Source organism: Streptosporangium sp. OZ121 (assembly GCF_051918885.1).
Lineage (GTDB): Bacteria > Actinomycetota > Actinomycetes > Streptosporangiales > Streptosporangiaceae > Streptosporangium.
On sequence record NZ_JBPXMC010000031.1, the window covers coordinates 56,493 to 108,706 of the forward strand.

The window sequence follows — 52,214 nt, forward strand, 5'->3', positions numbered from 1 at the left end:
GTCGTCCCCGCGGGGGTGACCGTGGTGACCTACTGCTGGGGGCCGGGGTGCAACGGCGCCACCCGGGCCGCGCTGGAGTTCGCCGGACTCGGTTACCCGGTCAAGGAGATGCTCGGCGGCTTCGAGTACTGGGCCAGGGAGGGCTTCCCCGTCGAGACCGCCGAGGGTGTGTCCCGCCGTCCCGTCGACGCCCTGACCGCGCCGGTCTCCGGCATCGCCTGCGCCTGCTGACGTCACTCCGCCAGGCGGCGGGCGTACGGGGTGAGGGGCATGCCGATCACGGCGGTGAAGTCGCGGGTGAAGTGGGACTGGTCGCTGCAACCGAGGTCGGCGGCCAGCCGCGACCAGTCGGTGGCGGGCACGGCGCGTTCGGCGGCCTCGTGAATGCGGTAGCGGCGGATCACCCACTTGGGGGGACGCCGACGTAGTCGCTGAACAGCCGTTGCAGCTGCCTGACGCTCAGCCCGTGCAGGGCGGCCAGGTCGCCGACGCGGACGATGGCCGGGTCGGCGAGCACGCTCGCGACGAGGTCCGCCGCCCGTTCGGCGACGGGGTCGCGGGCGGGGAGCCGGGCGAGCAGGAATTCCTCCAGCGCCCGCTGGGCCTCCTCGTCGGAGGTGGCCAGTACGGCCGGGGTCACCGTGTCGGCGTCCGGACCGAAGACCTGCGAGGCCGGCGTGAAGAGGTCGGTGATCATGGAGAGCGGGGCGTCGAGGAAGGGACGGAAACCGGCGGGCCGGAAGCGGCTGCCGACCACGACCCCGGTGCCGGTCAGGACCTCCAGGCAGTCGCCGGTGATGACCCCGGCCACCCGGGAACCGTGCTCGTGGAAGACCAGGTTCACCGACGGTTCGGACAGCTCCCAGCGGACGATCCAGTGGTGCTCGGCGAAGGGGGCCAGGACCGGGTGGCACGCGTGGCGTCCGTAGCGGAACCTGGCGGCCCCGAAGTTCAGGATGCCCCGGGTGTCGTCGGCGGGCGCCCCCGTCACGACGGGATGGGGATGTGGACCCTCGGCAGGCCCTGGGGCTCCTTGCCCGGGTACTCGCCACCCAGCATGGTGGCCACGGTGTAGAGGTGCCAGGCCTGGTTGGGCTTCTTCAGGACGGGCTCGGCGAACAGCTTGCGCACCTCGTCGGGCCTGACGATGGGCGCCAGCAGGTCCAGGCGGCCGAGGACGTGGTCGCGCATCAGGCCGGTCAGCTCCACGCCGGGACTGGTCCGCCAGTTCCAGCCACCGCCACCGGTCTTCGGCGCGGTCATCACCTGCGGCCTGCGTTGCCAGGGGTAGTAGCGCTTCCCGACGCTGAACCGCCACGGCTTGCCCTCGACCGGGATGTCCCTGAGCGAAGGGGCCAGGACACCGAGCAGCTCGTAGATGACCTCCTCCGACAGCCGCCAGGTCTGGTCGAGACCCAGCGCGGCGCGGACCACCCGGTTGTCGAGGAACGGCCAGATCTGGTCGCCCCTGCGCAGCGAGCCCGCCCGCGCCCCCGCGTGCCAGCGGCCGACCTTGTAGGAGATGTACATGTGGTCGAGCGCCTCCAGCGGAGCCCGCTCCCGCCAGGGCCCGGCCAGCTCGCGGGCGTGCTCGTTGGCCTCCTCGGTGAACAGCGCCGGGTCCCGCAGGAAGGTCACGTCCACCCGGCGGCGCAGCGCCTTCTCGCTCAGGTCGGTCTGGAGCAGCAGCAGGCCCCCGGCCCGCAGGATCTCCCCGCTCTGCCCGGACATGGTGGGCTTGGCGCTGTAGGGGAGGTAGCCGACGATCGACTCGTACGCCGATGTCATGCCCTCGCAGGCGCGCAGCGTCTCGTAGGACCGCGCGAGGGGATGCTCGACGACGATCGCGTCCTTCTTCTCGGCGCGGGCCGGGGGAATGACGGTGTGCTCGACGCGGAGCGCGCGGGCGACCCGCCCGGCGATGATCACGTCGGGGTGGGTGTCCAGGCCGTTGGTGGTCGCGCGCAGCGGGATACCGGCCGCGTGCAGCGTCGCGGCGATCAGGCGGCTGTCCCGGCCGCCGGTGAGGGCCAGGTTCACCGGCTCCCCGGCCGCGCGCAGCGGCTCCACCGTGGCAAGCAGCGCGCTCGCCAGCTCGCCGACCAGCTCCTTCTTCCCCCTGCGCGACGTGGGCGGGGGGACGGCGGAGGGGAGCGGGGTCGTGGTGATCGTACGGCGGCCGCCCCTGACGGTCACCGACGAGGACGGCGGCAGCGCGCTCACCCCGCGGTAGGGCGTCTCGTCCGACAGGAAGTATCCCTGCCTGACCATCGACTGCAGCGCGAGCACGTCCCACTCGACCCGCTCGCCGCCGCCCGCGAGGTGGACCAGCAGCGCCCGGCTGCCGATCACGTGCGCGTCGGGGGTCTCGGCGTAGTAGACCGGGCAGACCCGGTGGATCGCGGTGGCGGCCGACAGCTCGTCCTCGGTCGCCCGGAACGCCGAGAAGCAGCCGCCGACCGCCTCGGTGTCCAGGACCGGCATGCCCGCCAGCCGGTTCACGTCGTCAGGCGCGGCCAGGTAGCCGTTCACCCCGGTCACCCGGTCATGCCCGGTCTCCAGCAGGGGAGGCCGCCGCGAGTCGTCCGGCTCGTTGGTCCAGGCGAACATGGCGATGCCGGGACGGTGCCACTCCCGGGATCTGATGACCTCGGGCGGTACGGGGAACGCGCCGTCGATGGCGCCCCTGACGGTGTGCAGCATCGTCTCCGGTATACCGGCCTCCGGGTGTTTGGCCGCGAGGCCGAGATACACGCGCATGGTGCAGGATCATATGTCGCGTTTTTTCAAGACAGCTGTGAGTCCGGCCGACAGCATGCCCGTCATGAACGAGATGCTGCCACGCGCCGTCATCGGTGCGCCGACCGGTGCGGCCGTGGCCGGTTTCGCCGCGGGGACGGCGCCGCGGGGACGGTGAACGGGAGTCTCCGGGGAGGAGGTACCCGTGGCGGAGGACGCCTCGCCGTTCGAGCGGGCACTCGGGCTCGGCGGGCGGGACCCGGCCTGGAAATCCTGATCACGCGTCGAACACGGTTTGCGCTCGCTTGGGTCAAGCTCCCGGCGGACCGGAGGGGGGAGTCGTCGTACGGGATGACCCGCATCCCTAGGAGGCGACATGAAGTCACGTCCGCTCGCCATCGTCCTCGCCGTGCTCGCCCTGTTCGCCCTGATGTTCGCCGCCGCCTGCGGAGGTTCGGGCGCCGTCGAATCCGCCGGCCAGCCGATGCCCGAATCCGGGAAGGGGATCCCGTCCATGCCCCCGGACGGTCGTCCGCCCGCCGCCGGAGAGGACACCGCCGAGAACGAGACCGAAGCCCGGGCCACCACCGGGAGCGAGGCACCCGAGGCCGATGCCACCCGGCGGCGCGACACCTCCGCCGAGCAGATCTCCACCTTCGCCCTCGACGTGGACACCGCCTCGTACGGCTACAGCAGGCGGGCCATCACCGAGGGCAGGCTGCCGGAGGCGGGCCAGATCAGGCCGGAGGAGTTCGTCAACTCCTTCAAGCAGGACTACGCGGAGCCCAAGGACGACGGTTTCACCGTGCACATGGACGGCGCCCGCACGCCGGGGAACGGCACCGCGCTGCTCCGTGTCGGCCTGCAGACCCGCGGGGCGAGCGCGGAGTCCCGGCGCCCGGCGAACCTCACCTTCGTGGTGGACGTGTCCGGCTCGATGGACGAACCCGGCAGGCTCGACCTGGTCAGGGAGGCGCTGCACAAGCTCGTCGACCAGCTCGGGCCCGGCGACCACGTCTCCCTCGTGGCCTTCAGCGACCAGGCGGACGTCGTCCTCTCCATGACCCCTGCGACCGAGAAGGAGAAGCTCCACGCCGCCGTCGAACGCCTCGCCATCCAGGAGTCGACGAACCTGGAGGCGGGACTGACCAACGGCTACGCTGTGGCCGCGGCGGGTTTCAGGCCGGTGGCCGTCAACCGTGTCATCCTGCTCTCCGACGGCCTGGCCAACACCGGTGACACCACCTGGCAGGGCATTCTCGACCGGGTCGCGGACGCCGCGGGCAAGAAGATCACCCTGCTGTGCGTGGGCGTCGGCCGCGACTACGGTGACGAGCTGATGGAGCAGCTCGCCGACAACGGCGACGGCGCCGCGGTCTACGTCAGCTCCGTCGACGACGCGCGCAAGGTCTTCGTCGAGCAGCTCGCCACCAACATCGACCTGCGCGCCCGCGACGCCAAGGCGCAGGTCGTGTTCAACCCCTCGGCCGTGGAGTCCTACCGCCTGATCGGCTACGAGAACCGGCAGATCGCGACCGAGGACTTCCGGGACGACAGCAAGGACGGCGGCGAGATCGGCCCCGGCCACTCGGTGACGGCACTGTACGAGGTCCGGCTGCGCGGCGGGGCCTCGGGACAGCTGGCCACCGCCACCGTGCGCTGGCAGGACCCCGACACCCGCGACCCCGCGGAAGCCGCCCGTTCCCTGGAGGCGGGTGACCTGGCGGCCTCGCCGTGGGAGGGGCCCACGCCGAGGTTCCAGGTCGACGTGGTGGCCGTGGGCTTCGCGGAGTATCTCCGCACCGGGGAGGGGATCGCCGGAGTCGAGCCCGACGACCTCGCCGCCCACGCCACCCGCCTGGCCGCGTCCACCGAGGACCCGGCGGTGACCGAGCTCGCCAAACTGATCGAGAAGGCCGCGTCGCTCCGGTAGGCGCCCGCACCCGCGTCGCCCGTACGCGCGAACCATGATCGGGTGGGCCGGCTCCCCGTGAGCCGGCCCCGTGGGAGGTCCGTGCCGCCGGTCCCCTGCAGGCGACCGGACCGTGAGCGGGGACGGGGGGCGAGGGCGCCACGGTTACAGGGTGCGGGGTGATTTCCTATACACTGGCGTGGTCGCCGGGCCGGGCCCGGCGACATCGGTTACACCCGAGGGGCTATGGCGCAGCTGGTAGCGCGCCTCCATGGCATGGAGGAGGTCTGGGGTTCGAATCCCCATAGCTCCACTTCGGTGACTGGGGTCCGCTGTTCGCAGGCATAGCCTGCTTCCCGCGGGCCCCTTCGTCGTTTGTCCGGGGGAGTGACCCCCGAGCCCCCCGAATGTGGTGACCGGGGTCCGCTGTTCGCAGGCGGAAAGCCTGTTCCCTGCGGGCCCCTTCGTCGTTCGTCCGGACGGATCGCGGCGGGATCGGCGGGATTCACCGGCATCGGCGCGACCGGCCATGAGCGTGCTCTCCGGATGTTTCCCGGGGAGCACGCCACATGGCCGGTCGTCTTTCAGGCACCGGCCCCCGGATGAGGGGGCATCGGGGCGTTCACCGGAAGGATCAGTTGCCGGTGATCACGAAGGTCGTCCCCGGCTGCCTCACGATGTTGCCGTCGGCCGAGTTGGTGATGGTCACGTTCGTCAGGACCGCGTTGCCGCGGGCGCCGCTCATGGCCAGGATTCCGGCCCCGTTGTTGGACTTGTCGATCTTCACGTTGGTGATCGCGACGTTCGGCATGTTGCCGCCGCCCGTCTTGAACTGGATGCCGTCGTAGGTCGAGTCGGAGATGTCGGTGTCGCGGATGGTGACGCCGGTGATGTCACTGCCCTGCGGGAACAACGTGATCGCCCCGAACTCCTGGTCCTCGTTCCAGAAGGCGCCACCCGTGCGGTACAGCCCGTTGTTGGCGAGCAGCGTGGTCCCCGAGAAGGGCAGGGGGCTGTGGTCGGTCGCCAGCATGATGCCCGGGTAGTTCATGGTGTCGTAGATCAGGTTGTTCTCGGCGGAGTTGTCGTAACCGCCGTAGATCGCGATGCCGTTCGCCCGCCAGGGCAGCTGGATGGTGTTGTTGACGAAGTGGTTGTCGTGCGTGTTGTCGACGACCCGGTCCTTCACCGCCTGGTTGGCCCAGATCGCCAGGGCGTCGTCACCGGTGTTGCGGAACGAGGAGTTGAACACCCGCGAGTTCCGCGTGCCGTTGGTGAAGTTGATGCCGTCGGCGTAGGTGTTGCGGATGCGCATGCCGCTGAACAGCAGGTTGTCGCCGGGGCCCCACAGGGCCGGGATGTTGTCGTAGTCGCGGCCGACCCAGGCACCCACGTTGGCGTGCTCGATCCACACATTGGTGATCTTGGTGTTCTCGCCGAACCGGCCGTTCAGGCCCACTCCGCCCTCGTCGTTGCCGTCTCCGCCGCGGATGCGGCCCGAGCCGAAGATGGCGATGTCGGAGATCTGGGTGTTGCTGTCGATGTCGAAGCCGAAGTTGCCCTCGTGCGGGTGGTTGATGCCGCCCACCACGTCCTGCGGCTCGGTCAGGGTGTACAGCTGGGAGTGCCACATGCCCGCGCCGCGGATCGTGACGTTGCTGATGCCCACCTGGTTCCACTGACCCCGGTTCAGCGGGTCGTCGGTGAGGATCTTCTGCTCCTGGCGCCACTGGCCCGCCGGGATCCACACGCAGCTGATGACGCCGTTCTGGTCGTCCGTCACCGCCCGCTGGATGGCGGCCGTGTCGTCGAGCCCGTCGTTGGGCACCGCGCCGTAGTTCGTGATCGAGGTGCAACCGGCCGGCTGGCTCGCCGGCGGCGCCACCTGCTCCAGGTCGATCAGGTCGATGACGTAGAACGAGGCCGTGTCGGTCGCGTCACGCTGCAACTTGAACTTCGTGCCGGCCGGGTAGGTCTGCGAGAGCAGCGCGTGCGACTCGTCGAACAACCTCCGGGCGTCGGCCTGGGGGGTGTTCGACAGCGCCTCGGGGCCGTCGGTGTTCCCGTACAGCCAGCTGTGGCGGGAGGAGAGGGTCAGCTTCCTGGAGAAGGTGCCGTTGATGTAGAGGCTGATGCTGGCCTCGATGCCACCGCCGCCCGCCGCGTCGGGGATGGAGTTGCGGACCACGATCGAGTTGGAGGGGTTGGTCGAGGTGAACTCGACGAACTGACCCGTGCTGTTCAGCCGCACCGACTTGCGGCCCGAGGACTCGGTGGCGAAGTTGGTGTGCCCGAAGGTGCGCAGCGGGTCGGTCTCCAGCAGGGTGCCCTGGTAGTTGGCGGCCTCGGCCTCGTACTCGACCCACGGGACGGCCGCGCCGCGCCCGACCACGATCGACTGCGAGAACGTGTTGTTGTTCTCGTTGGTCTCGGTGACGGTGTTGGTCGCGTCGGCGGTGGCGGTGATGGTGGCGCCGCCGCTGGTGGCGGTCCAGCTCCCGCTGACGGCCACGTTGGCCGTCGCGCCCGCGGCGATCGACGCGGTGTTGCCGTTGAGCGTGGTGCCGCCCACCGCCACGCGGGTGACCGTGGTCGCGCCCGTCGCGGCGGTACCCCGGTTCCTCACCGCCACGGTGAACGTGACCGGCGCCCCGACGGCCGGGTTCTGCGGGTTGGAGGTGACGCCGAGGACCTGCAGGTCGGGGCCGGGGGCCTGCGCGACCACCAGCGGTGACGACGCGGTGAGGGTGTTGTTGCCCTCGTTCTGCTCGAAGACCGAGTTGTCCGCGTCCACCCTGGCGCTGACCGTGTAGCTGCCCTCGCCGCGGGTGCCGATGTTGTGGGTCACCGTGGCGGTGGCACCGGCGGCCAGGGCGGGGACGGCGACGGTGCCGGCGAGCGTGCCGTCGAGGTTGAGGTTGACGCTGTCCGCGGGGGAGGCCGCGGTGCCCGCGTTCCTGACCGTGGCCGACAGCGTGATCGCGCCGGCCTCGTTCGGGGAGGCCGGGGTCCACGAGAGGTTCGTGACCGTGAGGTCGGGGTTCGGCGCCGGGACGCCGAAGACCTGGAACTCGGCGACCTGCCCGCCGGGTGCGCCGCTGTTGCTGGTGAACCTCAGCTGGACGTCGGCGACACTGGCGTTGAAAGCGATCGTCACCGTGTTGCCGGAGGCCGGGTTGAACGTGTAGTTCTGCGCCGCCACCAGGTTGGTGTAGCCCGTGGCGCTCTGCTCACGGCCCAGGACCTGGATGTTCTGTGTGCGGGTGCCCCACGCGGAGTCGGGGTTGAGCTTCACCACGACCGAGCTGACGCCGGCGTTGGCGCCGAGCCTGGCGGTCAGCGTGTTCGGGAACGCGCCGGAGTTGGCCTCCCAGTAGGTGGCCAGGTTGTTGTCGTTCGCGTTGGCGGCGACGAACGAGTGCACGTGGCCTGAGGCGACCATCTCCTTGCCGATGGCCAGGTTCGAGCCGGGGTCGCCGGTGCCGTTGCGGGTCACGGAGTTGCTGTTGGCCGACTGGTTGCCCGCCGCGTCCTTGGCCCGTACGAAGTACGTCACGGTCGCCGACGCCGGCTGGGTGTCGGTGTAGGTCAGCACGTTGCCGACACTGCCCCGCAGCTGGTTGTTGGCGTAGATGTCGTACCCGGTGACGCCCACGTTGTCCGTGGAGGCGTTCCAGGCCAGCCTGATCTGACCGGTGGCCGGCTGGGTGAAGGTGAGGTTACCGGGGGCCGACGGGTTCTGGCCGTCGCCGCCGGTGGCGGCACCGTAGATCTCGAACTCGGCGATCTGCGCGGCGGGCCAGCCGGTGTTGGCGGTGATGTCGACACGCCAGTAGCGGTGGGTCGCGGCGCCGAAGTTGATCGTGACCGTGTTGCCGGTCGCCGGGTTGAACGTGTAGTTCGCCGAGGCGACGACCGTGCTGAAGGTGTTGCCGTCGGCGCCGCCCTGGACCGAGAGCGTCTGGGTGCGTGTCTGCCAGACGGTCGGCGGGGGCAGCTTCAGGACGATCTGGTCGACGCTCGTGGCGGTGCCGAGGTCGATCCGCGCCCACTGCGGGAAGCTGTTGTTGGCGCTTTCCCAGTAGGTGGACTGGTTTCCGTCGTTGATGGCGGACACCGCCTGCCCGCCCGTGGAACTGCTCGCCAGGGTCGCCTTGCCCGGCGACAGATTGGGTCCGGCCGCGGCGGAGGCCGGGACGACCGACCCCACCAGGAGCAGGCCGGCGGCGGCGACCATGGCCGCCACCAGCCGTAACGGTCTGTACAGCATTCTCATTCGCGCTCTTCTTCTCTCGTCGGGCACGGCAGGACCGAGGCGTGAAGGCTGCGCCTTCACCGCGCACGTAATGGGGGGCAGGTGCACGACGCAGTGCATCCCTGGAGAGTTGCGAGGAATAGCAAGAAAGTGAACAAAGGATTGCAATATTCTTGCATGACGTTGGCCAAATGTTACATACGTGCTACGGGCGCGTCAACGGCTGGGAAGCAGCTTTCTCAACTGTCTCGACGCGGGATGTGACAAGGGGTCAAAGCGGCCGTGAATGCCGGGCCGTGGCCGCCGGGCGCGGAGACCGGCCTGTGAGGCATCGGGATGTGGGCGCCGGATCGCGGGCGCGGGGTCACGGCGCCGGTCCGTGAACGCCGGGCGTGGGTGACCGGGTTGCGGACACCGGTCCGTGAACGCCGGGCGTGGGTGACCGGGGGTGGGCGCCGGTCCGTGAACGCCGGGCGTGGGTGACCGGGATGTGGGCACCGGTCTTGAATGTCGGGCGGCCGGATCGCCGGCCTCGGCGGTGGGGGGGGGACCCCGCGCGGCGCCTGTGGTCCGCCGGCGCGCGCGGGGGCGGACGTTCTCAGCCCGGCTCGCTCAGCCCAGTTCGTAGTCGAGGTGGAAGGAGTGGGCGCCGTCGTCGTTGACGATCTGGCCGCCGCCCCGGATGCCCAGCAACTCGCCGGTGCCGGAGTCGGGGAGGATCGTCCAGCTCAGCGCCGACTCGCGGGCGTGGCCCGTGGCCGTGTGGTGGAGCACGAAGGTGCCCTTGCGGCCGTGCGCGGTGCCGGTGAAACGCTCGAAGCCCACGTAGGCCGCCGACGTCTCGACCTGGGAGATCGCGGTGATGATGTCGGTGGTGCTGGTGCCGGCCAGGTCGCCGCCGAAGGTCTTGGTGATGTGGACGCGGGAGAGCGTGGCGCCCTCGGCCTCGTCGTAGGGCTGCGAATCCCAGCTGTCGATGGTGAAGGTTCCTGTGGCGCGAGGCATGTGGGGCTCCCTTGTGGAATTCCGGGTCTCGCGCCCATCCTGGCGACCGTACCTGCCATCTGATGTCAGGTACGGGCCCGCTCCGGACTCCCTAGGACAGCTTCCACTTGTCCATGTTCCAGGTGATGGTCGACTGCGCGGGGTTGGGGACGACGTTCTGGAGCGTCTCGTCCCACGCGCTGAGGCCCGGGTGCTGGAACAGCGGGATGGTGGCCAGGTCGCTCCAGAGCCGCTTCTCGATCGCGCCGATGATCGGGTCCTGGGCGGCCAGGTCCACCGTCGAGTTCAGCTTCGCGATGAGGCGGTCGACCTGCCTGCTGGAGTAGCAGCCGTTGTTGTTGCCCTTGTTCCGGGCGTCGCACTTTCCCGGCGAGGTGAAGTTGGAGGCCCAGCCGCTGACCAGGGCGGAGCCCGACCAGGCGAACAGGGCCACGTCGTAGCCGTTGGCCGGCATCACGGTGCCGAGGAAGTCCTCCGAACCCTTGTCGACGACCTTGAAACCGGCCTTGTTGCAGGCGTCGATGATGAGCTGCACCGCCGCGGTGCGGCGCGGGTTCGGGGTCTGGTAGCCGATGCTGACCTCCAGGCCAGTCTTGCCCGCCTCCCGCAGCAGCGCCCTGGCGCCCGCGATGTCCTGCCGCGCGTACACGTCCGCGCTGCCGCTGGCCGCGACGACCCTCGCGCTGTTGGCCTGGAACGGGGCCACGGTACGGACCTGCAGGGGCTTGGCGGTGGGCGAGACGGGCCCGATCAGGGTGTTGACGATGAGCTGCCTGGGCACGCACCTGGCGAACGCCTCGCGCAGCCTCCTGTCCCTGAACGGGCTGGAGTCGAAGTTGAAGTCCAGGTGCTCGTAGGTGTACTTCTCGAAGACGCGGACCTCCACGCCGCGCAGCGACTGCAGCTGCCTGAGCACGTCGGGCCCCGGCTGAGGCTCGACGATCTGGACCTCGCGGTTCTGCAGAGCCTGGGCCTGCTCGTCGAGGGTGATGAAGCGCTCGACGATCGTCGGGGTCGCGGCCGGGGTGCCCCACCACCTGTCGTTGGCGACCAGGGTCAGCCGCTGCCCGGCGTCCAGCTTGGAGAGCTTGTACGGCCCCGAGGACGGGATCAGCTCGGCGTCGGGCAGCCTGCCCTCGGAGACCCAGCCGTCGTTGAAGAACGTGATGCCCTTCTCGATCCTTTTGGAGTCGCCCTTCCTGACCGCCGCGATGAACTCCTCCTCGGACAGGCCGTCCTGCTTGGCGATCACATGGGCGGGCATCATCTCGGTCGCGCCAGGACCCCCGGCCACCCAGTCCGCGAACGGCTTGTCGTAGACCAGGGTGAACTTCCTTCCGCCCTTCTGGCAGTCGGGCATCCTGGTGTCCCGCAGGCCGGTGGTGTCGGCGGAGGCGAAGCCCCTGACCTTGCCGGACCGGAAGGCCCACCACAGCATGACGTCGTCGCAGTCGATCGGGGTGCCGTCCGACCAGACCGCCTTGTCGTTGATGGTGTACTCGACGCTCAGCGGGTCGTCGGAGACCTTCTCGTACGTCCCGAAGTCCTTGTCGGGGGTGATCGCGCCCTTGTCGCCGTAGAACCAGAAGCCCGTCAGCACCCGCTGCAGGGGAGCGGCGTTGCGCGTGGCGTTCTCGGCGGTGGTGTTGTTGTTGTAGGAGTGGAACTCCTGCTCGTACGCGTAGGTGATGGTCTCGCTCGGCAGGGCCGACTCCGAGCCGGAGGCCGCGGGGTCGTCCGCCGGGCCGGTGTCCGCGCAGGCGCCCAGCAGGAGCGCGCCACTCGCGAGCAGTGCCAGGAACCTTCCCGGCCTTCGTGCGTGGAACACGGCACCACTCCTTCGATCACCCGGTCCCCGGTCTGTCCCCGTACCGGTCGAGCATCGTCACTTCGTGCGGCCGGGCGGGACCCGGACGGGCGTCGCGTCCCCCATGACCATGCCGAACGCGAGACCCTCAGATGAGGAGAATAGGAAAAACATAACCTTTGAGCGAATTTACCCAATATGTGAGATAGCCGTCTCATCGGTCCGGGTCACGGCCATGCCCCGAAGAAGACGCCGTGGCCTGATTCTTGCGGTTATTGGCGCTCGGGCCACTCGTGGGCCCGCGGGTCGCCCCTCGATTATGGAGCGCATGACAACGACCCCTCGGGCGCCCGAACGCACGCTGCACCGCGCCTGGATCGTGGCGGGAGTCGCGTTCGTGGCCATCCTCGGCGCGGCCGGGTTCCGGGCGACGCCCGGCGTGCTGATCACACCGCTCCAGGAGGAGTTCGGCTGGTCCCGGGGCACGATCTCGCTGGCCGTCTCGGTCAACCTCATGCTGTACGGGCTGACCGCGCCCTTCGCCGCCGCCCTCATGGACCGCTTCGGCATGCGCAGGGTGGTGACGTACGCCCTGCTGCTGGTCGCCGCGGGCAGCGGGTTCACCATCCTGATGAACGCCCCCTGGCAGCTCGTCCTGTGCTGGGGCGTGCTGGTCGGTCTCGGCACCGGCTCGATGGCCCTGGTCTTCGCCGCCACCCTCACCGAACGCTGGTTCGTCCGCCACCGCGGCCTCGTCACCGGCGTGCTCACGGCGGGCGGCGCCACCGGGCAGCTCGTCTTCCTGCCCGTCCTCGCGCACCTGGCGGCGGACAGGGGCTGGCGGTCGGCCGCCGTCACGGTCGCCGTCGCCGCCCTCGTCGTGGTCCCCCTGGTCTGGTTCCTGCTGCGCGACCGTCCCGAGGACGTGGGCACCACCGCCCTCGGCGCCGACCCCGCCGCGCCCCCGGTCGTCCGGCCGGCGCGGGCCGGAGGCGCCGCCTCACGCGCCCTCGGCGTGTTGTGGAGCGCGGCGCGTACGCGTCCCTTCTGGCTGCTCGCCGGAGGGTTCGCGATCTGCGGGATGAGCACCAACGGCCTGGTGGGCACCCACTTCATCCCCGCGGCCCACGACCACGGCATGGCCGCGCCGGTCGCCGCGGGGCTCCTCGCCCTGGTCGGGATCTTCGACGTGGTCGGCACCGTCGCGTCCGGCTGGCTGAGCGACCGGGTCGACTCGCGCGTTCTCCTCGGCGCCTACTACGGGCTGCGCGGCTTGTCGCTGATGGCGCTGCCGAGTCTGTTCGGGGCGACCGCCGAGCCCAGCATGCTCGTCTTCATCATCTTCTACGGCCTCGACTGGGTGGCCACGGTCCCGCCGACCGTCGCCCTGTGCCGCCAGATCTACGGTCCCGACGGGGCCGTGGTGTTCGGCTGGGTCTTCGCCTCCCACCAGGTCGGCGCCGCGGTCGCCGCGGTCGCCGCGGGGGTCACCCGCGACCACTTCGGCGCCTACGACCTCGCCTGGTACGCCGCGGGCTTCCTCTGCCTCGCCGCCGCCGTCATGTCGATCGCCATCGCCAGGAAGCCCGTCACCGGGAACCCCGTCACGGTGACGTCCGGCACCGGTGAGGCCACCACCGCGGAGCAGGCATCCTTGAAGGCGTGAGAGAACGAGACGGGACAGCGGCGACGGGCGGCGGGGACGGCGAGGGCGGAGACAGGGACCGGGACCGGAAGGTCCTCCCGCTCGTGGTGCGGATCGAGCGCTCCGCGCCGCCCGCGCGGACCGACGCCCTGGAGGCGGCGGCCCTGGCCGTGCTGGCACTGCTCGACGACCCGCGCGCCCTCGACGGCGGCGAGTGGGCCGAGGCCGTACGGGCCTGGGACGGCAGCCGGTTCAGGAAGGTCGTCCGGCGGGCGCGCGGGGCGGAATGGCGCCGGGTGCTCGACCTGCCCGGTGTCACCGTCACCTCCGGCACCGCCGAGGTCCGCGTCCACCCGCCGGTCCCGCTGGACGGCTGGCCCAGGGACCTCTCCAGGCTTCAGGTGTCCGGTACCGAGCTCGCCGACCCCTCCGAGCCGGGACCGCCGGGGGACGTGGTGCTGTGGCTCAACCCCGGGCTGACGATGTCGGCGGGCAAGGCCATGGCCCAGGCCGGGCACGCCGCCCAGCTCGCCTGGCAGGCGAGCGGGGACGACGCCAGGCGGGCGTGGCGGGACAAGGGCCTGGCGGCCTCGGTGAGGACCGCCGATCCCGCCGCGTGGGCGGGGCTGGTCGCCTCGGGCCTGCCGGTGGTCAGGGACGCCGGGTTCACCGAGATCGAGCCGGGCTCCCGCACGGTCGTCGCGGACGCCCCGTGGCTGCGCGGGGACGGCCGATGATCGGCGGGTGACCGGCTCGAGCCGGTGATCGCAGGGTGTTTCGCGCAAGGATGGGGAAGGTACTCGTTCCCGAAGTGTGATGGGGATCCCGCACGGGAAAACCGGATTTGTCGTACGCTCCCGATCGTGCTCGATGGGTTGGGTGGGACTCAGGGGACCCGGGAGACGGGTCCCGCGCCGACATACGTGACCGCGGAGGCGGCCACGTCGGAGATGCCGAGAATCGTGGCTGAGAGCCCCCCGAAGCTACCGGATTCCCCCGTGAAGCGGTCCCGTATCGGCGACATGCCGATGCGCGTCATCTACCGCATCCTGGCCGTCGGCCTCGCGGTGATCCTGGCCGCGGTCGCGGCGGTGGTCGGCTTCGTCTCCTCGAGCTCCCCAGATCAACCGGGTGAGGGAAAGACGGGGCAGATCGCCGCGCCATCTGCCGCGCCACCCTCGCCCGGTCCAGGGTCGGCGGAGCCGTCCGTCCCGGTGACGGAGCCGTCCGCCTCGGCGTCGGAGCAGGCGTCCGCCCAGGCCTCCGCGGCGCAGTCGGCGCAGGCGTCCCCCTCGGAGACCCCCTCCGCGTCGGCGTCCTCCTCGGAGAGCCCCGCCGAGACGGCCGCTCCCTCCTCGCCGCCCGACGGCTCGGAGCCGGCGCCCGACCGCAGCGCCGTCATCGCGGCCCTCGCCGATCCCCGGGTGCCCGACATGCCGCGTGACAAGCGGCTCGGCCGCCTGCCCGGCAAGGCGGACAAGAGCAAGCGACGCGTCCAGGACGACAAGTCGGGCGTGTCGCTGGTCCGCCTGGGCAAGCCCTGGAAGGTCTTCGGCGCGTCGCCGTTCTCCACCAAGCAGGTGCTGCCGAAGGTGAAGGGCGCCGCTCACCGGGCGATGCTCGTGAGCTGCCCGGTGCCGATCCTGGTGCAGAAGGAGTCCAGGGACACCGCGCTGCTGGCCGCCCGGTGGACGCTCAACCACCACCCCAAGGGCAGCAAGATCATCTGGACCGCCTCGCAGCCGATCAAGGACGGCTGGCTGCTCGCCTACCGGGTGAAGTACAAGCTGAAGGGCAAGGCGCGCTCCTCCATGGCCGCCGTCGCCGTCACCGAGATCTCCGGTGCCAAGCCCGCGATGCTCTTCGCGACGATCCCCGACACCCAGAGCAAGTACTGGCGCGCCATCAACACCGCGGTCTCCTCCCTCAGATTGAAGTGAACCTCACCTGGGCAGGAATCGCCTTGTCCGTGTGACCTGGTGAAACTCGGGGGAATTTCACGGCCGGCCGCTTCGCCGCCGCACGCGTGACGACCTCCCGCCCGCTCGCCGGGCGCGGGGTTCGGCTCTCCTGCGAAAGGCGGCCCCGGTTCGAGGGCCCGGACCGAGCCGGGCGTCCCGGACGCGCCTCCGGGACGCCCGTCCAGGCCGACTCCCCCGAGCCGTCGAGGGGGAAGTCGTGAACCGACCTGCGTCTCAGGAACGCAAGGGGGCCGGCCCCGACACGCCCGACCAGGGGAGCGGGTCCAAGCCCTGGCGGTCCGAGGGCCTGCCCGACGGCGCCGGGTCGCCCACCCCGCGGCGCCCGAGGTTCAACTGGGTGCGCTTCCTGATGACCATGGTCATCGTCTACGCGGGATTCTTCATCGTCTCCTCGTTCTTCGAGGAGCCCACCGAGCCGATCTCCTACACCCAGTTCACCCAGCAGGTCAGGGCGGGGAACGTCAAGGAGGTCTACGCCACGGGCACCGCGATCCAGGGCACCCTCAGGAAGGCGGCCCGCGACCCCGACAGCGGCAACGTCACGTACGACAAGTTCTCCACGGAGCTGCCGGTCTTCGCCGACCGGACCGGGCTCTACCAGCAGCTCCTCGCGACGAAGGTGAACATCAGGGCCGAGCCCGTCGGCGGGAACCTCCTGTCGAACCTCCTGCTCTCCCTGGTCCCGGTCCTGCTGCTGGCCGGCCTGTGGATCTGGTTCGTCCGGCGGGCGGCGTCCGGCGCGATGGGCGGTGGCGGGATGGGCGGCCTCGGCGGTCTCGGCGGCCTCGGCAGGTCCAGGGCCGCCAAGCCGGTGGAACCGGCCAAGGTCCGGGTCGACTTCGACGACGTCGCGGGCATCGACGAGGTCGAGAACGAGGTCGCCGAGGTGGTCGACTACCTCAAGGACCCCGACAAGTATCGGCGGCTGGGGGCGAAACTGCCCAAGGGCGTGCTGCTCTCCGGGCCGCCGGGCACCGGCAAGACCCTCCTCGCCCGCGCCGTGGCGGGGGAGGCCGACGTGCCCTTCTTCTCGGCGAGCGCCTCCGAGTTCATCGAGATGATCGTGGGGGTCGGGGCCTCGCGGGTGCGTGAGCTGTTCGACGAGGCCCGCAAGGTCGCGCCGTCGATCATCTTCATCGACGAGATCGACGCGATCGGCAGGGTGCGGGGCGGCAGCACCATCGGCGGCCACGACGAGCGCGAGCAGACCCTGAACCAGATCCTCACCGAGATGGACGGCTTCACCGGCTCCGAGGGGGTCATCGTGATCGCCGCCTCCAACCGGGCGGAGGTCCTCGACCCGGCGCTGCTGCGTCCCGGCCGCTTCGACCGTACCGTCGTGGTCTCCGCGCCGGACGCCGAGGGGCGGCTGGCGATCCTGCGCGTCCACAGCCGGGGCGTGCCGCTCGCCGGCGACGTGGACCTGGAGCGGCTCGCCAGGACCACCCCCGGCATGACGGGCGCGGATCTGGCCAACCTGGTCAACGAGGCCGCGCTGCTCGCCGCCAAGCGGGGCAACGACAGGGTCGACGCCGCCGACTTCGCCGACGCGCTGGAGAAGATCCTGCTCGGCGCGGCCCGCGCCGTCGTGATCCCGCAGGACGAGCGGAGGCGCACCGCGTACCACGAGGCGGGCCACGCGCTGCTCGGCATGCTCCGGCCGGGCGCCGACCCGGTGCGGAAGGTCTCGATCATCCCGCGCGGGCGGGCGCTCGGCGTCACGCTCTCCACACCCGACACCGACCGGTACGCCTACGACGAGAAGTACCTGCGCGACCGGATCGTCGGGGCCCTCGGCGGCATGGCGGCCGAGCAGGTCGTCTACGGCGTGGTCACCACCGGCTCGGAGAACGACCTGGAACAGGTCACCGTGATCGCCCGCGGCATGGTCGGCCGCTGGGGCATGTCCGCCAGGATCGGCCCGCTGACCGTCCTGCCCGCCGCCGCCGACGACCGGCCCGCCGCCGCCCCGGACACCCTCGCCGCGGTGGACCAGGAGGTACGGCGCATCGTGGACGAGTGCTACGAGGTCGCCCTGGCCGTCCTGGCGGAGAACCGGAGCCGCCTGGACGGCATCGCCGCCGCCCTTCTGGAGAACGAGACCCTGGCCGAGGCCGAGGCCTACGCCGCCGCCGGGCTCCCGGTGAACACCGCTCCCGGGCTTCCCTCCCCGGAGCCGCCTCCGCGGCTCCCGCCCCCGCCGCACGCCTGACCTCCGGGCGCCCGTCGTGGATCAGGCTTTCTGCGGTGGATCGGTCGTTCTGTCGTGGGCCGTGTGCCTGTGGTGGATCGGGGTCGCGCTAGGCTCGGTCGCCGTGACCCAGATCGTCCTCGCCTCCGCCTCTCCCGCCCGCCTCGCCCTGCTCCGCAGCGCCGGACTCGATCCCAAGGTGATCGTCAGCGGTGTGGACGAGGACGCCGTCACCGCCGACAGCCCGAGCGAGCTCTGCCTCGCGCTGGCCCGCGCGAAGGCGACCGTGGTCGCCGGTGGTCTGACCGACGGGCTGGTCATCGGCTGCGACTCGATGCTCGAACTCGACGGCCGGGCCTACGGCAAGCCGTCCTCCCCCGAGGAGGCCGTCGCCCGCTGGCGCGGCATGCGCGGACGCGAGGGCCGCCTTCTCACCGGCCACTGCGTCATCGACGTCGCGAACGGGCGCGAGGTGGCGGAGGTGGGCGCGACGGTCGTGCGCTTCGGCACCGCCGGAGACGACGAGATCGCCGCCTACGTCGCCACCGGCGAGCCTCTCCACGTGGCCGGGGCCTTCACGCTGGACGGCCGGGGCGGCTGGTTCGTCGACGGCATCGACGGCGACCACGGCAACGTCCTGGGCATCTCCCTGCCCCTGCTCCGCCGCCTCTTCGGCGCCCTCGGTGTCTCCGTCCCCGGCCTCTGGCAGCGTCCCTGACGCCCGCCGCCTGCGTGCCCGCCAGGCGGTGCCCGGTTTCCGGAGGCGTTCCTCCGGCGTCTCCCGGTGCCGTCGGGCGCGCCCTCCCAGGTGACGCCCGATCCCGATAATCTTCCGCCATGGGTCATTTCCGCTCCTTTCTGGACGGCATCGGGTTCTTCTTCCAGGGACTGCGCTGGGTCGCGCGCTACCCGCGCTGGTGGCTGTTCGGGTTGATCCCGGCTCTGATCGCGTTCGCCCTCTACGCGACCGGCCTCTACTTCCTCGGCACGAACGCGCTGGACATCGCCGCGTGGGGCACGCCGTTCGCCGACGGATGGGGCGAGGCGGCGCGGACCGCGCTGCGGGCGCTGGTCGGGCTGGCGCTCTTCGGCGCGGGGGTGGTCCTGTCCGTGGTGACCTTCACGGCGATCACCCTCATCCTGGGCGACCCCTTCTACGAGAAGCTCTCCGAGAAGGTGGAGGAGACCTACGGGGAGGTACCGACCGGCTACGAGCTCCCGCTGTGGAAGTCGATCCCCCGATCCGTCAGGGACAGCCTGGTCACCCTCGGCTGGCTGTTGCTGTTCACGATCCCGCTGTTCTTCCTCGGGTTCGTGCCGGTGATCGGGCAGACGGTGGTGCCGGTCCTGGGCGCCCTGGTCTCGGGCTTCTTCCTCACGATCGAGCTGACCACTCTGGCCCTCGAGCGCAGGGGACTGGCGCGCAAGAGGCGCTTCGGCCTGCTCAGGGGGAACAAGGCCCCCGCGCTCGGCTTCGGGGTCCTGCTCTTTTTGCTCTTCCTCATCCCGTTCGTCGCGGTGATCGCGATGCCCGCCGCCGTGGCGGGCGCGGCCATCATGGTCCGCACCCGCCTGGCGCCGCCCGTCCTCCCGGCGGGCAGGACGGACGGGAGCCCGCGCGTCGACAGGGGTGCCTGAGGAATTCCCACGCCCCTTGGCCGTTCACCTGTGGACGGCCAAGGGGCTTTCCACAGAAAGGGGTTCGGTGCGGAGGCGGTGGCCCGGTTCCGGCGAGGCTTCGGGACATGACACCCGATACCCCGGCCTCGCCCGAGCCCTCGTCCTCTCCGCTCGCCTCGCCGCCCCGGCTCCTGCTCGGTTCCACTGAGGACGTCCTGGGCGCCGTTCCCTACCTGCTGGGGTTCCACCCCGCCGACAGCCTGGTCGTCATCGGCATCACCGGCAGCCCGTCCAGGGGCAGGCTGCATCTCACCGTCCGGTGGGACCTGCCCCTGGGGCCCGGCGGCCTCGGCCGGATCGTCCCGCTCCTCGGGAAGGAGGGCGTCACCCAGGTCGTCGTGGTCGGTTACGGTGCCGGACCGCTGGTGACCCCGGCCGTCGACGAGGCCGTGGCGCTGTTCCGCCGGAGCGAGCTCACCGTCGTCGACGCGCTCCGGGTGGAAGGCGGCCGCTACTGGTCGTACGGATGCTCACGGACCGACTGCTGCTCGGCCGACGGCATGCCGTACGAGCGACGGGCCGGCGCGGTCGCGGCGGAGGCGGTCCTGCACGGGCTGGTCGCCCTGCCGGACAGGCAGACCCTGGAGCGCTCGCTCGACCCGGTCACCGGGCCCGCGCGGGAGGCCATCCGCGAGGCGACGGGCCGCCTCACGGAGGAGATGCGCGGCAGGCTCGCCGGATGCCACGACGCCGACGGGTTCGCGGCGGAGTTCGTCGCGGACGGCATGGCCAGGGTTCGCGAGGCGATCGCCACCTACGCCTCCGGAGGGCGGCTCGGCGAGGAGCAGGCGGCCAGGCTGGGGCTCGACCTGGCGGTGATCAGGATCCGTGACGAGGCGTGGGCGCTGGTCACCGACGAGAGCCACGACGCGCATCTCAAGCTCTGGCACGACCTCACCCGGAGGCTGGAGCCGAGGTTCGTGCCTCCGGTGGCCTCGTTACTCGGCCTGGTCGCCTGGCGGCGGGGAGACTCCGCGCTGGCGGGCGTCGCCCTCACCCGGGCGCACGAGGCCGACCCCGGATACTCGATGGCCAACCTGCTCGCGCACGCGATCCACCATCTGGTCCCGCCCCACGTGCTCGACGACAGGATGCCCAGCCCCGAGGAGCTCGACCAGGAGATGGGCAGTCCCCGGATGGCCTGGCTGCTCCCGATGGCCGCGCTGCTGGAGGAGCCGGGCGGCCTCGGATGCGAGGAGGCCGCCACGCCGACACGTCATTGATTGTTCAGGTCACCGGTCCGGGGGACCCAGGGAACGCTCGGCCGCCCTCTCTGCAGGAGACGCTGGAGCACGCCGACTCCCGCTCCCGTCGCTCCCACGAGGGTGACCAGAAGGTGGACGGCACTGAAGTAGAGGCCGAAGAGGAGGCCCCGGCGGGCGAACACCCGTCGGTAGGTGCTGCCGTCGAGGACCACGGCGGCGGCGACGAGCAGCGGCGACACGAGGGCGCCGACCGGGCCGGCCAGCAGGGGCAGCAGGAGCGCCGGCACGGCGGCGACCAGCAGGACACCGCCGAACGCGCGCGGCACGGAGTCGCCCGGCGTCTCGCCCCGGGTCCACTCCCGCGCGCTCACCCGTGCGCGCCGGAACACCTTGCTCAGGATCATCCGCATCGTGGAGTCGTGGTCGGCCCGGCCACAGACGGCGGCGGTGATGCGCACCTCGTAGCCTTTCCGCATCAGCCGGGAACGGTAGTCCGCGGACACCGTGTCGCTCAGATGCGGGTTGAAGGGGCCGATCTCCTTGAACACCTCGGCCGACACGGCGAGCACGGCCGCGTGCAGTTCGAGGGTCGGACGGTCGGTCGGCATCCACCAGTGATACATCTGCAGCGCGCGATACTGCGCGGGGAGGGTCCGGGCCGCCAGCGGCTCGGGGTGCAGGATGCCTCCCAGGGCACCCAGCCTGGGTTCGGCCTGGAGGATGTTCACCGCGTTCTCCACGGCGTCCGGGTCGAGGGCGATGTCGCCGTCCTGGAAGAGCAGGATCTCGCCGTGGGAGTGTTCCGCGCCGAGGTTGCGCGCGGTCGACGCCCCGCTGTTCACCTCGGTGCGCAGCACGGTGACGCCCATCGACCTCGCCACCTCCGCCGCGTCCTCGGTGCCGCAGTCGTCCACCACGATGACCTCGATGGGGGAGTAGGTCTGCTTCTCCAGCGCGCGCAGGCACAGACGCAACACGTGGGATCGGTTGAAGCTGGGGATGATGACCGAGACTAGCGGGCGTTCTCGATTCACAGGTCGCTCCATTGGCTGAAGGCCGCTCTTTCCGAACCGCCGGGTGTCGGCCGATGATCAGGGCGGGCAGCCCCGGTGTGTCTTCGGTCGACCGGCCGTGGCTCGTCGCCCGGCCTCCGACCGCCTTGCTTCCCGTTCACGCTAGCCGCGACGGCTTGTCTCATTCTTGTCGTTCGGTCCGCCATGGCATACGGTTCCCTTTCTGCGCGGCCTACGCGGCTTGTACGGGCCTGCGCGGTCTACGCGGCTTGTACGGCCTGTACGGTCTGCGCGGTCCGGGGCCGAGGCCTGCGCGGTCCGCGGCGCGGACGACAAGGAAGCGACAAGAACCGGTCAGTACGTTGAGGTGCCGCTGGAAGTGACCGCGGATCGTCAATGGCTCTCGCCGGCCTGACCTACGTGCCGAGGTGGTGTGCTGATGGTCGACCGGGACATCATGACCGAGGATCAGCCCACGGATGTCCCCCCGGAGAAGCCGGCCGGCCGATGGGCTCGCCTCGGCCGGTTCGTCCGGCCGCGGCGGCGGTGGTGCCTGGGCACCCGGCTGGTGGTGACCGCCACCACGGGGTGGCTGCTGTTCGTGGTCGCGCATCTGCTGGCGAGCGGCCGCACCTCGCTGTGGGCCCCGCTCGACCTGATGCCGCCGTTCATGTTCGTGCTGGTGCCGTCGCTGGTGCTGGTGGTGGCGCCGCTGGCGCGCCCGGTCCGCCGGCGGGTCATCCCGGTGCTGGTGGTCACCCTGGTGCTCGGCGCGGGACAGAGCGGGATCAACGTGGCGACCCTCTGGTACACCCCGCCGCCCGCGCCGCCCGGGGCCGTCAAGGTGGTGACGTGGAACACCGAGTTCTGGGACCAGGACTGGCGCACCTCCGACGGAAACAACTATTCGCCCGGCTTCTACGACTACCTGCGGAAGATGGACGCGGACGTCTACCTGCTCGCGGAGTACCTCTACGTCGACACCTCGGCGGGGGACATGATGGCGTCGAAGTGGACCGCCGACATGGCACTCCGCATCGACAAGACGGCAGAGCTACGGCGCGAGTTCCCGGGGTACGAGGTCGCGACCTCCGGGGAGCTGATCACGCTCTCCCGGCTCCCCATCGTCGCGCAGCGCGGGCTCGACATGACCCCGTGGCTGCCCGAGGACCAGAAGACGGTGCCGGAGGTGATGCGCGACTGGCCGGACTCCTACACGGTCGAGACGCTGCGCACCGACATCCGGGTGAACGGCACGGTCGTCTCCTTCTACAACACGCAGATCAACCAGCCCCCGACCGAATGGCGGCTGTACGACGGCGAGGCCCGCGCCTCCAACCAGTACGCCCACAGCCGGCGGGAGGCGAGCTACCGGGCGCTTCGCGCGGACGTCGAGGCCAACGACCACCCGGTGGTGCTCGCCGGTGACCTGAACACCACCCCGGCGATGGGGATGCTCCGGTTGCTGCCGGAGAAACTGGTCGACCCCACCGAGGCGCTGCCGTCCCTCTACCCGGCCACCTATCTCGCCGGAACCGCCGAGCTCTGGCGGATCGACTGGGTGCTCACCACACCGGACGTCGTCGTGCACAGCTACGAGATGCCCGGAGCCGCCGGACTGTCCGACCACCGTCCTCAGCAAACGGTTCTATCGGTCGGCCACTGAGCCGTGGAAGGAATTGACATGACGGAACCGGCGACCGCGCGACCCGAGGATGTCGCGGTCATCGTGCCGAACTACAACAAGAAGAAGACTCTCCGCGCCTGCCTGGAGGCGGTGTACGCGCAGACGTACCCCCCGGCCGAGGTGATCGTGGTCGACGACCGCAGCACGGACGGCTCGCTGGACATCGCGCGGGAGTTCCCGTGCACGATCGTCGAGCTGCCGACCAACCAGGGGCCGTCGGGGGCACGCAACACCGGGGTCGACTCCAGCACCTCGCCCCTGCTGTTCTTCGTGGACTCCGACACGGCGCTCGCCCCGGACGCCGTGGAGAACGCGGTGCGGGCCTACCGGGAGACGCCCGACTGCGGCATGGTCCAGGGGATCTACGACAAGGAGCCGCTGTACGACGACGGCCTGGTGGAGAGATACCGCGTCTTCTCCGAGCACTTCGACCGCCAGCGGGCGGTGTCCACGTTCCTGTCCAACTCGCTGATCCCGCGCACGGTCTACCGCGAGGCGGGCGGGCTGGACGAGCGGCTGCGCGACGGTGAGGACTTCGAGTTCGGCAACCGGGTGCCGTCCAGGTACCGGCTGGTGGTGACCGCGACCGTGGTCACCAAAGCGGACGACGTCGACCGGTTCTGGGAGTGCATGTGGGAGCGGTTCGTCAGGGCCAGCACCCTGCCGGTGATCATGTTGCGGGCGCGGCGGCTGTACGACGACGACACGATCGGGTTCCGGCTGGACATGATCGGCCCGGATCCCCGCACCCGCCGCCTGCCGCCGCGGATCTCCTCCGTCTCGGCGGCGCTGAGCCTGTTCACGCTGCCGTTCGTCTTCCTCGCGCCGTGGCTGCTGGTGGTGCTCGCGCTGCTGTTGACGGCCTTCGTGACGGTGAACCGTGACTTCCTCCGATACTCCCACCGCCACCGGGGCGCGGGCTTCGCGTTCCAGATGGCCGTGATGCAGTTCTGCTACCACACGGCGTTCTTCCTCGGAGCCGGTGCGGGGCTGCCACGGCTCGTCTACGAGCTGCTTCGCCGCCAGGGGCACCCGGCCAAGACCGGTCTGACCCCGGTCTCCCCGGCCGGTGCGCCAGAGTGACCGAGAGCCGGCCGTGGCGCCCGTCGTGGCGCCCGCCCCGCGCGCTCGTGCGCGCCCTGATCGCGGCGTTCGCGCTGGTCCTGGTGGGCGCGGTGGCGGCGGCACTGGCCGGGCAGGACTGGAGCGTGGTCTCCGTCATGCTCGCCGGGAGCGACGGCGGGCGGATCGGACTGCTGCTGGCCGGCGCGCTGATCATCAGCATGGCCGGGCTGGGGTTCGGCTACCTGGCGTGGCGGGCGGTGCTGTTCGAGCTCGGCCCGCCGGTCGGCGAACCGCGGGTGGCGCGCGTCTTCTTCGTGACGTTCCTGAGCAAGTACGTGCCGGGAAAGGTGCCGGGCCTGATCGCCGCGACCAAGGTGGCCACCGCCAACGGCGTCGGTTTCGGGCGGCTGATGGGCACGGCGGCGCTCAGCATGAGCCTGGTCCTGCTGACCGGCCTCACGATCGGGCTGCTCGCGGGCGTGCACATGCTCGGCACCCAGGTGGCGTGGCTGGTGGCTGTGGCGACGGTGCTGATCGTGGTCGTGCTGGTACGGCCGCAGCTGGTCAACCACGGCGCGCACCTGGTGCTGCGGGTGCTGCGCCGGCCGGACCCGGCCAGGTCGGCCTCGCCGCGCGGGATACGGTTCGCGGTCGTCGCGCAGGCGGTGTCGTGGCTGGTCACCGGCCTGCACCTGTGGCTGCTGGCGGTCGCGATGGGAGCCGACCCGCTGCCGTCCCTGGGACTGTGCGTGGGCGCGTTCACCCTGGCCACGACGGTCGGGATGCTGACGGTCGTGCTGCCCGACGGGATCGGTGTCCGCGAGGCGGTGCTGACCGCCGCCCTGACGGTGGTGCTGCCCGCGCCGGCGGCCGCGGTGGTGGCGGTGGCCAGCCGGCTGGTCTCCACGGTCGGCGAGGTGGCGCTGGGAGCGGCGGCGCTGGCGGTGGCCGAGGTCGTCATCCGGCGTGACCCGGCCTCGGCCTCGGTATCGACAGCGGAGCCGGAGCCCACACCGGAACCGGCGCCGGCGGGAGACAAGCAGCCCTGACAAGCATCGGAACAGACCAACGCGTGCGAGCGTCCGCCGGGCGGGTCCCCTCCCGGCCGGCGGGCGCCCGCCAACCCGAAGGGGTCATCGACCATGGATGAGCAGCGGCCACTGGTCTCGGTCATCATTCCCAACTACAACTACGCCCGTACGCTGGACCTTTGCCTGAGCGCGCTGGAGCGGCAGGACTACCCGCACATCGAAGTGATCGTCGTCGACGACCGGAGCACCGACGACTCGGTGGAGATAGCCCACCGGCACGGGGTGCGGGTGCTGGTCACCGACACCAACATCGGGGCGCCGGCGGCGCGCAACCTCGGCGTCGAGCACGCGCGCGGGGAGGTGCTGTTCTTCCTCGACTCGGATGTGGCGCTCACCCCCGACACGGTCGGCAACGCGGTCGCGCTGCTCACGTCCGATCCCACGCTGGGGGTGGTGTGCGGCACCTACGAGCCGGAGCCGCTGATCCCCGACAGCCGCGTGGAGCGGTACCGAAGCCTCCAGCTGCACTACTGGATCTCCGGTGACGCGGGCGACATCACCACGATCTACTCGGCGATCTTCGCGATGTGGACCAGGGTCTTCCACGAGATCGGCCCGCTCAACCCGGCGTTGCGCCACAGCGAGAACGCCGACTACGGCCACCGGATCACCCAGCGCTACCGGATCGTGCTGGACACCGCGATCAGGGGCGCGCACGACCACGACGACAAGCTGAGCGTGGTGCTGTCGAAGTTCTTCCACCGCGCGCGCCTGCACATCCCGCTGTACCTGCGCCGGCCGGACTTCAACGGCGGCCCGACCAACAGCAGCCGCGGCTGGGGCTCGCTCGCCGCCCTGTTCGCGGTGGTCACCGCGCCGCTGCCGGTGTTGTTCGGCCCGCTCTGGCTGCTCGTGCCGCTCGTGCTGCTGATCGGCTCCATCGCCTCCGACCTGGGGATGTACCGCTTCGTCTGGGGCTACGCCGGTGCGGCGTTCACCGTCTACTTCACCGCGATCCACTTCCTGGTGAACGTCACCGTCGCGCTGGCGGTGTTCGCGGGTGCCGCGCAGTGCGTGCTGTCCAGCCGGTTCCGGCACACCTACGACATGCCGGAGACGTCCGCGCCGGCGATGGGAGCGTGAGCGATGGACGGCCCGCTGGTGTCGGTGATCGTGCCCAACTACAACTACGCCGGCTCCCTGGAGCTGTGCCTGCGCGCCCTGCAGGAGCAGACCTACCGGCCGATCGAGCTGATCATGGTGGACGACGGCAGCACCGACGACTCCGTCGCGGTCGCGGAGCGGCTCGGCGTCCGGGTCGTCCACACCGAGCGCAATCTGGGGGTGGCCGGCGCGCGCAACCTCGGCACCACCCACGCCCGTGGCGAGATCCTGGTGTTCGTCGACTCCGACGTGGCCGCCTACCCCGACGCCGTCGAGGTGGCGGTGGGCATGCTCGCGGCCGACCCGCGGCTCGGGGCGGTGTGCAGCATCCACGACCCGGAGCCGCTGATCCGCGACAGTCTCGTCGAGGAGTACCGGGCGCTGCAGTACTACTACTGGACGGCGAGTTCCGAGGGGCCCATCTCGTTCCTCTTCCCGGCCATGGTCGCGATGCCCCGCCACGTGTTCGACGAGGTCGGGCAGTTCAACACCCGGCTGCGCGAGACCGAGGAGGTCGACTACGGCCATCGCCTCACCCAGCGGTACGACATGGTGCTCACCTCGGCGGTGCGCTCCCGGCACGACCACGACGACGAGCTGGCCAAGTTGCTGCGCAAGCTGTTCAAGCGGGGGCGCGCCCGGGTGCCGCTGTACGCCAGGCGCAAGCGCTTCGCCCGCGGGTTCGAGACCTCGAACCGGGCCGGCGGCAGCCTCGCCGCGCTGGCGGCGGTGGCCACGCTGCCGGCGGTGGCGTTCGGCCCGGCCGGCGCCGCGCTGCCGGCCCTCGCCCTGGCCGTGTCGATCCTGGCGGACCTCGGGATGTACCGGTTCGTGCTGCGGCGAAGAGGCGCGCTGTTCCTGCTCTACTACGGTACGGTGCATTTCGTGGTGAACGTGACCATCGCCGCCGGGGTGGCGGCCGGGGTCGTGCAGTGGTTCTGCTCCGCCAGGTTCCGCCGGCTCTACGATTCCGACCTGCTCGTGCGGCCCTCGGCCGCCGGGGAGGCGGCGACGTGACGGCCCGTCGGTGCCCGCCCGTGCCACACGCACGTTCCGGACCCGGCCGCGGTCGATGACCGACACGCGGGTGGTGACCGCGACCGCCGGGCCGGAGCCCGTCCGGCGGTCGCGCTGGTGGATCTGGCCGCTGCTGTCCGCGCCGGTCGCCTGGCTGGTGTTCGTGGCGCTCCACCGCGTGCTGTCCGGCCGGGTGTGGTGGTGGCAGGCCCCGGAGCTCGTCCCGCCGCTCGCCTTCGCGGTCCTGCCGGTCCTGCTGCTCGCGGTGGCCCTGCCGGCGCGCAGGGCCCGGGGGTGGATCGCGGCGGTGACGCTCGCCTCCCTGGTGCTCGGCGGAGGACTGAGCGGGCTCAACCCCGCCGCCCTGTGGCACCGCCCCCCGCCCGCCCCGCCGGGCGCGATCACGGTGTTCTCCTGGAACACGTTGTACTGGGACATGGTGGTGGGCGGGGAGACGATGCCACCGCCCACCGGCACGCCGGCGCGTGACGTCGACGACTTCTACCGGTATCTGCACGACCAGAAGGCGGACGTGTATCTCCTGCAGGAGTACATCTACTTCGGCCCGGACTCGAAGGCGATCCGGGTGGACGACCTGGCCAGGCTGCGCCGGGAGTTTCCCGGCTATCACATCGCCGCGGCGAGCGAGATGGTGACGGTCTCCCGTTTCCCGATCGTCCTGGAGCGGGGGCTCGACCTCCGCCCGTGGGTGTCGGAGAAACGCGACGCGGTGCTGCCCCCCGACCCGGGCCTGCCTGGTTTCTCCGCGGTGAAGACGCTGCGCACGGACGTACGCGTCGGCGGGGGGAGCGGGAACGGCGGGAAGACCGTCTCGTTCTACAACACGCACATCAACTCCCCCGTCCACGCGTTCCCGCCGGGCCCGGACCCCCGCCGCCTCAACCGGACCCAGCACGAGCGGCGGCAGGCCAACCTCCGCGCGCTCGCGGCCGACGTGGAGAGCAATCCGCACCCGGCCGTGCTGGCCGGGGATTTCAACGCCTCACCGGCGATGGGCATCCTGCGCCTGCTGCCGGACCGGCTGGTCGACGCCACCCCGGTGCTCGAATCGCTCTACCCCACCTCCTGGGACGACCGATGGCCGCTGTGGCGGATCGACTGGGCGTTCACCACGCCGGACGTCACCGTGCACCGGTACGGGCTGGTGCGGTCGGAGGGCCTTTCCGACCACAGCGGGCAACGCCTGGTCATCTCGACGAGCGGGTGATCCGGACAAGAGGGGACGAGGGCTCCGGGGTCTCCGGGGGCTCGGGGGGGGGATCCGGGAGAACGGTCAGGGCCTGGACAGCACCCGGTCGGGCACGTGGGCCGCGGGGCGGGTCCAGCTCGGCGGCTGCCCGAGTGGTGCCCAGCCGGTGACGGCGTGGTGGACGCCGGCCAGGACCACCTCCTCGGCCGCCCAGACCGGCAGGTCGTGGTCGCCGCGCAGGATCTCCTGGTGCAGCGCGCGCAGCTCCGGCCCCGGCTCGATGCCCAGGTGGTCGGCCAGGTACCCGCGCAGGCGCGCGTACTGGGCCACCGCCTCCGCGGTGCGTCCCAGGGCGCAGAGCGCGCGCATCAGCATGCTCGCGAGCGGCTCCACGAGCGGGTAGCGGGGAACGAGGGGGGTGAGTTCGGTGACCACCGCGTCGGGCCGTCCCAGCCGCAGGTGTGCCTGCGCCCAGGTGACGACGGCGCCGACGAACTGCTGCTCGATGCTGTAGCGCATCCGGGAGGCCCAGTCTCCGGAGATGCCGGTCAGCGGCGAGCCGCGCCACAGTTCCATCGCCTCGGCCAGCAGCGCGGCCCGGGCGGAGTCGTCGCCGGCATGGGTCTGCGCCTGTTTGGCCAGACGGTGGAACCGGTGGGCGTCCACCCGGTCGGGGTCGGCCTCCAGCACGTAGCCGCCGCCGCGGCGTTCGATGGCGACCGCGGTTCCCGCCAGTGCCTGCCGCAGGCGTGCGATGTGGGCGTACAGCGAATCCGTGGCCCGGTCCGGTGGAAGATTCCAGACCCGGTCGATCAACGTCTGAAGTGGCACGGGATGGTTGACGTCGACCGCGAGGGCGGCCAGCACCGCACGTCGTTGCGGTGGCCCCAGGGGAACGCGCCGGCCGTCGGCGGTCACCTCGACCGGGCCCAGTATGCGGACTTCCATGCTTTCCTTCCGTGTCGCTCTCACAACGGGACGGGCTGGTGGGCGAGCACGAGCGTCACCCCCAGGGTGGCGGCCCACAACATCGAGTTGGCGACCATGACACGGTCCCGCAGCAGGATCCGGACCGGGTCACCGCCGCCTTCGTCCATCAGTTGGATCTGCAGGTAGCGGAAGAGGGCGAAGAGCGCGAAGGGCGTGGACAGCAGCATCGCCGTCTGGCCGTACTGGGGGCCGAACGGGCCCTCCTCGCGCAGGTAGATGAGGCCGGAGACGAGGGCGAGCACGGAGGCGATCTGCAGCAGCCAGTTGGTCAGCTCCATCGAGTAGCCGTGGAGCGCCGGCCGGTGCGCGGCACCGCTCTTCAGCTCCTGGCGCCGCTTGCCGATGAGCAGCAGCAGGGACATCGAGAACACCGTGACCAGCAGCCAGGCGGCGGCCCGTCCTCCGGCCACCTCGTACCCCTGGACGACCCGGAGGACGAAACAGACGGCTATCGTGCCCACGTCGACCAGCGGGACGTGTTTGAGATAGCGGCTGTACGCGATGTTGATCAGGAGGTACGCCACGATGGGCCAGTACGGTCCCGGGGTGAGGGCGATGACGGCGGTGAGCAGCGCGAGCAGGCCGGCACAGTAGGCGTAGGCGACCCTGATCCCCACGCGACCGGCGGCGACGGGACGGTGCCGCTTGACGGGATGGTGCAGGTCACGGTGCCGGTCGGCGATGTCGTTGCCGACGTAGACGGCGGAGGAGGCCAGGATGAACGCGACCGTGGCCAGGAGGATCTCGCCCACCGTGGCGAGGTTCCACAGGGAGGTGTCGATGAGCGCGAGCGGGACGAGGAGGATCGCCTTGGCCGCGTGCGAGGGCCGTATCAGCCTGAAGAGGTCCGTGACCAGGCGCGGCCGGGCTTCCGTTTTCTGGTCGGAGGCGGGTCCCCTGGGCCGCGGGAGTTCTGGAATGTCTGCCGATTCGACGACGTACATGCTTTTCCCGTCACTTCAGAAGAAGACTTTCGCCAGTGACAGCGCGCCCTGCCGCCACGCGTCGCGGCTGGTCTGGCCGGCGCCCCGCGGTGAGCCGGCGGTGCGATGCTCCCGCCACCAGGCGTACGTGCGGAGGATCGCGTCCCGGTTGGACAGCCGGGGCCGGAAGCCGAGCCGGTCCCTGGCCTTGTCGATGCTGACGTAGGAGTCGGCGAGCAGCTTGTGCACCAGCCGCCCGTACACCGGGGACAGCCGGGTCCGCTCCAGCAGCCGGAGCCCGGCCAGGGCCGGCCGGACGGGCAGCGACACGACGCGCCTGCCGTGCCCGGCCGTGTCGAGCACCGCCTGGAAGTCCTCCCGCAGCGTGCCGAACTCCGCGGCCGCGAGGTTGTAGGTGTCGTTCGCGACGTCCGCCGGTGCCGTCAGGACGCCGGCCACGGCGTCCACCAGGTCCTCTATGGCGAGCATCTGGATGCGTACGTCCCCGCGGCCGAGGACCGGGAAGTTCCGGCCCTCCTCGGCCCACTCGAAGAGCATCGCGAACAGGCCCATCCGGCCGGGGCCGAGGAAGGTCTTGGGGCGCAGGATCGGCACGCACATCCCGCCGGCCCGGTACTTGTCGGCCAGTTCCTCCGCCTCGGTCTTGGCCCTGGTGTAGGGGTCGACCGGCTCGCGCGGATGCTCCTCCGGGGTGGGCACCAGTTTCGGGAGCCCGTACACGGCGGTGGAGGAGATGTGGACCGTCCGCTCCACCCCGGCCCGGCGCGCGGCCTCCAGCACGCTGTGGGTGCCTCCGACGATCAGGCTCTGGATCTGCTCCGCCGGATAGCTCGGCAGCGCGCCGGCGCAGTGCACGACCGCGTCCGCCCCGGCCATCGCCTCGGCCATCAGCGCGACGTCGCGCACGTCGCCGACCCGGTGGCTCCATCCCGGGTCCGGGTCGGACGGCGGACGCAGGTCCACGCCGACCACCTCGTGGCCCGCGAGCACGAGCCGCCGGACCAGGTTGCCGCCGAGCATCCCGGCACTGCCGGTCACTACGACCCGAGAGGCCACCGCGATCCCACCTTCTCCCGCACGAACCGGGCGAGCAGCCGCGGCAGGCCCTTTGCCAGGGTCTTGTCGAGGCTCTGCACGAAGTACTCGACGTCGTCGGGTTCGATGGCGAGGGTCGGCGCGACGACGAGGGGGTTCTCGACGTTCGGGCTGTAGTACGACACGATGTCGTGCTCGCTGTAGAGCTCGGCGATCACCGAGAGGGTGATCAGCTTGGTACGGAAGTGCGGGTCGCCGGAGAAGCCGGGCACCAGCTTTCCCGCCAGGTCGAGCACCTTGGGTCCGCCGGTCAGGAACACCCCCCACAGCGCCCCCGTGCCGGTCACCTGGCCGACCACGTCCGGGTAGCGCTTCTGGACGTTCTCCAGGCCGGGCTTCAGGATGCGCTCGATCTGCCGCGCCCGCGCGGGAAAGTCCTCCTCGACGATCACGTTGATCGCCTCGATCGCGGTGACGGTCTCCTCGCCGAACCCGTAGTAGGTCGTGCTGTGCAGGATGACGTCGGAGAGCCGGTCGTACGCCTTGCGGAAGATGGGCTCCCGCGCGGTGTACCCGGCGATCGACGCCTTCCCGCCGCCCAGTGACTTCGAGTAGACGAGGATGTCGGGCAGCAGGTCCGGATAGCGCATGAAGTAGAAGAGGCTGCCGGTCTTGCCCCAGCCGGTGTACACCTCGTCGAAGATCATGATGATGTCGCGCTCGTCGCAGAGCCGCCGCAGCTCGCGGAGGTCCGGCTCCGACCAGGAGCGCATGCTCGACGCGCTGAACGGCTCGACCATGATCGCGTAGACGTCGCACTTCCCGTCGGGGGTGCGCGCGGCGTCGACCGCCGCCCGCACGGCCGCGAGGTCGCCGTACGGGTGCACGACGATCCCCGGGAGCCCGGGGAACCGGAACGAGTTCTCCGACGACCCGGTCAGGCTCCCCGCCCCGAGGGTCTTGCCGTGGAAGCTGATGTCGGAGCGCAGGATGGTGTTGCGCCGCCCGCCGTGATACTTGTACGCCATCTTGATGGCGCCCTCGTTGGCCTCGGCACCCGAGTTCGGGAAGTAGGAGATGTTCAGGTCGCCGGGCAGCAGCGTGGCCACGTTGTGGCTCAGCGCGGCCACGTACGGGGAGAAGAACGCCTTGTGGACCTCCATGCGCCTGGCCTCGGCGAAGCGGCGCCGGGCCGCCAGGATGCGCGGGTGGTTGTGGCCGTGGTTGAGGACGCCGACCCCGCCGGTGACGTCGAGGATCCGGCGGCCGTCACGGGTCCAGATCCAGGCGCCCTCGGCGCGCTCGGCGAGCTCGCGGCCGAAGCCGAACGAGGTCATGAGGTTGACCTGACTGCGGCTGACGTACTTCCCGTACAGGTTCTGGACCTGTTTCACGGTAAGGTTTTCACACTCATCGATGCCGATTAGCTCCGACACGTTCGCCCTTTCCTGGCGTCTTTCCGCGATTTTGCAGCTGCTGGCGTCACAGGTGAGTTCGGTCCGAGGATGGCAATCGTCGCGAGGTGGGTGCCCGTCGGGCTCCTGCGGCAGCGCCGCCGCTGTCACCGGCCGGCCCCTGGGTCTTCCTGCGCAAGGTGCCGGCCTTCTCTCCAGAGGTTTGAGAAGACGAGAGACATCTCGCTAATGGTGTTAAATGCGGCTATACCTCGCACCATACAAATCTGTATAGGTCGATGCCGTGGCGCGATGAACCGCGAGCGGAAAAGGGCGATGTGACGCGCCGGCTCGGGATTTCGTCTTTCGGAGAACCCGTGGCCGTCGCGTTCACGTGTGACGATGATTTCGGGCATACCGGATTCCGCGATTACGGCGGGTGGGTATGGGAATATTTCCAGCGTGTAAATTCCCGGGATTACGGCCGATGGGCGTGCGAGTTATTTCCGGCGTGTAATGTTTTTCGCCGGTTCCGATCGCTCATTCTCGTCGCCGCCGATCGGGTGGAGCGCTCCCACGTGGCGAGCGGTGACTTCCGGTGCGGCGACCTCGCCTTCGCGGTCCCCGGACGCTCCGCCGCCGGACCGGCGACTCCCCGGGGGAGCCCGGTGTCCCTAGCCGCCCCACCCGTACGACGGCCGGTACCGGACGACGCCGCGGGCGATCGGCAAGCCGGTGCCGTCCCCCGCCGCGCCGGGCACCTGGCGCGCGGTGGAGATCAGGTCGGCCATCTTGGCGTTGAGCCATCGGGGATCGGCCGTGCAGCCGTCGGGCGGCATGCCGAAGCGGCCGAGCGCCAGGCGGCCGAACTTGGCGTCCCGCCTGGTTCGCCGGTTGCACACGTCACCGAGAGTGCACGCGATGAGGAGGGAGCTGTGCAGCGCCCGCCGTACGGCCTGCACCTGCTCCTCCTCGGTCTCCTCCTGCCGGGTCCGTTCACGGGCGAACAGGCAGAGCAGGTCGTGCATGCGATACCGGTCCACGTCGCGGGCCTCGAGGAGCTGGACGTCCGCGAGATGATCCAGGAGATCCGCGGTCTGTTCCTCCGAGCGGTCGGCCAGCGCCGCGGCGACCGCGACGCTGATGTCGGACCCGCCGAGCAGGCCCAGCAGCCGGAACATGCGGGAGTGCTCGGCCTCCAGGCTGCGGTAACTCACCATGAAACAGGCCCGGACCGCCCGATCGTCGGCCTGCAGCTCGGACAGGCGGTGGTCCTCGACCGCGAGCCGGGCGGCGAGGACCCGCAGCGACAGGCCCGGCCGGGCGATCAGCCGGGCGGCGGCGATCCTGATCGCCAGCGGCAGGCCGCCGCAGAGCCGTACGATCGCGCGCGCCGCCCGAGGGTCGGCGGCGACGCGCTCCTCGCCGATCAGGCGGCTCAGCAGGGTGGTCGTCTCGTCCTCGGCCATGACGTCGAGGCGCAGATGCGTGACGGCGTCCAGAGAGGTCAGCATCCTCCTGGCGGTGATCAGCACGCAGCAGCTGGGGCTCGCGGGCAGCAACGGCCGTACCTGCGCGGCGTCCCGGGCGTTGTCGAACAGGAACAGCAGGCGTTTGCCGTCGGTCAGCGAGCGGAACCGCGCGGCGGCCTCGTCCACCTCGGTCGGCACGGCCGCGTCGTCGCCGCCGAGGGAGCGTAACAGGCGGGCGAGGACCTCGGCCGGGTTCAGCGGCTTGACGTTGGGGGTGGAGCCGTGCAGGTTCACGTAGAGCTGCCCGTCGGGGAACCGGTCCGCGATCTGGTGGGCGACGTGCACGGCGAACGCCGACTTGCCGATCCCGGCCGCTCCGGCGACCGCGGAGACGGCGATCCGGCCCGGGCCCGCGGAGATCAGCGCCGTCCGCAGCCGTGAGATCTCGGCGGCCCGCCCGGTGAAGGCGGCCGAGTCGATCGGGAGCTCGGCCGGGGCGAACACCCTGCGGGCGATGACCGACGGTGACGGCGCCGCCAGTACGGAGTCGTCGACGAGGATCTGCTGGTGCATGCGGATCAGGTCCGGGCCGGGATCGACGCCCAGCTCCGCGGCGAGCATCTCCCGCGCGCGCTGGTACACCGCGAGCGCGTCGGCCCGGCGGCCGGAACGGTACAGGGCGAGCATGAGCTGCGCCCGGAGCCGTTCGTTCAGCGGATCCCTGCGCGTCAGCGCCTCCAGATCGGCGAGCACCTCGCCGTGCTGGCCCAGCGCCAGCCGGGCCTCCAGCGAGGCGTCCACGACGGTCGCCCTCAGCCGCTCCAACCGCGCCGCCTCGCCGCGCAACGGCTCGGGCAGGGACAACCCCTCCAGAACCGCCTCGGCGCGCCAGAGGCCCAGGGCCCGGGTGTACCGTTCGAGCGCGACGTCATTTCTCCCTTCAGATGACATCAGACGTCCTTGAGCGGCGAGTTCTTCGAACAATCTCACGTCTGTTTCACCGGGAGCGACCCGGAGCACGTAGCCGTTGGAGCCCGCCTCGATCCGGGAAGGCGAACCAAGCGCCCGGCGCAGCGCGGAGATATAGGTGTAGAGGTTCGACTCGGCGTTGGCGGGAGCCTGTTCACCCCACAACCAGTCGAGCATTCGGCGGGTGGGGATCGCCTTGCCCGCATTGAGCAGCAGGGCGGCGAGCAACACCCGCTGTTTGCGCCGTCCGAGGGCGATCGGCTGCCCATTGGCCGTCCGCACTTCGATCGGTCCAAGAATCTTGAAATCCATCGGCATCACTCTTCAGCGCATAACCATGCACCAACATGAAACGTACAAATGCGTATAATTCCTGTTTTACATAGCGACTCATGATCGCGGTCCTCAACCTTCGGAGGGTACTCACCTGAAGGGAAGAAAAAGATTACGCGGCGGACATCCCCGGACGCCCGCACTCCGGTGCGGCGTTCCGCGTCGCGTATTGTGATCGCCCCTGCTCGGCCACTCCAACCAGGGGCGTCATGCGAGACGGGAGGGGCACGTCACGGCGCGCGCCCTGGGCCGGCGGGCCGATGCCGCCCGCGCACCCGGCGCGAACATCCACCGTTCCCGGGTCCGCCGGATCCGGCCGGCCGGGTCACTCCGCGGGCGTTCGGCCGCGTGGCCGGAGGAGTCCGGCGACCCCGGACGCGAGGCGGCCGCCGGTTTCTCGTGTTCTCGCGCCACCGGGTCACCGTGCTCTCCCGGTGGCGGGCGACGGGGGCGGCCGGTCTCCCGGCTCAGCCCTCCGCGCGCTTCTGGCGCTCGTTGTAGGCCCTCATCCGGGGGGGATAACCGGTCAGCTGCACGTCGTAGACCGGCAGGGCCAGGTCACGGGCCACCTTGCGGATCACCGCGGGGGAGCCGACCCGGCGCCGGGTCCACTCACCGTCGTCGGCGACGGCCACCGCCGTGGTGTTCGTCGCGAAGGTCTCGGGCTCGACGTAGAACTCGACGCCCCGGCGCGACTTCGCGAAGGCGATGAGCGACTCGACGTCGGCGTCGGTCGTGGCGCGGTCGAACTTGGCGATCCTCGGCCCGCGCAGGCGCCTCAACCCATAGCGATCTCGCCATCTCATATTTCCTTGTATACCTCTCCTGCTCGTTCCATGGCGGAAGGCCAGGGATGGGTCTCAGGGGCTTATGGGGGTTCATCCTGATATACGGGGCCGACAATCTGAACGAGCATTGAGGTCGAAGCGGCGACGAAAGGGTATCGGTCTCATGGCAGGCACAGCGACACCAGCGGGCCCGGGGCACGGGGGAGTGCCTGCGACAGGTCCTCAGCCCGGCCACGCGGGGCTTCGGGTCAGCAACCAGGATCGTGAGCGGGTGGTCGAGCACGTCCAGGCCGCCTACGCGGAGGGAAGGCTCGACAAGCTCGAGTTCGACGACAGGCTGGAGCGGGCGATGACGGCCCGCGTCCACGGTGACCTCGTCCCGATCATGAACGAGCTGTACGGCACGCATCCGGCCCGGCCCGTGACCTACCCGCCCGTCATGGGCCGGGTTCCGGCCGCGTACGGTCATCACGGCCGCCTCGGCGGGCGGGGTGAAACCGGAGGAGAGCGTCTGGGCGCGATGGCGTCCCACCTGCTCCCGCTGGTCGGCCTTCCCGTCATCGGCCCGGCGGTCATGATGCTCACCGCGGGCAAGACCTCGCCCTACGTCCGGGCCCACTCGGTCGAGGCGCTCAACTTCCAGCTGACGATGCTCGCGGCCACCATCGTGCTGGCGATCACGTTCATAGGCTTCGTCCTGACGCCCCTGCTCTGGATAGGCGGCGTGGTCCTGTCCGTGGTCGGCGCCGTGGCCGCGGCGGGTGACGGTGACTTCCGGTACCCCCTCACGCTGCGTCTCGTGAAATGACGACCGCGGCGTCCCGGGAGCCGGCGACGCCGGTGTCCCGGGAGCCGGCGAGCGCGGCGTTTCGGGAACGGGCGACCGCGTGGCGGGACGTCAGAGCATGAGGGAGCGGACCATGTCGACGGTGTCGGCCTGGTCCGCCGTCTTGTCGGTGCGGTAACGGATGACCCTGGCGAAGCGCAGCGCCATGCCGCCGGGATAGCGGCTCGACTGCTGCACGCCGTCGAAGGCGATCTCGACGACCGTCTCGGGGCGGACGGTGACCGTCCAGCCGTCGGTGGGGCCCTCGGCGATGCCGAGGAAGCGGTCGGTCTGCCAGGCGAGCAGCTCGTCGGTCAGGCCCTTGAAGGTCTTGCCGAGCATGACGAACCCGCCGGTCAGCGGGTCGCGGGCGCCCAGGTGCAGGTTGGAGAGCCTTCCCTCGCGGCGGCCGCTCCCCCATTCGGCGGCCAGGACGACGAGGTCGAGCGTGTGCCGGGGCTTCACCTTGATCCAGCCGGCTCCGCGCCGCCCGGCGGCGTAGGGCGCCAGGAGCGACTTGACCACCACGCCCTCGTGGCCGCTCCTGATCACGTCCTTGAAGAACGCCTCGCCGTCCGCGACGTCTCCGGTGACCAGGCGGGGGGTCACCAGCTCCGGGGGCACGGCGGTGGCCAGGGCCGCGTGGCGCGCCTCACCCGGCAGGTCGAGCAGGTCGGCGCCGTCGACCCGCAGCGCGTCGAAGAAGAAGACGCTCAGCGGGGTCCTCTCTCTCGCGCGCGGCACGTCGGTGCGGCTGGACACGCGGCCCGAGGTGACCTGGAAGGGCTCGGGGCGGCCGTCGGCGCGCAGCGCGATGACCTCGCCGTCGAGGACCAGGTCGCGGGAGGCCAGGGTGCTCATCGCCTCGACCAGCTCGGGCACCTGCGCGGTGATGTCCTCGAGGGCGCGGGTGAAGACGGTGACCCGGTCGCCCGAGCGGTGCGCCTGGACCCTGACGCCGTCGAGCTTCCACTCGACGGCGACCGGCCCGCCGAGCTTGCCGAACGCGGCCGCGATGGAGGTGGCGCTCTGGGCGAGCATCGGCGACACCGGGCGGCCGACCTCCAGGCGGAAGGCGCGCAGTGCCTCGATCCCGCCGCCGAGGGCGGCGGCGCCGACGGCGGGAAGCCAGCCGCGCAGCGTCAGCGCCCGCCTGACCTCGGCGGCCGGCACCCCGGCGGCCTTCGCCACGGCCTCGACCATCACTCCCTCGAGCGCGCCCTGGCGCAGCTCGCCCCGGAGCAGCCGCGACAGGAAGACCTGCTCCTGGCGGGTGAGGGCGCCGAACAGCTCGGCGACCAGCGTCCTGCGCGCGTTCTGCGAGCCGGGGCCGGCCAGGGCCTTGATCCGGTCGAGGAGGTCGTGGACCCCGCGCAGGGTGGCGGTGGCGGCCAGCCGGGGTTCGGGCGGATCCTGCAGGCTCGTCCAGCCCACGCCGACGTTGCGCTGCGGCAGCTCCCCGGAGAGGTAGGCGATGGCGATCTCCGCCTCGTCCGGCTCGACCCTGCCGAGCAGCTCCGCGAGGTGGGCGGTCTTCGCCAGCCGGGCGGAGCTGGCGGTCACGGCCGCCGAGGTGCGCGCGAGGTCGATCAACAACACAATGGCCAGCTTAAGAGCTACAAGCGGCATTTCGGTGAGGTGAGGCGCTGCTTTTCGGAGTCGCCGCGTTTCCGGGAGGGCGCGGGGGAGTGACGGAACACGTCGGGCGGGCCACCCGTCGCCGGTGAGGCCCGCCCGTGCCGTCTCGCCCCGGGGCGTCAGCTCACGCCGAGCAGGTCCACGACGAAGATGAGCGTCTCGCCCGGCTTGATGCGGTTGCCCGCGCCGGCGTTGCCGTAGCCGAGGTGCGGCGGGATGGTGAGGCGGCGGCGGCCGCCGACCTTCATGCCCGCGACACCCTGGTCCCAGCCCGCGATGACCCGGCCCCCGCCCAGCGGGAACTGGAAGGCGTCGCCGCGGTTCCACGACGCGTCGAACTCCTCGCCCGTCGAGAAGGCCACGCCGACGTAGTGCACGGTGACCTGGTGCCCCGCCTCGGCCTCCGGGCCGTCCCCTACGACGATGTCGACGATCTCCAGCTCCGAGGGCGGGGCGCCTTCCGGAAAGTCGATCTCCGGCTTCTCCAGTGCCACGTGGTTCTCCTTGGTTGGATACGCGCCGGTCGATTTCCGACCGGCCGGACGACTCTACGGGGTCCGGCGCCGCCACGAGAGACATGGGGCCGGGGTGGCTTCCGCGTCGTCCCCTTCGAAGGAGCGAGCCGTCGTTCTCGAAGGAGCGCGGGTGGGTTTTCGAAGGCGCGCGGGTGGGCGGCCTCGCGCACGGCGGCGGCGAGACGCGTCACCCGGGATCCCCCCCGTGCGGGGGCGGCGGTCATCGGCGCCGCGGGTGCCGGCGGCGCGGGGAGCCATCGGGAGAGTCACTGGGGAGCGCTCTCTGAGAAAGAGAGTGACCCGCTCCGCGGGGAGTGTCAAGAGCTCGGCGCGGCGCCATGGAACATGAAGGAAACGCGACCTTAATGTGACCTTTCGTCGTGGGAGCGCTCCATTCACGAGAAAATTCAACCCATAAATCCATCTGACCTGCTGAAACATTCAAAGCCTTGGGAGAGCGCTCTCCATGAAAAGCTGATCGACGAGCTTCGATCGGCGCCGGGGGGACCGTTGACACGTAACCCGCTTGGCATCAATCTGCTCAGGGAGCGCTCTCTCCATGATCACTTATGAGGACCCAGGAGGGTTCCATGCGTAAGTTACGCCAGCGGTTCCTCGCCCCGATGGTCGCCGTTTCCGCCCTGGCCCTGGGCCTGACCGCCTGCGGCGGCGGTGACGCCGAGACCACCGGGAGCGGCGGAGCGGCCTCCGCGCCGGCCGAGAAGATCAAGCTGACCGTCGGGCTGTTCAGCGACTTCCACTACGCGCCGCTGTACGAGGAGTTCAAGAAGACCCACCCCAACGTGGAGATCGTGGAGCGCCGCGCGCAGTTCAACGACCACCACACCAACCTCATCACCCAGCTGACCACCGGCGCGGGCGCCGCGGACGTGGTCGCCGTCGAGGGCGGCTACATCGGCGCCTTCACCCCCGTGCCGGACAAGTTCCACAACCTCAAGGAGTACGGCCTGGACAAGCGCCAGAGCGAGTACCTCGACTGGAAGTGGAAGCTGGGCGTCTCCAACGACGGCTCCGCCCTCCTGGGCCTGGGCACCGACGTCGGCGGCCTGGCCATGTGCTACCGCCCCGACCTGTTCAAGAAGGCCGGCCTGCCCACCGACCGCGAAGAGGTCTCGGCGCTCTGGCCCACGTGGGACGCCTACATCGAGACGGGCAAGAAGTTCGTCGCCGGCAAGGTGGAGGGCGCCAAGTTCACCGACGGCCCCGGCGAGCACTTCCGCGCCATGGTCGAGCAGGCCCCCGTCGGTTTCTACGACGCCCAGTACAACATCGTCGCCGCCACCAACCCCGAGGTGCGCAAGGCGTACGACACGGGCGTGAAGATGATCGACGCCGGCCTGTCGGCCAACCTCGCCGCCTTCTCGCCGCCGTGGAACACCGGCATCGCCAAGGGCACCTTCGCCACCATGGTCTGCCCCGCCTGGAAGACCGGCACGATCAAGGACCAGAAGCCCGGCGAGGGCACCTGGGACATCGCGGCCGTGCCCGGGGGCGGCGGCAACCAGGGCGGCACCCACCTGATGCTGCCCAAGCAGGGCAAGCACCCCAAGGAGGCCGCGGCGCTGATCGACCTGCTGACCAGCAAGGAGAGCCAGATCAAGCTCTTCAAGGAGGCCAGCGCGCTGCCCTCGCTGCCCGCCCTGTACGACGACCCCGCGGTGAAGGACTACGTCAACCCGTACTTCGGCAACGCGCCGATCGGCAAGATCTTCACCGACGCGGCCAAGTCGCTCAAGCCCCAGCCCGTGGGTCCCAAGGCCGGTGACGTGCTGCAGGCGATCGGCAACGGTCTCCAGCGGGTCGACCAGGGCAAGCAGAACGCAGAGGAGGCCTGGGCGCAGGCGCTCAAGGACGTCAGCAGGATCAAGTAGTCGCCCCCGGCCGGCTGGTCTCGCACCGGTCGGCCACCTGCTTGTGCCGCTGTCCCCGCGGGCGGCACGCCCCCGTGCCGGCGAGCCGCGTGGCTCCCGCCGCGACGGGCCGCATGCCCCCCGCCGTCCAACGAATCGCCGAAAGGAGCTGCCATGGCCACCCGCGCGCCCGATCGCCTGGCGGCGGTCCCACCGAACAGGCCGGTGCGACCTCGCCGCCGCCTCCGCCGCCACCTGGTTCACCAACTCGACGTCAAGGGCTCGCCGTACGCCTACGTGGCCCCGTTCTTCCTGCTGTTCTCCGCCTTCGGGCTGTTCCCCCTGGCCTACACCGCCTGGGTGAGCCTGCACGAGTGGACGTTGCTCCAGGACGAGCACCCCTTCGTCGGTCTGGACAACTTCAGGACGCTGCTCGCCGACGACTACTTCTGGAACGCCACCTTCAACACCCTGTCCATCGGGGTGCTGTCCACCGCGCCGCAGCTGCTGCTGGCCATCTGGCTGGCCCACCTGCTCAACCGGCCGCTGCGGGCGCAGACCTTCTTCCGCATCACGCTGCTGCTGCCCAACGTGACCAGCGTGGTCGCGGTGGTGGTCATCTTCAGCCAGCTGTTCGGCCGGGACTTCGGCATGATCAACTGGGTGTTCTCGCTGGTCGGCGTCGACGGTGTCGCCTGGAACGAGGGGGTGCTGAGCTCCCACTTCGCCATCTCCACCATGATCATGTGGCGGTGGACGGGCTACAACGCCCTCATCTTCCTGGCGGCCATGCAGGCCGTGCCGCGCGAGCTGTACGAGGCGGCCACCATCGACGGCGCGAGCGGGATGACCCAGCTCCGCAGGATCACCATCCCGATGATCAAGCCCACGATCATCTTCGTCGTCATCACCTCGACGATCGGCGCCATGCAGATCCTCGCCGAGCCGCTGCTGTTCAGCTCCTACATCATCACCGGAGGGGTGGACCGGCAGTACCAGACGCTCGCGCTGTTCATCTACGAGAACTTCACCAAGCTCGACTTCGGCTACGCCTCGGCCATCTCCTGGATGATGTTCGTCTTCATCGTGGTGATCGCCGGCATCAACTACCTGCTCACCCGTCGCGGGAAGGGAGGGCTGTCGTGAGCGCCCACACCGCCGTCTCCGCGGTCCGCCGTCGCTCCGGGAGCACGGCCCGCAGGCTCACCTACCTGACGCTGACCGCGGTGGCGTTCTTCTCCATGCTGCCGCTCTACTACAGCATCGTGGTGGCCTCCCGCGACAACGCGGCCCTGGCCGACGTCCCGCCGCCGCTGATCCCCGGCGGCAACTTCTTCGCCAACGTCGCGCGCGTCTTCGACACGGTCCCCTTCGCCCTGGCGATGCTCAACTCCGTCATCGTCTCCGGCTCCGTCGCGATCGCGGTGATGTTCTTCTCCACGCTGGCCGGGTTCGCCTTCGCCAAGCTGCGCTTCCGCGGCCGCAACGCCCTGCTCCTGCTCACCGTGGCGACGATGATGGTGCCGACCCAGCTCGGCATCATCCCGCTGTACATGCTGATGGTGAAGCTGGAGTGGACCGGCACCATGTACGCGCTGATCGTGCCCGCGCTCGTCAACGCGTTCGGCGTGTTCTTCATGACCCAGTACCTCTCCCGGGCGCTGCCGACCGAACTGCTGGAGGCGGGGCGGGTCGACGGCTGCAGCACCTGGGGCCTGTTCTGGCACGTCGTGCTCCCGGCCGCCCGCCCGGCGGCGGCCGTGCTCGGCATGCTCACCTTCATGTCGGTCTGGAACGACTACTTCTGGCCGCTGGTCGTCCTGACCCCGGAGGATCCGACGGTCCAGGTCGCCCTGTCCACACTGGCCAGCGGATACGTCAACGACTACGTGCTCGGCCTGGCGGGTACCACGCTCGGCACGCTGCCACTGGTCATCGTGTTCGCGCTACTCGGCAAACAGATCATCGGAGGAATCATGCAGGGAGCGGTAAAGGGATGACCGTCGTCGGCACTCGGGGGGCCACCCTTACGGAAGGGCGTGCGGACTTCCCCACCGGTTTCGTCTGGGGCGCGGCCACCGCGTCCTACCAGATCGAGGGAGCGGTGAAGGAGGACGGCCGCGAGCCCTCGATCTGGGACACCTTCTCTCGCACCCCGGGCAAGGTCGCCGGGGGTGACACCGGCGACGTGGCGTGCGACCACTACTTCCGCCACGCCGACGACATCCGGCTGATGACCGAGCTGAACCTGGCCGCGTACCGGTTCTCGGTGGCCTGGCCCAGGGTCCAGCCGTACGGCAAGGGGCCCGTCAACCCGCGCGGCCTCGACTTCTACAGCCGCCTGGTGGACAGGCTGCTCGAGGCGGGCATCACGCCGTACGCCACCCTCTACCACTGGGACCTCCCGCAGGCGCTGGAGGACGCGGGCGGCTGGCCCGAACGCGACACCGCCCACCGCTTCGAGGAGTACGCGGCGGCCGTGCACGCGCGGCTGGGAGACCGGGTCCGCAACTGGGCGACCCTCAACGAGCCGTGGGTGGCCGCCTTCCTCGGCTACGGCAACGGGGTGCACGCGCCCGGCAGGACCGACGCCGCGGCGGCCTTCCGCGCCGCCCACCACCTGCTGCTGGGGCACGGGATGGCGGCGCGGGCGCTCCGCGAGGGCGGCGCGGAGGAGATCTCGCTGGTCCTGAACCTGTCACCGGTGATCACCCCCGCCCAGGTGGACGACCCGGGGGCCGAGATCTCCGAGGCGGACGCGGAGGCGGTCGGCCGGGTCGACACCCTGCTGGTCAGGCAGTTCGTCGACCCGGCGCTGCGCGGGGAGCACCCCCCGGGGTTCCTCGACATCGTCGGGCGCAACGGCGGCCTCGACCACATCTGGGACGGCGACCTGGCGACCATCAACCAGCCGATCGACCTGGTGGGCATCAACTACTACAACCCGTGCGTCGTGGAGGCGGGGCCCGGCGAGGCGGCCGACGCGGCGTGGCCGGGCAGCGAGGACATCCGGTTCTGCCCCGCGGACGGCGTGCCCGCCACCGCGATGGGCTGGCCGATCGTGCCGAACGGGCTCTCCCGCCTGCTGGTGCGGCTCTCCGACGACTACCCGGAGGTCGGCCTGCTCATCACCGAGAACGGCGCGGCCTTCGACGACGTCGTGGAGGACGGCCACGTCCACGACGTCCGCAGGACCGAGTATCTGGACGGCCACCTGCGCGCCGTGCACGCCGCGATCGCCGACGGGGCGGACGTGCGAGGTTACCTCGTCTGGTCTCTGCTGGATAATTTCGAGTGGGCCGAAGGGTATCGGCGTAGGTTCGGAATCGTGCACGTCGACTTCGCCACCCAGCGGCGTCTGCTCAAGGACAGTGCGCTGTGGTACCGCGATGTCATCACGCGTAACGGACTGTAACCGACCGTAGGGGAAGAACACGATGAGACGACCCACCCTGGAGGCGGTCGCCGCCCGTGCCGGGGTCTCCCGGTCGACCGTCTCCCGGGTGGTGAACGGCCAGACCACGGTCACCGCCGACATCCGGGACCTGGTCATGCGCGCGGTGAACGAGCTCGGCTACGTCCCCAACGGGGCGGCGAGGAACCTGGTGACCCAGACGACCAACTCGGTCGCGCTGGTCGTCTCGGAGTCGCCGAACCGGGTGTTCTCCGACGACCCGATGTTCTCCACCGTCATACGCTCGGCCAGCCTGGAGCTGGAGGCCGTCAACAAGCAGGTCGTGCTGCTGCTGGCCGGGTCGCCGGAGAGCCACGCCCGGGTGGAGCACTACATCGCCGGCGGCCACGTCGACGGCGTCATGCTGGTCTCCAGCCACGGCGCCGACCCGCTGCCGGTCGCGCTCACCCGGCTGCGCGTCCCGGTCGTCTCCTACGGCAGGCCCGCCGTGCCGGTCGCGATACCGTACGTCGACAACGACAACGTCGAGGGCGCCGCCGCGGCCGTGCGGCACCTGCTGGAGCGGGGCAGGCGGCGCATCGCCACCATCGCCGGGCCGCTGGACATGATCGGCGGGCAGGACCGGCTGGCCGGGTACCGAGAGGTGCTCCGCGACTCCGACCGCCGCTCGATCATCGCGGTCGGCGACTTCACCCGGGAGTCGGGGGCGGTCGCGATGCGGCAGCTGCTGGCCGACGACCCGGAGATCGACGCGGTCTTCGCCGCGAACGACCTGATGGCGATCGGCGCGATGCACGCGCTCCGCCAGGCGGGCCGGCGGATCCCCGAGGAGGTCGCCATCGTGGGCTACGACGACATAGAGGCCGCCCGCTACACCGACCCGCCGCTGACGACCATCCACACGCCGCACGCCGAGCAGGCCGCGGCGATGGTCCGCCTGCTGCTCTCCCTCTTCGAGGGCGGTCCCGCCGAACCGATGATCGTGTCCACCGAGCTGGTGGTCCGGGCGTCCTCGTAGTCCCCGGCCCGGCCCTCCCCGGCCATCCCCGGCCGGGTTCCGGAGTCACGGTCCCCGGCCGGTCCCGCTCCGGCCGAGCCGTGGGCTTACGGTCTCCGGCCGGGTTTCGGACCCGTGTCCCCTGCCGGGGCCACGACCGCACGTACCCGGTCGTCGCCGGTCGGGCTGCGGGCCCGGCCGGTGTTCAGGACGCGGTGGACTCCCGGACGACCAGCTCGGTGGGAAGCATCACCTGTGCCTTCTCCTCCAGGTCGAGGACCATGCGGGCGAGCCTGCGTCCCATCTCGACGGTCGGCTGCCTGACCGTGCTCAGCGGGGGCTCGGTGTAGGACGCGGCCGGGATGTCGTCGAAGCCGACCACCGCGACGTCGTCGGGGACCCGCCGGCCCGCCTGGCGCAGGGCCGGCAGCGCGCCCAGCGCCATCATGTCGTTGGCCACGAACACCGCGTCGATCTCCGGGTCGTCGGCCAGCAGCTGCCGCATCGCCGACGCCCCCGACTCCCGGGTGAAGTCGCCGACCGCCACGATGGAGCGGCGGTCGGAGTCGCGCAGCACGGCGCGGTAGCCGTTGAGCCGGTCGATCCCGGCGATCATGTCCTGTGGTCCCGCGATGGTGGCGATGCGCCGCCTGCCCCGCTCCATCAGGTGCCGCACCGCGCGCTCGGCGCCGCCGGCGTTGTCCATGTCCACGTACGGCAGGCTGCTGGGCACGGCCGGCCGGCCGCTGCACACCACCGGTACCCCGCGCCTGGCGAGGATGCCCGGCAGCGGGTCGGTGCCGTGCATGGACGCGATGACCACGCCGTCCACGTGGCCGTTGGTGGCGTAGCGCTCGACCCGCTGGTAGCCGCCCGTCATGCCGGTGAGCATCAGCACGAGCTGCTTGTCGGCCTCCTCGATCTCCATGCTGACCCCGCGGATGATCCCGGCGAAGGTGGGGTCGTCGGAGAAGACGCGGGTCGCCGGCTCGGGGAAGACGAGCGCTATGGAGTCGGCCCGCTGGGTGACCAGGCTCCGCGCCGCCTGGTTGGGCACGTAGCCCAGCTCCTCCACGGCGCGGTTGACCGCGTCGCGGATCTGCGGTGCCACGCGCGTGGAGCCGTTGACCACGCGCGAGGCGGTCGCCCGGGACACCCCGGCCCGGGCGGCCACCTTCTCCAGGGTTGGCCGGGCTCTCACAGCCCGTTCCGGCGTATGACCTCGCGGTACCACAGGGCGCTGTCCTTGGGGGTGCGTCGTTGCGTCGCGTAGTCGACGTGTACGACACCGAACCGCTTGCGGTACCCTTCGGCCCACTCGAAGTTGTCCAGGAGTGACCAGACGAGGTAACCGCGCAGGTCGGCGCCGCCCTCGATGGCCGCGTGCGCCGCGCGCAGGTGTCCGTCGAGGTAGGAGAGACGGCCGACGTCGTGCACCTCGCCGTCCTCGACGACGTCGTCGAAGGCGGCGCCGTTCTCGGTGATGATCAGTGGGGTGCCCGGATAGTCGCGCGACAGCCGCAGGAGCAGGTCGGTCAGGCCGAACGGCTGGACCGGCCATCCCATCGCGGTCCGCGGCGCGTCGGCTCCGCCGAAGGCGATGCCCTCGCTGCCCGGGTAGACCGGGTTGGCGGGCTCGCCGGTGCGGACGGTCACGGTCTGCGGGTGGTAGTAGTTCACGCCCAGCAGGTCGATCGGCTCGCTGATGATCTCCAGGTCCCCGTCGTGGACGAAGGACCAGTCGGTGAAGCGGCGGGCCCGCTCGACGACGTCGGCGGGATACTCCCCGCGCAGCACCGGGTCCAAGAAGATCCGGTTCTGCAGGCCGTCGACGAGCTCGGCGGCCGGGGTGTCGTCACCGATCACCGGGGAGAGGTTGAGCGTGATGCCGACGGTGGCGGCGCCGGAGGCGCGCAGCGCCTGGACGGCCAGGCCGTGGCCGAGCAGCAGGTGGTGGGCGGCGGCGAAGCCCAGCGCGGGCTCGGCGAGACCGGGGGCGTGGATGCCCGACGCGTAGCCGAGGAAGGCCGAGCACCAGGGTTCGTTCAGGGTGGTCCACGTCTCGACCCGGTCACCCAGCCTGCCGTGCGCGATCGCGGCGTAGTCGGCGAAGTGCGCCGCGGTCTCCCGGTTGGTCCAGCCGCCGCGGTCCTCCAGGGTCTGCGGCAGGTCCCAGTGGTAGAGCGTCACGATGGGAGTGATGCCGTTGCCGAGGAGCTCGTCGACGAGGCGGTCGTAGAAGTCCAGGCCGCGCGGGTTGGCCGGGCCGGATCCGTCGGGCTGCACGCGGGGCCAGGAGATGGAGAAACGGTAGGAGTGCAGGCCGAGGTCGCGCATGACCGCGACGTCCTCGGGATAGCGGTGGTAGTGGTCGCACGCGACGTCACCCGTGTGGCCCGCGTGGACCTTGCCGGGAGTCCGGGAGAAGGTGTCCCAGATGGAGGGGCCCCTGCCGTCGTCGCGGGCGGCGCCCTCGATCTGGTAGGCCGCGGTGGCGGCGCCCCAGACGAAACCCTCGGGAAACCTCAGCACGCCGGAGTCCTGAAGGTCGTAGGACTTTTCGGCGGACATGGTCATGTCCTCACCGCCCCATTCTGTTCGGCTGTCACGTGAGAGCGCTCTCTGGAGCATCACGGTATCGCACCGATCGTGTCAAGAAAATTGAAACTGTAACCGTAATATCACAGTTCTTGACATCGCGTGGTGGGCAGACAATTCTTCCAGAGAGCGCTCTCACACTCCCCGGCAATTGTGTATATGGAGGAAGGTTCCATGTCGCTCCTCTCTCGGCCTCGGCGCACCGCCCTTGCGGCGGGCACCATAGGGCTGGCTTTGGTCGTCACCGCCTGTGGATCCTCGGACCCCGCGCCGTCCGCGGGTGGCGGCGCCAGCGCCGCTCCCGAATGCGCCGCCTTCAGCCAGTACGGCAAACACGAGGGCAAGACCGTCAGCATCTACTCGCCGATCCGTGACACGGAGGCCGACCTCTTCGAGCAGGCGTGGAAGCCGTTCGCCGACTGCGTCGGAATGAAGATCACTTATGAGGGCACCGGCGAGTTCGAGGCCCAGATCCAGGTCCGCGCCGACGGCGGCAACCCCCCCGACATCGCCTTCTTCCCCCAGCCGGGCCTCCTGGAGCGCTTCGCCAAGGCAGGAAAGCTCAAGCCCGCCTCCGAGGAGGTCAAGAAGCTCACCGCCGAGGGCTGGTCGGAGGACTGGGCCAAGTACGCCACCGTCGACGGCGTCTTCTACGGCGCCCCGCTGGGCGCCAGCGTGAAGTCCTTCGTCTGGTACTCGCCGAAGATGTTCACCGAGAAGGGCTGGGCCGTCCCCAAGACCTGGGACGAGCTCATGACGCTCACCAACACGATCGCCGGCACCGGCGTCAAGCCGTGGTGCGCGGGCATCGAGTCCGGTGACGCGACCGGCTGGCCGGCCACCGACTGGATCGAGGACCTCATGCTCAGGGAGGCCGGTCCCGAGGGATACGACGACTGGGTGAGCCACAAGACCCCGTTCAACGACCCCAAGGTCACCGCGGCGGTCGACAAGGTCGGCGCGATCCTCAAGAACGAGAAGTTCGTCAACGGCGGCTACGGCCCGGTCAAGTCGATCGCCAGCACCGCCTTCCAGGAGGGCGGCGTCCCGATCACCGAGGGCAAGTGCGCCCTGCACCGCCAGGCGTCCTTCTACGCCAACTTCTGGCCCGAGGGCACCAAGGTGGCCGAGGACGGCGACGTGTTCGCCTTCTACCTGCCGGGCAACGACCCGGCCAGCAAGCCGGTGCTCGGCGCGGGCGAGTTCGTGGCGGCCTTCACCGACCGTCCCGAGGTCCAGGCCGTCCAGGCCTACCTCGCCGGCGCGGAGTTCCCGACCACCCGCATGAAGCTGGCGACCTACGTCACCGCGCGCAAGGGCGTCGACCCGGCCAACGCCCAGAACCCGATCGACAAGCTCTCCATGGAGATGCTCCAGGACCCGAGCACGGTCTTCCGCTTCGACGGCTCGGACCTGATGCCGGCCGCGGTCGGCGCGGGCACGTTCTGGAAGGGCATGACCGACTGGATCAACGGCAAGGACACCAAGACGGTCCTCGACTACATCGAAGCCTCCTGGCCTAAGTCCTGACATATCCCGATGGGTCCGGCCCCGCGTGACGCGGGGCCGGACCGTCGCCCGGCCCGATCCTTCCGGGAGATCCTCCGATGGACTTCGACTTCGCCGCCGAACTGCCCAAACTCGTCCAGCTGCTGATCGGCGTCGCCGCCTTCCTCGTGGTGGTCGCGGTGATCCTGGTGCTGGTCGACCGCGCTCCGATGCGGCGGCGCGCGTGGACCCACGCCACGATCCTGCTCCTGCCCGCCCTTCTTCTCCTCGCCGTCGGCCTGGTCGTGCCGGCCGTGCGAACCACCCTGCTGTCGTTCATGAGCGGTGACGGCAAGCTGTGGGTCGGCCTGGACAACTACGCCTGGATGTTCACCCAGCCCGAGGCGGTGACCGTACTCCGCAACACCCTCGTCTGGGTGCTGCTCGTCCCGCTGCTGGTGACCTCGGTCGGGCTGGTCTACGCCGTCCTGGTCGACCGCACCCGCTTCGAGTCGCTCGCCAAGTCGCTGGTCTTCCTGCCGATGGCGATCTCCTTCGTCGGCGCGGGCATCATCTGGCGCTTCGTCTACGCCTACCGCTCCGAGGAGCAGGACCAGATCGGCCTGCTCAACCAGCTCACGGTCGCCCTCGGCGGCGAGCCGCAGCAGTGGCTCCAGGAGGCGCCGCTCAACACGCTGTTCCTGATCGTGGTCATGGTCTGGATCCAGGCGGGGTTCGCCACCGTGGTGCTCTCCGCCGCCATCAAGGGAATCCCCGCCGAGATCGTCGAGGCCGCCAAGCTGGACGGGGCGACCCCGCTGCAGATGTTCTTCCGGGTGACGCTGCCGTCCATCCGCTCGGCCGTGATCGTGGTGCTGGTCACGCAGTCGATCGGCACGCTCAAGCTGTTCGACATCGTCCGCACCATGACCGGCGGCCAGTTCGACACCAGCGTCATCGCCAACGAGATGTACAACCAGGCGTTCCGGTACGGGGAGACGGGCAAGGGCGCGGCCCTCGCGGTCTTCCTGTTCGTCCTGGTGACCCCGATCGTGATCTACCAGATCCGCCAGCGCAGAGAGGCCGTCAGGTGACCGGGCGAGCAGGCAGGCCCGGCGCCGCGAGCACGCGGCGGGCGAAGGAGTCCACATGGCCACGTTGACCCAGACCGTGGTGCGGCCCGAGACGACGACCGCGCCGCAGCGCGTACGGCGGAGGCTGAGCGGCCGGGTCGCCAGCGCCGTCGCGATCGTCATCGCCGTCCTGTGGACCACACCGACCTTCGGCCTGCTGCTGTCCTCGCTGCGCCCGGAGGACCAGATCAAGTCCAGCGGCTGGTGGACGTTCTTCTCCAGCCCGCAGATCACGCTGGAGAACTACCAGGAGGTCCTGTTCGGCACCTCCTCGTCCTCCGGCCAGATGATGAGCTTCCTCATCAACTCGATCGTCATCACGATCCCGTCGGTGCTCTTCCCGCTGGCCCTGGCCACCTTCGCCGCGTACGCGCTGGCCTGGCTGCCGTTCCGCGGGCGCGAGTGGATCTACATCGGCATCTTCGCGCTGCAGATCGTGCCGCTGCAGATGGCGCTCGTCCCGCTGCTGTCGTTCTTCTCCGAGGGCGTGTCCGTCTTCGGCCTCCAGCTGATGCCCGCCTGGGACCTGGAGGGGCCGGCCCGGTTCGTCCAGGTCTGGTTCGCGCACACCTGCTTCGCGCTGCCGCTGGGCGTCTTCCTGCTGCACAACTTCATGTCCGAGCTTCCGGGCGAGCTGATGGAGGCGGCCAGGGTCGACGGGGCCAGCCACGGGAAGGTCCTGCGCACGATCGTCCTCCCGCTGGTCGGGCCCGCGCTCGCCACCTTCGCGATCTTCCAGTTCCTCTGGGTCTGGAACGACCTGCTGGTGGCCCTGATCTTCGCCGGGGGCACCCCGGAGAGCGCCCCGATGACGGTCCGGCTGGCACAGATGGCCGGAACCAAGGGCAACGAGTGGCAACGCCTGACCTCGGGGGCCTTCGTCTCGCTGATCATCCCGCTGATCGTCTTCCTGTCGATGCAGCGCTACTTCGTCCGCGGCCTGCTGGCGGGCAGCGTCAAGGGCTGACCTGTCCGTCCTCTCTCGCGTCCACCTTCCGGAGGGCGCCCCGATCCCGGGGCGCCCTCCGGCTCCTGGGACGCCTTTCAGGGGTGGGAGCGCCCGGATGCCCGCTCGGCGGCGGCGTGCACGTCGTCGGCCAGGGCCGTCAGGTCCGAAATGGCTCAGTGAGATGATCTCAGCGAAATAGTTCGGACGATTGGGATTTCTTGGATGCTGCCGGTGGCGTTCCGGGCTTTTCG

41 protein-coding genes and 1 tRNA gene (1 of these 42 only partly in view) are annotated in these 52,214 nt (G+C 70.5%); 25 read left to right on the top strand and 17 right to left on the bottom strand.

Annotated elements, in window-relative coordinates:
• On the top strand, nt 1-231 hold the 3' end of the coding sequence (locus ACTOQ1_RS35900; RefSeq protein WP_440072427.1) for a rhodanese-like domain-containing protein. Its footprint begins 249 nt before the window's first position; the window shows 231 of its 480 coding nt (coding positions 250-480); the start codon falls outside the window, past its left edge; it ends in the stop codon at nt 229-231.
• A gap of 2 nt (nt 232-233) precedes the next feature.
• Here ACTOQ1_RS35900 and ACTOQ1_RS35905 read toward each other — a convergent pair whose 3' ends face one another.
• The 3 genes from ACTOQ1_RS35905 to ACTOQ1_RS35915 are packed head-to-tail and all read right to left on the bottom strand — an operon-like array spanning nt 234 to nt 2,760.
• Nucleotides 234-404 (bottom strand): hypothetical protein, encoded by a 171-nt coding sequence (locus ACTOQ1_RS35905; protein ID WP_440072428.1) that lies wholly within the window; start codon nt 402-404, stop codon nt 234-236.
• Nucleotides 401-991: a DUF6597 domain-containing transcriptional factor gene (locus ACTOQ1_RS35910; protein WP_440072429.1), complete on the bottom strand. Its 591-nt coding sequence runs from the start codon at nt 989-991 to the stop codon at nt 401-403. Before ACTOQ1_RS35910 ends, ACTOQ1_RS35905 begins: the two co-directional genes overlap by 4 nt.
• The gene (locus ACTOQ1_RS35915) at nt 988-2,760 is read right to left on the bottom strand and encodes an asparagine synthase-related protein (RefSeq protein WP_440072430.1); all 1,773 of its coding nucleotides are present in this window, start codon (nt 2,758-2,760) and stop codon (nt 988-990) included. Before ACTOQ1_RS35915 ends, ACTOQ1_RS35910 begins: the two co-directional genes overlap by 4 nt.
• 355 nt (nt 2,761-3,115) lie before the next feature.
• On the opposite strand from ACTOQ1_RS35915, the gene ACTOQ1_RS35920 reads away from it, so the two are divergent.
• Together ACTOQ1_RS35920 and ACTOQ1_RS35925 are read left to right on the top strand one after the other, a co-directional pair.
• On the top strand, nt 3,116-4,672 hold the full coding sequence (locus ACTOQ1_RS35920) for a YfbK domain-containing protein (protein ID WP_440072431.1): 1,557 nt from the start codon (nt 3,116-3,118) through the stop codon (nt 4,670-4,672).
• 219 nt (nt 4,673-4,891) lie between these two features.
• Nucleotides 4,892-4,964: transfer RNA gene (locus tag ACTOQ1_RS35925), tRNA-Ala, on the top strand.
• 321 nt (nt 4,965-5,285) lie between these two features.
• On the opposite strand, the gene ACTOQ1_RS35930 is transcribed toward ACTOQ1_RS35925, so the two are convergent.
• The 3 genes from ACTOQ1_RS35930 to ACTOQ1_RS35940 form a co-directional block, all read right to left on the bottom strand.
• Nucleotides 5,286-8,927: a CARDB domain-containing protein gene (locus tag ACTOQ1_RS35930; RefSeq protein ID WP_440072432.1), complete on the bottom strand. Its 3,642-nt coding sequence runs from the start codon at nt 8,925-8,927 to the stop codon at nt 5,286-5,288.
• 591 nt (nt 8,928-9,518) lie between these two features.
• On the bottom strand, nt 9,519-9,911 hold the full coding sequence (locus ACTOQ1_RS35935) for a DUF3224 domain-containing protein (RefSeq protein WP_440072433.1): 393 nt from the start codon (nt 9,909-9,911) through the stop codon (nt 9,519-9,521).
• A gap of 91 nt (nt 9,912-10,002) precedes the next feature.
• A complete protein-coding gene (locus ACTOQ1_RS35940) occupies nt 10,003-11,739 on the bottom strand; it encodes an ABC transporter family substrate-binding protein (protein ID WP_440072434.1) in 1,737 nt (578 codons plus the stop codon).
• Nucleotides 11,740-12,046: 307 nt separating this feature from the next.
• Between ACTOQ1_RS35940 and ACTOQ1_RS35945 the strand changes: the two genes are divergently transcribed.
• The 7 genes from ACTOQ1_RS35945 to ACTOQ1_RS35975 all read left to right on the top strand — a co-directional run bounded on the left by ACTOQ1_RS35945 (nt 12,047) and on the right by ACTOQ1_RS35975 (nt 20,439).
• Entirely contained in the window at nt 12,047-13,384 is a 1,338-nt protein-coding gene (locus ACTOQ1_RS35945; protein WP_440072435.1) for an MFS transporter, read from the top strand.
• Nucleotides 13,381-14,100 (top strand): peptidyl-tRNA hydrolase, encoded by a 720-nt coding sequence (locus tag ACTOQ1_RS35950; RefSeq protein WP_440072436.1) that lies wholly within the window; start codon nt 13,381-13,383, stop codon nt 14,098-14,100. The genes ACTOQ1_RS35945 and ACTOQ1_RS35950 overlap by 4 nt, the downstream gene beginning before the upstream one ends.
• A gap of 261 nt (nt 14,101-14,361) precedes the next feature.
• Nucleotides 14,362-15,303 (top strand): hypothetical protein, encoded by a 942-nt coding sequence (locus ACTOQ1_RS35955; protein ID WP_440072437.1) that lies wholly within the window; start codon nt 14,362-14,364, stop codon nt 15,301-15,303.
• Between the two features lie 238 nt (nt 15,304-15,541).
• Nucleotides 15,542-17,557 carry an ATP-dependent zinc metalloprotease FtsH gene (gene ftsH, locus ACTOQ1_RS35960; protein ID WP_440072438.1) on the top strand — a complete coding sequence of 672 codons (2,016 nt, stop codon included), beginning with the start codon at nt 15,542-15,544 and terminating at the stop codon, nt 17,555-17,557.
• Nucleotides 17,558-17,660: 103 nt separating this feature from the next.
• Nucleotides 17,661-18,254: a Maf family protein gene (locus tag ACTOQ1_RS35965; RefSeq protein WP_440072439.1), complete on the top strand. Its 594-nt coding sequence runs from the start codon at nt 17,661-17,663 to the stop codon at nt 18,252-18,254.
• 119 nt (nt 18,255-18,373) lie between these two features.
• Complete coding sequence (locus ACTOQ1_RS35970) at nt 18,374-19,174, top strand: EI24 domain-containing protein (RefSeq protein WP_440072440.1); 801 nt, start codon at nt 18,374-18,376, stop codon at nt 19,172-19,174.
• 107 nt (nt 19,175-19,281) lie between these two features.
• Nucleotides 19,282-20,439 carry a DUF4192 domain-containing protein gene (locus ACTOQ1_RS35975; protein ID WP_440072441.1) on the top strand — a complete coding sequence of 386 codons (1,158 nt, stop codon included), beginning with the start codon at nt 19,282-19,284 and terminating at the stop codon, nt 20,437-20,439.
• On the opposite strand, the gene ACTOQ1_RS35980 is transcribed toward ACTOQ1_RS35975, so the two are convergent.
• Entirely contained in the window at nt 20,433-21,455 is a 1,023-nt protein-coding gene (locus tag ACTOQ1_RS35980; RefSeq protein ID WP_440072442.1) for a glycosyltransferase family A protein, read from the bottom strand. The two genes, ACTOQ1_RS35975 and ACTOQ1_RS35980, sit on opposite strands and share 7 nt — an antisense overlap.
• A 418-nt stretch (nt 21,456-21,873) precedes the next feature.
• Here ACTOQ1_RS35980 and ACTOQ1_RS35985 point away from each other — a divergent pair, with 418 nt between their 5' ends.
• From ACTOQ1_RS35985 to ACTOQ1_RS36010, 6 genes are all read left to right on the top strand, one after another.
• Nucleotides 21,874-23,100, top strand: coding sequence for an endonuclease/exonuclease/phosphatase family protein (locus ACTOQ1_RS35985; protein ID WP_440072443.1), 1,227 nt, complete (start codon nt 21,874-21,876; stop codon nt 23,098-23,100).
• Nucleotides 23,101-23,118: 18 nt separating this feature from the next.
• Nucleotides 23,119-24,204 carry a glycosyltransferase family 2 protein gene (locus tag ACTOQ1_RS35990; RefSeq protein WP_440072444.1) on the top strand — a complete coding sequence of 362 codons (1,086 nt, stop codon included), beginning with the start codon at nt 23,119-23,121 and terminating at the stop codon, nt 24,202-24,204.
• Nucleotides 24,201-25,235: a lysylphosphatidylglycerol synthase domain-containing protein gene (locus tag ACTOQ1_RS35995; protein WP_440072445.1), complete on the top strand. Its 1,035-nt coding sequence runs from the start codon at nt 24,201-24,203 to the stop codon at nt 25,233-25,235. Before ACTOQ1_RS35990 ends, ACTOQ1_RS35995 begins: the two co-directional genes overlap by 4 nt.
• 93 nt (nt 25,236-25,328) lie before the next feature.
• The gene (locus tag ACTOQ1_RS36000) at nt 25,329-26,360 is read left to right on the top strand and encodes a glycosyltransferase family 2 protein (protein WP_440072446.1); all 1,032 of its coding nucleotides are present in this window, start codon (nt 25,329-25,331) and stop codon (nt 26,358-26,360) included.
• A gap of 3 nt (nt 26,361-26,363) precedes the next feature.
• Nucleotides 26,364-27,398, top strand: a complete 1,035-nt coding sequence (locus tag ACTOQ1_RS36005) for a glycosyltransferase (RefSeq protein WP_440072447.1) — start codon at nt 26,364-26,366, stop codon at nt 27,396-27,398.
• Nucleotides 27,399-27,453: 55 nt separating this feature from the next.
• Entirely contained in the window at nt 27,454-28,626 is a 1,173-nt protein-coding gene (locus ACTOQ1_RS36010; protein ID WP_440072448.1) for an endonuclease/exonuclease/phosphatase family protein, read from the top strand.
• A gap of 66 nt (nt 28,627-28,692) precedes the next feature.
• On the opposite strand, the gene ACTOQ1_RS36015 is transcribed toward ACTOQ1_RS36010, so the two are convergent.
• The 6 genes from ACTOQ1_RS36015 to ACTOQ1_RS36040 all read right to left on the bottom strand — a co-directional run bounded on the left by ACTOQ1_RS36015 (nt 28,693) and on the right by ACTOQ1_RS36040 (nt 36,551).
• On the bottom strand, nt 28,693-29,556 hold the full coding sequence (locus ACTOQ1_RS36015; protein WP_440072449.1) for an AfsR/SARP family transcriptional regulator: 864 nt from the start codon (nt 29,554-29,556) through the stop codon (nt 28,693-28,695).
• Between the two features lie 20 nt (nt 29,557-29,576).
• Nucleotides 29,577-30,542: a UbiA prenyltransferase family protein gene (locus ACTOQ1_RS36020; RefSeq protein ID WP_440072450.1), complete on the bottom strand. Its 966-nt coding sequence runs from the start codon at nt 30,540-30,542 to the stop codon at nt 29,577-29,579.
• A gap of 15 nt (nt 30,543-30,557) precedes the next feature.
• Nucleotides 30,558-31,598 (bottom strand): NAD-dependent epimerase/dehydratase family protein, encoded by a 1,041-nt coding sequence (locus ACTOQ1_RS36025; protein ID WP_440072451.1) that lies wholly within the window; start codon nt 31,596-31,598, stop codon nt 30,558-30,560.
• A complete protein-coding gene (locus tag ACTOQ1_RS36030; RefSeq protein ID WP_440072452.1) occupies nt 31,580-32,971 on the bottom strand; it encodes an aspartate aminotransferase family protein in 1,392 nt (463 codons plus the stop codon). Before ACTOQ1_RS36030 ends, ACTOQ1_RS36025 begins: the two co-directional genes overlap by 19 nt.
• A 674-nt stretch (nt 32,972-33,645) precedes the next feature.
• Nucleotides 33,646-35,724, bottom strand: coding sequence for a BTAD domain-containing putative transcriptional regulator (locus ACTOQ1_RS36035; RefSeq protein WP_440072453.1), 2,079 nt, complete (start codon nt 35,722-35,724; stop codon nt 33,646-33,648).
• A gap of 488 nt (nt 35,725-36,212) precedes the next feature.
• Nucleotides 36,213-36,551, bottom strand: a complete 339-nt coding sequence (locus ACTOQ1_RS36040; protein WP_440072454.1) for a hypothetical protein — start codon at nt 36,549-36,551, stop codon at nt 36,213-36,215.
• A 145-nt stretch (nt 36,552-36,696) separates the two neighbouring features.
• Here ACTOQ1_RS36040 and ACTOQ1_RS36045 point away from each other — a divergent pair, with 145 nt between their 5' ends.
• Nucleotides 36,697-37,341, top strand: coding sequence for a DUF1707 and DUF4870 domain-containing protein (locus ACTOQ1_RS36045; RefSeq protein ID WP_440072455.1), 645 nt, complete (start codon nt 36,697-36,699; stop codon nt 37,339-37,341).
• Between the two features lie 90 nt (nt 37,342-37,431).
• On the opposite strand, the gene ACTOQ1_RS36050 is transcribed toward ACTOQ1_RS36045, so the two are convergent.
• Both ACTOQ1_RS36050 and ACTOQ1_RS36055 read right to left on the bottom strand, forming a co-directional pair.
• Nucleotides 37,432-38,958: an ATP-dependent DNA ligase gene (locus ACTOQ1_RS36050; protein ID WP_440072456.1), complete on the bottom strand. Its 1,527-nt coding sequence runs from the start codon at nt 38,956-38,958 to the stop codon at nt 37,432-37,434.
• Between the two features lie 158 nt (nt 38,959-39,116).
• Nucleotides 39,117-39,491: an FKBP-type peptidyl-prolyl cis-trans isomerase gene (locus ACTOQ1_RS36055; RefSeq protein ID WP_362682223.1), complete on the bottom strand. Its 375-nt coding sequence runs from the start codon at nt 39,489-39,491 to the stop codon at nt 39,117-39,119.
• Between the two features lie 611 nt (nt 39,492-40,102).
• Here ACTOQ1_RS36055 and ACTOQ1_RS36060 point away from each other — a divergent pair.
• The 5 genes from ACTOQ1_RS36060 to ACTOQ1_RS36080 all read left to right on the top strand — a co-directional run bounded on the left by ACTOQ1_RS36060 (nt 40,103) and on the right by ACTOQ1_RS36080 (nt 45,816).
• Nucleotides 40,103-41,404 carry an ABC transporter substrate-binding protein gene (locus ACTOQ1_RS36060; RefSeq protein WP_440072457.1) on the top strand — a complete coding sequence of 434 codons (1,302 nt, stop codon included), beginning with the start codon at nt 40,103-40,105 and terminating at the stop codon, nt 41,402-41,404.
• 153 nt (nt 41,405-41,557) lie between these two features.
• On the top strand, nt 41,558-42,529 hold the full coding sequence (locus ACTOQ1_RS36065) for a carbohydrate ABC transporter permease (protein WP_440072458.1): 972 nt from the start codon (nt 41,558-41,560) through the stop codon (nt 42,527-42,529).
• Nucleotides 42,526-43,383 (top strand): carbohydrate ABC transporter permease, encoded by an 858-nt coding sequence (locus tag ACTOQ1_RS36070; RefSeq protein ID WP_440072459.1) that lies wholly within the window; start codon nt 42,526-42,528, stop codon nt 43,381-43,383. Before ACTOQ1_RS36065 ends, ACTOQ1_RS36070 begins: the two co-directional genes overlap by 4 nt.
• On the top strand, nt 43,380-44,798 hold the full coding sequence (locus ACTOQ1_RS36075; RefSeq protein ID WP_440072460.1) for a GH1 family beta-glucosidase: 1,419 nt from the start codon (nt 43,380-43,382) through the stop codon (nt 44,796-44,798). Before ACTOQ1_RS36070 ends, ACTOQ1_RS36075 begins: the two co-directional genes overlap by 4 nt.
• A gap of 22 nt (nt 44,799-44,820) precedes the next feature.
• Nucleotides 44,821-45,816 (top strand): LacI family DNA-binding transcriptional regulator, encoded by a 996-nt coding sequence (locus tag ACTOQ1_RS36080; RefSeq protein WP_440072461.1) that lies wholly within the window; start codon nt 44,821-44,823, stop codon nt 45,814-45,816.
• A 184-nt stretch (nt 45,817-46,000) separates the two neighbouring features.
• Here the strand turns inward: ACTOQ1_RS36080 and ACTOQ1_RS36085 are convergent, their stop codons facing one another.
• Together ACTOQ1_RS36085 and ACTOQ1_RS36090 are read right to left on the bottom strand one after the other, a co-directional pair.
• Nucleotides 46,001-46,996, bottom strand: coding sequence for a LacI family DNA-binding transcriptional regulator (locus ACTOQ1_RS36085; RefSeq protein ID WP_440072462.1), 996 nt, complete (start codon nt 46,994-46,996; stop codon nt 46,001-46,003).
• A complete protein-coding gene (locus ACTOQ1_RS36090; RefSeq protein ID WP_440072463.1) occupies nt 46,993-48,372 on the bottom strand; it encodes a GH1 family beta-glucosidase in 1,380 nt (459 codons plus the stop codon). The genes ACTOQ1_RS36085 and ACTOQ1_RS36090 overlap by 4 nt, the downstream gene beginning before the upstream one ends.
• 195 nt (nt 48,373-48,567) lie before the next feature.
• Here ACTOQ1_RS36090 and ACTOQ1_RS36095 point away from each other — a divergent pair, with 195 nt between their 5' ends.
• From ACTOQ1_RS36095 to ACTOQ1_RS36105, 3 genes are all read left to right on the top strand, one after another.
• Nucleotides 48,568-49,923, top strand: coding sequence for an ABC transporter substrate-binding protein (locus ACTOQ1_RS36095; protein WP_440072464.1), 1,356 nt, complete (start codon nt 48,568-48,570; stop codon nt 49,921-49,923).
• 77 nt (nt 49,924-50,000) lie between these two features.
• Nucleotides 50,001-50,975 carry a carbohydrate ABC transporter permease gene (locus ACTOQ1_RS36100; protein ID WP_440072465.1) on the top strand — a complete coding sequence of 325 codons (975 nt, stop codon included), beginning with the start codon at nt 50,001-50,003 and terminating at the stop codon, nt 50,973-50,975.
• 55 nt (nt 50,976-51,030) lie between these two features.
• Nucleotides 51,031-51,981 (top strand): carbohydrate ABC transporter permease, encoded by a 951-nt coding sequence (locus ACTOQ1_RS36105; protein WP_440072466.1) that lies wholly within the window; start codon nt 51,031-51,033, stop codon nt 51,979-51,981.
• Nucleotides 51,982-52,214 lie beyond the last annotated feature (233 nt).

What these genes read in the sequence shown, in the direction of transcription:
- ACTOQ1_RS36075 (WP_440072460.1), top strand. Translation starts at nt 43,380, where the DNA reads ATGACCGTCGTCGGCACTCGGGGGGCCACCCTTACGGAAGGGCGTGCG.
- ACTOQ1_RS35930 (WP_440072432.1), bottom strand. Translation starts at nt 8,927, where the DNA reads ATGAGAATGCTGTACAGACCGTTACGGCTGGTGGCGGCCATGGTCGCC.
- ACTOQ1_RS35975 (WP_440072441.1), top strand. Translation starts at nt 19,282, where the DNA reads ATGACACCCGATACCCCGGCCTCGCCCGAGCCCTCGTCCTCTCCGCTC.
- ACTOQ1_RS36000 (WP_440072446.1), top strand. Translation starts at nt 25,329, where the DNA reads ATGGATGAGCAGCGGCCACTGGTCTCGGTCATCATTCCCAACTACAAC.
- ACTOQ1_RS35935 (WP_440072433.1), bottom strand. Translation starts at nt 9,911, where the DNA reads ATGCCTCGCGCCACAGGAACCTTCACCATCGACAGCTGGGATTCGCAG.
- ACTOQ1_RS36040 (WP_440072454.1), bottom strand. Translation starts at nt 36,551, where the DNA reads ATGAGATGGCGAGATCGCTATGGGTTGAGGCGCCTGCGCGGGCCGAGG.
- ACTOQ1_RS35985 (WP_440072443.1), top strand. Translation starts at nt 21,874, where the DNA reads ATGGTCGACCGGGACATCATGACCGAGGATCAGCCCACGGATGTCCCC.
- ACTOQ1_RS36035 (WP_440072453.1), bottom strand. Translation starts at nt 35,724, where the DNA reads ATGGATTTCAAGATTCTTGGACCGATCGAAGTGCGGACGGCCAATGGG.
- ACTOQ1_RS36090 (WP_440072463.1), bottom strand. Translation starts at nt 48,372, where the DNA reads ATGACCATGTCCGCCGAAAAGTCCTACGACCTTCAGGACTCCGGCGTG.
- ACTOQ1_RS36010 (WP_440072448.1), top strand. Translation starts at nt 27,454, where the DNA reads ATGACCGACACGCGGGTGGTGACCGCGACCGCCGGGCCGGAGCCCGTC.
- ACTOQ1_RS35920 (WP_440072431.1), top strand. Translation starts at nt 3,116, where the DNA reads ATGAAGTCACGTCCGCTCGCCATCGTCCTCGCCGTGCTCGCCCTGTTC.
- ACTOQ1_RS36060 (WP_440072457.1), top strand. Translation starts at nt 40,103, where the DNA reads ATGCGTAAGTTACGCCAGCGGTTCCTCGCCCCGATGGTCGCCGTTTCC.
- ACTOQ1_RS35970 (WP_440072440.1), top strand. Translation starts at nt 18,374, where the DNA reads ATGGGTCATTTCCGCTCCTTTCTGGACGGCATCGGGTTCTTCTTCCAG.
- ACTOQ1_RS36020 (WP_440072450.1), bottom strand. Translation starts at nt 30,542, where the DNA reads ATGTACGTCGTCGAATCGGCAGACATTCCAGAACTCCCGCGGCCCAGG.
- ACTOQ1_RS35915 (WP_440072430.1), bottom strand. Translation starts at nt 2,760, where the DNA reads ATGCGCGTGTATCTCGGCCTCGCGGCCAAACACCCGGAGGCCGGTATA.
- ACTOQ1_RS36045 (WP_440072455.1), top strand. Translation starts at nt 36,697, where the DNA reads ATGGCAGGCACAGCGACACCAGCGGGCCCGGGGCACGGGGGAGTGCCT.
- ACTOQ1_RS36105 (WP_440072466.1), top strand. Translation starts at nt 51,031, where the DNA reads ATGGCCACGTTGACCCAGACCGTGGTGCGGCCCGAGACGACGACCGCG.
- ACTOQ1_RS36015 (WP_440072449.1), bottom strand. Translation starts at nt 29,556, where the DNA reads ATGGAAGTCCGCATACTGGGCCCGGTCGAGGTGACCGCCGACGGCCGG.
- ACTOQ1_RS35945 (WP_440072435.1), top strand. Translation starts at nt 12,047, where the DNA reads ATGACAACGACCCCTCGGGCGCCCGAACGCACGCTGCACCGCGCCTGG.
- ACTOQ1_RS36100 (WP_440072465.1), top strand. Translation starts at nt 50,001, where the DNA reads ATGGACTTCGACTTCGCCGCCGAACTGCCCAAACTCGTCCAGCTGCTG.
- ACTOQ1_RS36095 (WP_440072464.1), top strand. Translation starts at nt 48,568, where the DNA reads ATGTCGCTCCTCTCTCGGCCTCGGCGCACCGCCCTTGCGGCGGGCACC.
- ACTOQ1_RS35990 (WP_440072444.1), top strand. Translation starts at nt 23,119, where the DNA reads ATGACGGAACCGGCGACCGCGCGACCCGAGGATGTCGCGGTCATCGTG.
- ACTOQ1_RS36005 (WP_440072447.1), top strand. Translation starts at nt 26,364, where the DNA reads ATGGACGGCCCGCTGGTGTCGGTGATCGTGCCCAACTACAACTACGCC.
- ACTOQ1_RS36080 (WP_440072461.1), top strand. Translation starts at nt 44,821, where the DNA reads ATGAGACGACCCACCCTGGAGGCGGTCGCCGCCCGTGCCGGGGTCTCC.
- ACTOQ1_RS36065 (WP_440072458.1), top strand. Translation starts at nt 41,558, where the DNA reads ATGGCCACCCGCGCGCCCGATCGCCTGGCGGCGGTCCCACCGAACAGG.